General features: G+C 38.6%; 42 protein-coding genes, 1 tRNA gene and 5 pseudogenes (1 of these 48 only partly in view). 32 read left to right on the top strand and 16 right to left on the bottom strand.

The annotated features are described in order from the left end of the window. The first annotated feature begins 591 nt into the window (after positions 1 to 591). From rho to MF1_RS06555, 6 genes are all read left to right on the top strand, one after another. Positions 592 to 1,857: a transcription termination factor Rho gene (gene rho / locus MF1_RS06580; RefSeq protein WP_011179970.1), complete on the top strand. Its 1,266-nt coding sequence runs from the start codon at positions 592 to 594 to the stop codon at positions 1,855 to 1,857. 33 nt (positions 1,858 to 1,890) lie between these two features. Next, the gene (gene mnmE / locus MF1_RS06575; RefSeq protein ID WP_161510742.1) at positions 1,891 to 3,201 is read left to right on the top strand and encodes a tRNA uridine-5-carboxymethylaminomethyl(34) synthesis GTPase MnmE; all 1,311 of its coding nucleotides are present in this window, start codon (positions 1,891 to 1,893) and stop codon (positions 3,199 to 3,201) included. 109 nt (positions 3,202 to 3,310) lie between these two features. Further along, entirely contained in the window at positions 3,311 to 5,179 is a 1,869-nt protein-coding gene (gene mnmG, locus MF1_RS06570) for a tRNA uridine-5-carboxymethylaminomethyl(34) synthesis enzyme MnmG (RefSeq protein WP_161510741.1), read from the top strand. Further along, positions 5,179 to 5,826 (top strand): 16S rRNA (guanine(527)-N(7))-methyltransferase RsmG, encoded by a 648-nt coding sequence (gene rsmG, locus MF1_RS06565; RefSeq protein ID WP_161510740.1) that lies wholly within the window; start codon positions 5,179 to 5,181, stop codon positions 5,824 to 5,826. The genes mnmG and rsmG overlap by 1 nt, the downstream gene beginning before the upstream one ends. 6 nt (positions 5,827 to 5,832) lie before the next feature. Further along, complete coding sequence (locus MF1_RS06560) at positions 5,833 to 6,630, top strand: ParA family protein (protein ID WP_161510739.1); 798 nt, start codon at positions 5,833 to 5,835, stop codon at positions 6,628 to 6,630. Positions 6,631 to 6,678: 48 nt separating this feature from the next. Next, positions 6,679 to 7,584, top strand: coding sequence for a ParB/RepB/Spo0J family partition protein (locus tag MF1_RS06555; protein WP_161510738.1), 906 nt, complete (start codon positions 6,679 to 6,681; stop codon positions 7,582 to 7,584). 450 nt (positions 7,585 to 8,034) lie between these two features. Here the strand turns inward: MF1_RS06555 and gloB are convergent, their stop codons facing one another. From gloB to dapF, 5 genes are all read right to left on the bottom strand, one after another. Continuing rightward, positions 8,035 to 8,811: a hydroxyacylglutathione hydrolase gene (gloB, locus tag MF1_RS06550; protein ID WP_161510737.1), complete on the bottom strand. Its 777-nt coding sequence runs from the start codon at positions 8,809 to 8,811 to the stop codon at positions 8,035 to 8,037. 69 nt (positions 8,812 to 8,880) lie between these two features. Continuing rightward, positions 8,881 to 9,570: a septation protein A gene (locus tag MF1_RS06545; protein WP_161510736.1), complete on the bottom strand. Its 690-nt coding sequence runs from the start codon at positions 9,568 to 9,570 to the stop codon at positions 8,881 to 8,883. Continuing rightward, positions 9,567 to 10,778, bottom strand: a complete 1,212-nt coding sequence (gene ftsY, locus MF1_RS06540; protein ID WP_014924628.1) for a signal recognition particle-docking protein FtsY — start codon at positions 10,776 to 10,778, stop codon at positions 9,567 to 9,569. The genes MF1_RS06545 and ftsY overlap by 4 nt, the downstream gene beginning before the upstream one ends. Positions 10,779 to 10,810: 32 nt before the next feature. After that, entirely contained in the window at positions 10,811 to 12,076 is a 1,266-nt protein-coding gene (mtaB, locus tag MF1_RS06535; RefSeq protein ID WP_161510735.1) for a tRNA (N(6)-L-threonylcarbamoyladenosine(37)-C(2))-methylthiotransferase MtaB, read from the bottom strand. Beyond that, positions 12,076 to 12,927 (bottom strand): diaminopimelate epimerase, encoded by an 852-nt coding sequence (gene dapF / locus MF1_RS06530; RefSeq protein ID WP_161510734.1) that lies wholly within the window; start codon positions 12,925 to 12,927, stop codon positions 12,076 to 12,078. Before dapF ends, mtaB begins: the two co-directional genes overlap by 1 nt. Before the next feature lie 233 nt (positions 12,928 to 13,160). Between dapF and MF1_RS06525 the strand changes: the two genes are divergently transcribed. The 8 genes from MF1_RS06525 to lpdA all read left to right on the top strand — a co-directional run bounded on the left by MF1_RS06525 (position 13,161) and on the right by lpdA (position 24,278). After that, positions 13,161 to 13,697: an AprI/Inh family metalloprotease inhibitor gene (locus MF1_RS06525; RefSeq protein WP_161510733.1), complete on the top strand. Its 537-nt coding sequence runs from the start codon at positions 13,161 to 13,163 to the stop codon at positions 13,695 to 13,697. Between the two features lie 98 nt (positions 13,698 to 13,795). Then, positions 13,796 to 14,971, top strand: a complete 1,176-nt coding sequence (gene zapE, locus MF1_RS06520; RefSeq protein WP_161510732.1) for a cell division protein ZapE — start codon at positions 13,796 to 13,798, stop codon at positions 14,969 to 14,971. 284 nt (positions 14,972 to 15,255) lie between these two features. Beyond that, positions 15,256 to 16,218, top strand: a complete 963-nt coding sequence (gene mdh / locus MF1_RS06515; protein WP_161510731.1) for a malate dehydrogenase — start codon at positions 15,256 to 15,258, stop codon at positions 16,216 to 16,218. 95 nt (positions 16,219 to 16,313) lie between these two features. Then, complete coding sequence (sucC, locus tag MF1_RS06510; protein ID WP_161510730.1) at positions 16,314 to 17,510, top strand: ADP-forming succinate--CoA ligase subunit beta; 1,197 nt, start codon at positions 16,314 to 16,316, stop codon at positions 17,508 to 17,510. Between the two features lie 3 nt (positions 17,511 to 17,513). Further along, entirely contained in the window at positions 17,514 to 18,416 is a 903-nt protein-coding gene (sucD, locus tag MF1_RS06505; RefSeq protein ID WP_014924621.1) for a succinate--CoA ligase subunit alpha, read from the top strand. A gap of 159 nt (positions 18,417 to 18,575) precedes the next feature. Next, complete coding sequence (locus MF1_RS06500; protein ID WP_161510729.1) at positions 18,576 to 21,575, top strand: 2-oxoglutarate dehydrogenase E1 component; 3,000 nt, start codon at positions 18,576 to 18,578, stop codon at positions 21,573 to 21,575. A 31-nt stretch (positions 21,576 to 21,606) separates the two neighbouring features. Beyond that, complete coding sequence (gene odhB / locus MF1_RS06495) at positions 21,607 to 22,839, top strand: 2-oxoglutarate dehydrogenase complex dihydrolipoyllysine-residue succinyltransferase (protein ID WP_161510728.1); 1,233 nt, start codon at positions 21,607 to 21,609, stop codon at positions 22,837 to 22,839. A gap of 32 nt (positions 22,840 to 22,871) precedes the next feature. Continuing rightward, positions 22,872 to 24,278 (top strand): dihydrolipoyl dehydrogenase, encoded by a 1,407-nt coding sequence (gene lpdA, locus MF1_RS06490; RefSeq protein ID WP_161510727.1) that lies wholly within the window; start codon positions 22,872 to 22,874, stop codon positions 24,276 to 24,278. A 950-nt stretch (positions 24,279 to 25,228) separates the two neighbouring features. Here lpdA and MF1_RS06485 read toward each other — a convergent pair. Continuing rightward, positions 25,229 to 26,467, bottom strand: coding sequence for a saccharopine dehydrogenase family protein (locus MF1_RS06485; protein ID WP_014924617.1), 1,239 nt, complete (start codon positions 26,465 to 26,467; stop codon positions 25,229 to 25,231). Between the two features lie 59 nt (positions 26,468 to 26,526). Continuing rightward, positions 26,527 to 27,624 carry a carboxynorspermidine decarboxylase gene (nspC, locus tag MF1_RS06480; protein WP_161510726.1) on the bottom strand — a complete coding sequence of 366 codons (1,098 nt, stop codon included), beginning with the start codon at positions 27,622 to 27,624 and terminating at the stop codon, positions 26,527 to 26,529. Positions 27,625 to 27,795: 171 nt separating this feature from the next. On the opposite strand from nspC, the gene MF1_RS06475 reads away from it, so the two are divergent. The 7 genes from MF1_RS06475 to mnhG all read left to right on the top strand — a co-directional run bounded on the left by MF1_RS06475 (position 27,796) and on the right by mnhG (position 34,520). After that, positions 27,796 to 28,281, top strand: coding sequence for a BA14K family protein (locus MF1_RS06475; protein WP_161510725.1), 486 nt, complete (start codon positions 27,796 to 27,798; stop codon positions 28,279 to 28,281). A 196-nt stretch (positions 28,282 to 28,477) separates the two neighbouring features. Beyond that, complete coding sequence (locus tag MF1_RS06470) at positions 28,478 to 31,399, top strand: monovalent cation/H+ antiporter subunit A (RefSeq protein ID WP_161510724.1); 2,922 nt, start codon at positions 28,478 to 28,480, stop codon at positions 31,397 to 31,399. Next, complete coding sequence (locus tag MF1_RS06465) at positions 31,399 to 31,740, top strand: Na+/H+ antiporter subunit C (RefSeq protein WP_014924613.1); 342 nt, start codon at positions 31,399 to 31,401, stop codon at positions 31,738 to 31,740. Before MF1_RS06470 ends, MF1_RS06465 begins: the two co-directional genes overlap by 1 nt. Continuing rightward, a complete protein-coding gene (locus MF1_RS06460; RefSeq protein ID WP_014924612.1) occupies positions 31,740 to 33,362 on the top strand; it encodes a monovalent cation/H+ antiporter subunit D in 1,623 nt (540 codons plus the stop codon). The genes MF1_RS06465 and MF1_RS06460 overlap by 1 nt, the downstream gene beginning before the upstream one ends. After that, entirely contained in the window at positions 33,359 to 33,844 is a 486-nt protein-coding gene (locus MF1_RS06455; protein ID WP_161510723.1) for a Na+/H+ antiporter subunit E, read from the top strand. Before MF1_RS06460 ends, MF1_RS06455 begins: the two co-directional genes overlap by 4 nt. Next, the gene (locus tag MF1_RS06450; protein ID WP_042995529.1) at positions 33,841 to 34,122 is read left to right on the top strand and encodes a K+/H+ antiporter subunit F; all 282 of its coding nucleotides are present in this window, start codon (positions 33,841 to 33,843) and stop codon (positions 34,120 to 34,122) included. Before MF1_RS06455 ends, MF1_RS06450 begins: the two co-directional genes overlap by 4 nt. Then, positions 34,119 to 34,520, top strand: coding sequence for a monovalent cation/H(+) antiporter subunit G (mnhG, locus tag MF1_RS06445; RefSeq protein ID WP_011179943.1), 402 nt, complete (start codon positions 34,119 to 34,121; stop codon positions 34,518 to 34,520). The genes MF1_RS06450 and mnhG overlap by 4 nt, the downstream gene beginning before the upstream one ends. A gap of 35 nt (positions 34,521 to 34,555) precedes the next feature. Here mnhG and MF1_RS06440 read toward each other — a convergent pair whose 3' ends face one another. The 5 genes from MF1_RS06440 to MF1_RS06420 all read right to left on the bottom strand — a co-directional run bounded on the left by MF1_RS06440 (position 34,556) and on the right by MF1_RS06420 (position 37,502). Further along, on the bottom strand, positions 34,556 to 34,948 hold the full coding sequence (locus MF1_RS06440; RefSeq protein ID WP_161510722.1) for an MliC family protein: 393 nt from the start codon (positions 34,946 to 34,948) through the stop codon (positions 34,556 to 34,558). Between the two features lie 19 nt (positions 34,949 to 34,967). Beyond that, positions 34,968 to 35,363: an MliC family protein gene (locus MF1_RS06435; protein WP_014924608.1), complete on the bottom strand. Its 396-nt coding sequence runs from the start codon at positions 35,361 to 35,363 to the stop codon at positions 34,968 to 34,970. Positions 35,364 to 35,398: 35 nt separating this feature from the next. Further along, a complete protein-coding gene (locus MF1_RS06430; RefSeq protein ID WP_042995527.1) occupies positions 35,399 to 35,659 on the bottom strand; it encodes a hypothetical protein in 261 nt (86 codons plus the stop codon). 102 nt (positions 35,660 to 35,761) lie between these two features. Then, the gene (aroB, locus tag MF1_RS06425; RefSeq protein ID WP_161510721.1) at positions 35,762 to 36,895 is read right to left on the bottom strand and encodes a 3-dehydroquinate synthase; all 1,134 of its coding nucleotides are present in this window, start codon (positions 36,893 to 36,895) and stop codon (positions 35,762 to 35,764) included. Further along, complete coding sequence (locus MF1_RS06420; RefSeq protein WP_161510720.1) at positions 36,870 to 37,502, bottom strand: shikimate kinase; 633 nt, start codon at positions 37,500 to 37,502, stop codon at positions 36,870 to 36,872. The genes aroB and MF1_RS06420 overlap by 26 nt, the downstream gene beginning before the upstream one ends. Before the next feature lie 259 nt (positions 37,503 to 37,761). Between MF1_RS06420 and MF1_RS06415 the strand changes: the two genes are divergently transcribed. The 3 genes from MF1_RS06415 (at position 37,762) to MF1_RS06405 (ending at position 40,526) form a co-directional block, all read left to right on the top strand. Further along, positions 37,762 to 38,709, top strand: coding sequence for a site-specific tyrosine recombinase XerD (locus MF1_RS06415; RefSeq protein ID WP_161510719.1), 948 nt, complete (start codon positions 37,762 to 37,764; stop codon positions 38,707 to 38,709). A gap of 78 nt (positions 38,710 to 38,787) precedes the next feature. Beyond that, positions 38,788 to 39,744 (top strand): acetyl-CoA carboxylase carboxyltransferase subunit alpha, encoded by a 957-nt coding sequence (locus tag MF1_RS06410; RefSeq protein ID WP_011179937.1) that lies wholly within the window; start codon positions 38,788 to 38,790, stop codon positions 39,742 to 39,744. Between the two features lie 38 nt (positions 39,745 to 39,782). After that, positions 39,783 to 40,526 (top strand): L,D-transpeptidase family protein, encoded by a 744-nt coding sequence (locus MF1_RS06405; protein ID WP_161510718.1) that lies wholly within the window; start codon positions 39,783 to 39,785, stop codon positions 40,524 to 40,526. A 159-nt stretch (positions 40,527 to 40,685) separates the two neighbouring features. Here MF1_RS06405 and MF1_RS06400 read toward each other — a convergent pair. The 3 genes and pseudogenes from MF1_RS06400 to MF1_RS06390 form a co-directional block, all read right to left on the bottom strand. Continuing rightward, a pseudogene (locus MF1_RS06400) lies at positions 40,686 to 41,717 on the bottom strand (CobW family GTP-binding protein). A 24-nt stretch (positions 41,718 to 41,741) separates the two neighbouring features. Beyond that, entirely contained in the window at positions 41,742 to 42,839 is a 1,098-nt protein-coding gene (locus tag MF1_RS06395; RefSeq protein WP_161510717.1) for a D-alanyl-D-alanine carboxypeptidase family protein, read from the bottom strand. Between the two features lie 644 nt (positions 42,840 to 43,483). Further along, complete coding sequence (locus MF1_RS06390) at positions 43,484 to 44,278, bottom strand: lysophospholipid acyltransferase family protein (RefSeq protein WP_161510716.1); 795 nt, start codon at positions 44,276 to 44,278, stop codon at positions 43,484 to 43,486. Positions 44,279 to 44,421: 143 nt separating this feature from the next. Between MF1_RS06390 and thiD the strand changes: the two genes are divergently transcribed. Continuing rightward, entirely contained in the window at positions 44,422 to 45,285 is an 864-nt protein-coding gene (gene thiD, locus MF1_RS06385; RefSeq protein ID WP_011179933.1) for a bifunctional hydroxymethylpyrimidine kinase/phosphomethylpyrimidine kinase, read from the top strand. Positions 45,286 to 45,525: 240 nt separating this feature from the next. On the opposite strand, the gene MF1_RS06380 is transcribed toward thiD, so the two are convergent. After that, positions 45,526 to 45,600: transfer RNA gene (locus MF1_RS06380), tRNA-Gly, on the bottom strand. Between the two features lie 221 nt (positions 45,601 to 45,821). On the opposite strand from MF1_RS06380, the pseudogene MF1_RS07250 reads away from it, so the two are divergent. From MF1_RS07250 to MF1_RS07010, 7 genes and pseudogenes are all read left to right on the top strand, one after another. Beyond that, a pseudogene (locus MF1_RS07250) lies at positions 45,822 to 46,747 on the top strand (ABC transporter substrate-binding protein). Between the two features lie 17 nt (positions 46,748 to 46,764). Next, positions 46,765 to 47,697: pseudogene (locus MF1_RS06370) on the top strand (ABC transporter permease). Then, a pseudogene (locus tag MF1_RS07175) lies at positions 47,690 to 48,441 on the top strand (ABC transporter ATP-binding protein). Before MF1_RS06370 ends, MF1_RS07175 begins: the two co-directional pseudogenes overlap by 8 nt. A 4-nt stretch (positions 48,442 to 48,445) precedes the next feature. Further along, positions 48,446 to 49,510 (top strand): DNA polymerase III subunit delta, encoded by a 1,065-nt coding sequence (gene holA / locus MF1_RS06360; RefSeq protein WP_161510715.1) that lies wholly within the window; start codon positions 48,446 to 48,448, stop codon positions 49,508 to 49,510. A gap of 719 nt (positions 49,511 to 50,229) precedes the next feature. Continuing rightward, a complete protein-coding gene (locus tag MF1_RS06355) occupies positions 50,230 to 51,162 on the top strand; it encodes a prephenate/arogenate dehydrogenase family protein (protein ID WP_014924594.1) in 933 nt (310 codons plus the stop codon). Positions 51,163 to 51,808: 646 nt separating this feature from the next. Beyond that, positions 51,809 to 52,663 (top strand): YihY/virulence factor BrkB family protein, encoded by an 855-nt coding sequence (locus MF1_RS06350; protein ID WP_014924593.1) that lies wholly within the window; start codon positions 51,809 to 51,811, stop codon positions 52,661 to 52,663. 12 nt (positions 52,664 to 52,675) lie between these two features. Continuing rightward, positions 52,676 to 52,998, top strand: a pseudogene (locus MF1_RS07010) (DUF188 domain-containing protein) (it continues 168 nt past the right edge of the window).

Raw genomic sequence — 52,998 nt, 5'->3', positions numbered from 1 at the left:
AAAAATTTTAATCCCTTGTTAATAAATGTGTATATATCCTCATAGTCTTTTATAAAATGAAAATTTAGAGAAAATTTTCCATTATTATACACAAATTGAACAATTATAATAAATAAAGTCCTCTCACGAAAAAATAATGGGGATAATACCCTTAAGATATAGGTATAATTTATTTTTTTTTCTTTTTCTTTGTGGATAAAATTGAGGATGAATGAAGTATAAATAATAATCCCCATTAAACACAGGTTTAAATAAGAAAAATCTTTGTTCCTTAAATTATTAATAAAAAATTTCAGAAAAAATAAAATTCTTTTTGAATATTTATTTATTAACGATATAAGGCGTTGTTATATTTCTTTATTAAATTTACTAATACATTTTTTTGATGTTTTATAAATCATTTCAATTTGTAGAAGCGATTTTTTTATATGATTATTAAATTTTATACGAAGATAAATCTTATGAAGGACACTTGCAGTTTAAGAAAGTTAAGTATAGAATATCCTCACCTTACCAAAAATGGTTTATTCTTTAAATTTTCCACAAATTGATTTCGGAAATAATTCCCCTACCTACTAAAGAGCATATTTCATGCAAGGAATGAAATTACAAGAACTTAAAAGTAAAAACCCAGTTGAACTTGTTTCTTTTGCTGAAACATTAGAAGTTGAAAATGCTTCCCTCATGCGCAAACAAGAATTAATGTTTGCTATTTTGAAAAAACTTGCTTCGCAAGATATAGAAATTATCGGAGAGGGAGTCGTTGAAGTTTTACAAGATGGGTTCGGATTTTTGCGATCCGCTGATGCCAATTATCTTCCAGGACCTGATGATATTTATCTTTCGCCTGCACAAATTCAGTCTTTTTCTTTAAAAACAGGGGATACTGTTGAAGGTCCTATACGTAGTCCAAAAGAAGGAGAGCGTTATTTTGCTCTTCTTAAAATTAACACAATCAATTTTGAAGATCCCGAAAAAATTCGTTATAAAATTCACTTTGATAATCTCATTCCCCTTTACTCGAATGAACGTTTCCAAATGGAAATACAAGATCCTACAGAAAAAGATATGTCATCACGGGTAATTGACTTGATATCTCCATTGGGAAAAGGGCAGCGAGGATTAATTGTAGCACCTCCTAGGACAGGAAAAACCGTTTTATTACAAAATATTGCTCATTCTATTACTACGAATCATCCTGAATGTTATCTTATTGTCCTTTTAATTGATGAACGGCCAGAAGAAGTTACTGATATGCAGCGTTCTGTAAAAGGGGAAGTTGTTTCTTCTACTTTTGATGAACCAGCAATGCGTCATGTACAAGTAGCTGAGATGGTTATTGAAAAAGCCAAGCGTTTAGTCGAGTATGGACGTGATGTCGTTATTCTTCTTGATTCTATTACACGTCTTGGGCGTGCATATAATACGGTTGTTCCTTCATCAGGTAAGGTTTTGACAGGTGGTGTGGATGCAAATGCTCTACAGCGTCCAAAACGTTTTTTTGGGGCAGCACGGAATATTGAAGAAGGTGGATCTTTAACTATTATTGCAACGGCTTTAATTGATACGGGTAGCCGTATGGATGAGGTGATTTTTGAAGAATTTAAAGGAACAGGTAATTCAGAAATTGTTCTCGATCGTAAAGTAGCTGATAAGCGCATTTTTCCCGCTATGGATATTTTGAAGTCTGGAACACGCAAGGAAGAGCTTTTAGTAGCGCGACAAGATTTACACAAAATTTTTGTTCTTCGTCGTATTTTAGCACCTATGAATGTAACAGATGCAATTGAGTTTCTGATTGATAAGTTAAAACAAACAAAAAATAATAGCGAATTCTTTGATTCAATGAATACGTAGAAAGATTAAGTTTTTTTTGTTAGGATAGATCCTGTGGATACAATCTTTGCTGTTTCGAGTGGGTTGTTACCTTCAGGGGTTGCGGTCATTCGGCTTTCTGGTCCTCATGTTATCAATATTGTTAAAGCACTTTGTGGTCATCTACCTAAAGCACGATTCATGCATTATGGAAATCTTACAGCACGTGATGGTAGCTTTTTAGATTCTGCTTTAACTGTTTTTTTTCCTGCTCCTCATAGTTTTACGGGAGAAGATTGTGCAGAATTTCATTTGCATGGAAGCAAGGCAGTTGTTAATCGTTTTCTTGATGAATTATCCACATTTGATGGATGCCGTAGTGCGGAGGCAGGTGAATTTTCGCGTCGTGCATTTATGGAAGGAAAATTAGATCTCATCCAAGCAGAAAGTCTTGCTGATTTGATAGAGGCAGAAACGGAAAGTCAACGACGTTTAGCAGTTATGGGTACAAGTGGGCGTTTAACAACGCTTTATCGCGATTGGCGTAACAGACTTATAAAGGCACGAGCTTTTATTGAAGCAGAACTTGATTTTTCTGATGAAGCTGATGTTTCCGACTTGATATCTGATAAAGTTTGGGAAGATGTTGAAGAACTTTGTATTTCTATTCGAGACCATATTACCCAAGGAGAACGTGCAAATATCTTACGTGATGGGTTAAAAATTGTCATTGCAGGTGCTCCAAATTCTGGAAAATCAAGCATTATGAATCGTTTGGCTGGAAAGTCTGTTGCTATTGTAATGGAAGAAGCAGGAACAACGCGTGATGCTTTGGAGATAAGACTTGTTTTGGGTGGTTTACCGGTTTTTTTAATGGATACTGCTGGTCTTAGAGAAACAGAAAACAAAATTGAACAGTTGGGAATAGAAATCGCAAAACAGCACATTGCAGATGCTGATTTGGTTATTTTAGTTTATGATATGGGAAACCCTAAAGAGGTTAATTTACCAGAAACATCAGCTGAAATATGGCATGTAGGCAATAAGCTTGATCTTTATGAAGAAGAGAATAAAAAGATTTGGACTATACAATTTTCGGCATTAACGGGTCTAAATTTTGATTATTTTATCAAGGAACTTGAATCGTTTTGTTTGCGTCGTGTTTCTGAAATTGGAAACCTTTTTCCAGCACGTAAGAGACAACTTCAGTTGTTAAAAGAGGCTATTAGGGAGATTGAAGCTTCTATCAATTACCGTTCTCTTGATCTCAGTTTACGTGCAGAACATCTTCGCTGTGCGAGTGTTTTTCTCGGAAAAATTACCGGAGATATAGATGTTGAAGATCTGCTTGATATTATTTTTTCAGAATTTTGCATTGGTAAGTAATGATTCACGTGAAACATCGATTATTTCATAGACAGATTAGGAATATTATGTATTTTAAATACTTTGTTTCACGTAAAACTTGAGAGCGATTTTCTGTGGAATGGATCAAATGCAATTATATGATGTTGTTATTATTGGAGGTGGTCATGCTGGCTGTGAAGCTGCTTCAGCTTCAGCACGCTCTGGAGCACGTACAGCGCTTGTTACACATAAAATCTCAGCACTAGGAACAATGTCGTGTAATCCCGCTATTGGCGGACTTGGAAAAGGACATCTGGTTCGTGAAATAGATGCTTTGGATGGTCTCATGGGGCGAGCAGCGGACATTGCTGGAATTCAATTTAGACTTCTTAATAGGCGCAAGGGACCAGCAGTAAGAGGACCGCGCACGCAAGCAGACAGAAAATTGTACAAAAAAGCAATTCAAAAATTTTTACAAGAACAAGATAATCTTATTCTTATTGAAGATGAAGCTGTCGATCTGATTGTTAAAGATAATTGTGTTTCAGGTGTTGTTTTAAAAAAACAAGGAGAACTTTTTTCTGGTGCTGTTGTTTTGACAACAGGGACATTTTTAAATGGCTTGATTCATATTGGTGATAAAACATGGGCTGCTGGACGTATGGGTGAACATTCAAGTGTACAGCTTGCTGAACGTTTAAAAAAATATGATATAAATCTTGGACGGTTAAAAACAGGAACCCCTGCCCGTCTTAGTAAAAAAACAATTAATTGGAAGTGTCTTTCTAAGCAGAAGGCTGATGAAGATCCAGTGCCTTTTTCTCTTTTAACAGAAAAAATTGAACAACCTCAAATTGAATGTGCCATAACACGTACAAATACACAAACACATCAGATTATCCGTGAAAATATTCACCGCTCTGCTTTATATTCTGGAATGATTGAGGGATTAGGACCACGTTATTGCCCTTCAGTCGAAGATAAAATTGTTAAATTTGGAGAACGTGATGGGCATCAGATTTTTCTGGAACCAGAAGGGTTAAATGATGATACTATTTATCCAAATGGTCTTTCTACCTCTCTTCCTGAGGATGTACAAGTTGCTTTATTAAGGACAATTGAAGGGTTAGAAAGTGTTAAAATTTTACAACCTGGTTATGCTATTGAGTATGATTTTGTTAATCCACAACAATTGACAAAAACTTTAGAGTTACGCTCTTTACCAGGATTGTTTTTAGCAGGCCAAATTAATGGTACAACAGGATATGAAGAAGCTGCAGCACAGGGTCTTCTAGCTGGGTTAAATGCTGCACGTAAAGTGGGGGGATTAAACGAGATCATTATAAGTCGTTCTACAGCTTATATTGGCGTGATGGTCGATGATTTGGTTTCACGTGGAGTTAGTGAACCTTATAGAATGTTTACATCACGTGCTGAATTTCGTTTGTCTTTGAGATCTGATAATGCTGATGCTCGTTTAACACCTTTGGCACAGCAATGGGGTATTGTGAGTCAAAAACGTTGGGACTTTTATCAACAAAAACAGCAACGTCTTGATCAAGCACGATCAATATGTCAAAAACTTTTTCTAACGCCTAATCAGGCATCTGCTCATGGATTGCAAGTGAATCACGATGGGATTCGACGTTCAGCTTATGATCTTCTTGCTTATCCTCACATGAGTATAGAACGTCTTTCACATTTTTGGCAACAGTTACAATCAATGGATCCTAAAACGGTTGAATCTTTAGAAATTGAAGCACAATATGCAGTTTATTTGGAAAAACAAGCACAGGATATTTCTGCTCTTCAACGTGACGAGCGTTTAGAAATTCCTTCTTCTCTTGATTTTCAGACAATTTCGGGTCTTTCAAATGAGCTAAAAACGAAAATTCAAAAAATATCGCCGCGTTCAATTGCTGATGCACAAAAAATTGATGGTATGACACCAGCAGCATTATCGCTTATTATCACTTATATTCAACGCCAACGACGTGAAAAGGCTGAATCAGCTTAATGAATGTTTCTACAGAACAAAAATATCAAGCGCTCTTAAATATCGTTCCTTTTGTTTCACATGAAACAATGAACGATTTAATACAATTTGAATCTTTAATACTTCAATGGAATGCACATATTAATTTAATATCTGCTGCAACAATACCCGTTCTATGGATACGTCACATTTTGGATTCAGCGCAAATTTATCCTTTACATAGTAACTTTTTGCACTGGTGTGACCTTGGATCTGGAGGAGGATTTCCTGCAATTGTTATTGCTATTTTTCTAAAAACAAAAAAAGCAGGGCATATTGATCTCGTTGAAAGCAATGGAAAAAAAATAGCTTTTTTAAGAACAGTTATTTCTCAACTTAATCTTCCAGCGACAGTTCATCACTGTAGAATCGAGGATGTATATCAAAAAATAAAAAAACCAGACGTTATAACAGCACGAGGGTTAGCTTGCTTAGACGAGCTTTTACAGCTTATTTTTCCTTTGTTAACACAAAAAACAATAGCTCTTTTGCAAAAAGGTCGGGATTACGCTATAGAAATAAAGAATGCCTCTGCCAATTGGCAGTTTGATCTGTTAAAACATAAGAGTAAAATTGATAAAAATTCTGTCATTTTAGAAATTTCTCATGTTCGATCATGTAGAGGGTAAGGCAAAATGAGCGAAACACGGATTATCGCTATTGCAAACCAAAAAGGTGGGGTCGGCAAAACAACCACAGCAATTAATCTTGCAACAGCTTTAGCAGCCATTGGTGAAAATGTTCTCATTATGGATATAGATCCACAAGGTAATGCCAGTACAGGACTAGGATTTAATCGTAATAGCCGTCCTTTATCGTCTTATGATGTTTTGATTTCAGGAGTTTCAGTTACAAAAGCAGCTTTAAAAACAGCTGTGCCTAATCTCTCTATTGTGCCTTCCACGCTTGATCTTTTAGGTGTAGAAATGGAAATTGCTTCATCACAAGATCGTATTCAAAGGTTGCGTAAAGCCTTCTATGATGATCCAAAAATGGCTAAAAAATTCAATTATATTTTGATTGATTGTCCGCCTTCTCTTAATCTTCTCACACTCAATGCTATGGGGACTGCAGATTCTGTGTTGGTGCCTATGCAATGTGAATTTTTAGCCCTTGAAGGTTTAAGCCAATTACTTGAAACAGTAAAACAAGTGCAATCTGTTCTTAATCCGTCTTTAAAAATTCAAGGTATTGTCCTCACCATGTATGATGGACGTAATAATCTTTCTAATCAGGTCGTCGAAGATGTACGCTCTTTTATAGGAGATAAAGTTTATCGTACCGTTATTCCACGAAATGTACGTGTGTCTGAAGCTCCCTCTTTCGGTAAACCAGTTTTGCTTTATGATCTCAAATGCGCTGGTAGCCAAGCCTATTTGCGTTTGGCATCTGAAGTGATTCAACGTGAAAAACAAGCACAAGCTGCTGCTTAGAAATGTAAGAAAAACAATTTTTGTTAAATAAATTCAAAGAGCAAAATTATGAATGATGATCAATCAAAAAAAAGACTAGGGCGTGGGTTAGCAGCATTGATTGGAGATATCAGTTTAAACAACAATCTTGCGCATTCATCGAGTGCTGATAAATTGCCAGAATTTAGTACGGTTTCTTCTGTTTCTGAGCAATTTGTGCCACTTGAATCTATTTCGTGCAATCCGAATAATCCACGGCGCCATTTTACCGATTCAGAACTTGATAATTTGGCACAATCAATTCGCCAGCATGGTGTTGTTCAACCTGTTGTTGTAAGACCTTCACGTGATCATCCTCATCGGTTTGAATTAATTGCTGGAGAGCGGCGGTGGCGTGCTGCACAGCGCGCAAATTTAAATCAATTGCCAGTCATTATTCGTGATGTAGATGATAAAACAGCACTGGAATTGGCAATTATTGAAAATATTCAGCGTTCCGATCTTAATCCTATCGAAGAAGGAATGGCTTATGAAGCTTTGCTGAGTGAGCATGGTTATACGCAAGCAGATTTGGCACAAGTGATTGGAAAAAGTCGAAGCCATGTTGCAAATACACTTCGTTTGCTAAAACTTCCACCAAAAGTACAACAATTTTTAACCGATGGGCAACTCTCCGCTGGCCATGCACGCTGTCTTGTAACTGCTAATAATCCACAGGATTTAGCTGAGAAGATTATTTGTGAAGGACTTTCTGTACGTCAAACAGAAATACTTGCATATGAACAAGCAAATACAAAAGTCAAAAAACGAACTTCTGTGGAGAAAGATGCAGAAATAAAATCTTTAGAAAAACTACTTGCAGATGTTATTGGGATGAAAGTGATCATTCGGCATGGCAAAAAAGGTGGTGATTTAAAAATACACTACTCTTCATTGGAACAATTGGATTATATTTGCCGGCGTTTGCAAAATTGATAAATGGTTTAAAAAAGGAGTTCTCTTTTTTAAAGACGTTGATTATTCTGTACGTATATTTTTTATCAAATTCGAGATTTTTTAAAGATACAGTATTTTTTTTGATCAGAAAGCATATTTTCGTTTATAAGTACTATTAATGTTGTTTTAAGTGCTAAGAGACCGGTAAAAAAATCTTTTGATGTGAGACTATTTTCTCTTAAAACACACATGAGTTTTTATTTTCTAAAAACACAAGCGATATGTCCTTCAATAAGTTCTCATTTTTGGTATTATGTATTTCCTGTTTCGCGGGTAATTTCTTAGATTCTTTTTCAATTTTTCTAACTTTAAAGGAAAATCTTCTGTTAAGGGATAATTCGCAATGACCAGCTGATATAAAAAAGATTATCTATTCCTTTAGCCATTGTTACTTAAGCGTATGCCACAAAAGGAAAAGCAAATGCAATGTCAATTTAAACAGGGTTTAAAATTATCTTTTCTTTTCCGAATTTCAGCAAAGACTTCTTCATCTGTTTCTTTTTCCATTGCAAGGTTCTTTCGCAAAGTTCTATTATCCCAGCGAAGAAAAGGATTTGTCGCTTTTTCTTGCCCTAAGGTTACCGGTAAAGTCATGGCGTTTTTTGCGCGCAACAAAAAAACATCTTCTACCCTTTGATGAAGTTTTTGATTGTGTGAATCAAGTGTCAATGCAAAAAGAGCGTTGGTTTTAGTATATTCATGGCCACAATAAAGGAGTGTTTCATCGGGAAGCTGACGAAGCTTTTTAAAAGAGTTTAGCATTTGTGCTGGTGTTCCTTCGAAAAGACGTCCACAGCCGAGTGAGAAAAGCGTATCTCCAGAAAAAAGTAAATTTTCCTGGGGAAAATAGTAGGATAATGATCCTAGCGTATGACCAGGTGTTGAGAGCGCTAAAAGTGTGTGTGTGCCAAAAAATAAACTTTCATCAGGTTGAAGTGTTTGATCAAGATGACCAATCTTTTCCTTTTCTGCTTCTGGTCCAATAACTACAGACTTATAAATTTGCTTTAACTCTGCTAGCGCTTCTACATGGTCATGATGATGATGAGTCACAAAAATAGTCTGAAGCGTCCAATTACGGCGTTTTAGAGCGCTACAAATAGCTTTGCTTTCAGGTGCGTCAATTGCAGCTGTGTAGCCGCTTCTTTCATCATGAATGAGTACACCAAAATTATCTTCTCGACAGATAAATTGCTCAATTAACACTTATTCCCTCCGTGAACAGTGTGCAATGATAAATCTACAAAATAATTTGTATCGATAAATGCAAAATATTTAAGAATCGAATTTTTCCTCTTCTTTCAAAAGATCCTTTGAATGTTTAAGTATAACGGGCATCTGTGTAAACATGAAGAAAATTGTTATAGGTATGATACCAAACACTTTAAAGCTAGTCCAAAAATTATCGCTAAAATTGCGCCAAATGACTTCATTCAAAACAGCAAGAAAAATGAAAAAAAATGCCCAACGATAAGTAAGTTTTTGCCACCCCAAATCATCAAGTTTAAAAGTAGAATCAAAAATATAACGCAAAAGTGGTTTCTTAAAAAACATACCACTAAAGAGAATAAGAGCGAATAAGCTATTAATGATTGTCGGTTTCATCTTGATAAAAATATCGTTGTGAAGCAAAAGGGTTAAAAATCCAAAGACCAAAACAAATATCCCTGAAATAAGAGGCATTATAGGAATTTTTCGTATAAGGAACCACGATAAGCTCAGAGTAAAAAGAATTGCTACCATGAAAAAAGCTGTTGCCGGAAAAATAGGTTTATTAAAGCTTTTAAAAAATCCAATATTGTTTATGAGCCATTCACCCTTATAATTGGCAAGAAAAAAGATGACCAATGGACCCATTTCCAAGAAAAATTTAAATATTGGTGAAAGAGACGGTTTTTGATAACCGTCAATATTTTTCGAATCGAGATTATTAGATAAATTAGGTTCAGAAAAATGCTGATTCATGAGTGTCTTCCTGCAATCGTTTTGGCAAAGTCAGAGGCAGAAAAAGGCTGAAGATCCTCAATATCCTCTCCGATACCAATAAAATAAACGGGTAATTTATATTTTGCGGCGATGGCAACAAGAATTCCTCCCCGTGCAGTACCATCGAGTTTTGTCATGACTAGACCATTAACACCGGCGATATCGCGGAAAATCTCTACTTGATTGAGCGCATTCTGCCCGGTAGTTGCGTCAAGTGTTTGAAGTATTGTATGAGGTGCGTGGGGGTTATGTTTGCCTAAAACACGAATAATTTTTGCTAATTCATCCATCAGTTCTGTTTTATTTTGTAAACGCCCGGCTGTATCAATAATCAATACATCACTATTTGCTTTTTTTGCTTTTTCATAGGCATCAAACGCTAAGCTAGCAGCATCTGCACCTAATTTTGTTGAAACAACAGGAGCTCCTATGCGTTCACTCCAAATATGCAGTTGCTCAATGGCGGCAGCGCGAAACATATCACAGGCGGCAAGCATAACTTTTAATCCCCCTTTGGTTAGCTTCGCTGCAAGTTTTCCAATAGTCGTTGTTTTTCCTGTACCATTTACACCTACCAGCAAAATAACATGAGGTTTATGATTGAGATCAAGTTCTAGTGGAATTGCAACAGGTTCTAATATTTTTTCAATTTCATTCGCCATGATGGTGTGAATGTTATCTGGAGATAGACTCTTTTCGTAACGACTGGATGCTATGGTGTCGGTGATATGTGCAGCTGTTTCCACACCAAGATCAGCTTGAATAAGAATGTCTTCCAGTTTTTGCAGCGTATCCTTATCAAGTTTTTCTTTAACAAAGAGTTCACCAATAGATTCGCTTAAGCGTTGAGAGGAAAGAGCTAACCCTTTTTGGAGACGCCTAAACCATGCTGTCTTTTTCTGTTCAACAGAAGACATAGGAAACAACTCTTCATTTCTTTTTTCATGGATTGTATCTGTGACAATTACTTTGCCAGAATATGCTTCAAAGGGGAGAGTTTTTTCATTGTGCTTTGTAGGTGTTGTACTTTGATTTTCTGCTTTTTCGACGTCTAAAGAGGACTGATTGTTCTTCGTGTTTTCACTTTCTTTTATCATATTAATTTCACAAAGTGCGGGGATTTGGTCTATTTCCTGTTCTTTAAACTTGTTGAAAGGAAGTATTTTTTTGATAAAAGATTTTGTCATGAAAACTTTCTCACTCAGGCTGCATTCAGTTTTTAGGGGGCAGCAATTAATTTATTGCCGTCGTGGCCGATGATAAGAGCTTGAACAATTGTTCCAGCTTTGACACCTTTAATTTGTGCAAGAGTATAATCTTCTGTTCGCCCTATTTCATTTTTTTCAACGAGAATTTTTTGTTGACTGTTTTGTAAATGAACGAGGTGCTTCTGGTAAGCTTCTTCCCCTGCTTTACGCAATCTTTCCGCGCGCATTTTAACTATCTTACGATTGATTTGTGGCATGCGTGCGGCAGGTGTTCCTTCTCTTGGACTAAACGGAAAAACATGAAGATGTATTAAATTACATTCATTGACTAAAGCAAGACTATTTTGAAACATTTCTTCTGTTTCCGTGGGAAAGCCAGCAATTAAGTCAGCACCGTAAACCATTGTAGGGCGTTTGGCACGCAAATCTTGGCAAAATTGGATTGCGTGTTCGCGCAGATGTCGCCGTTTCATCCGCTTTAGTATCATATTATCACCCGCTTGCAGAGATAGATGCAAGTAAGGCATTATTCTTTTTTCATAGGCTAGAAGATTAATGAGTTCTTGGTCTGCTTCAATGGAATCAATGGATGAAAGGCGTAGTCGAGGCAAATCAGAAACATGATGCAGAATAGTTGAAATTAATTTTCCCAGAGTTGTTTTTCCAGGCAGATCATGGCCATAGCTTGTGAGATCAACACCTGTTAGGATCACTTCTTGAATGCCATTATTCGTCAATTGTTTAATTTGTTCAATAACAGCACCCATGGGAACTGAGCGTGATGGCCCACGACCATAAGGAATAATGCAAAACGTACAACGATGATCACATCCATTTTGCACCTGTACAAAGGCTCGTGTGCGCTCTTCTATTGCACTCACCATATGTGGAGCGATTTTTTGTACTTCCATGATATCATTGACACGTAATTTCTCATCATGGTTGATGCCAAAATCAGGAAGTTTACAATAGGAATGGGCATAGAGTTTTTCTTCATTCCCTAAAACGAGATCTACCTCTGTCATCAGGGCAAAATTTTTTGCTTCTGTTTGTGCGGCACACCCTGTGACAATAATGCGGGCATGGGGATTTTCACGTTTCGCTTTGCGGATAGCTTGCTTCACTTTTCGCACGGCTTCAGCAGTTACAGCGCAAGTGTTAAAGATAATAGCATCATTTTTAAGCTGATCTAGTCCGGAAGAAGCACTTTCTTTGCGTATGATTTCTGATTCGTAGCTATTGAGTCGACAACCAAATGTTACAATTTCTATCGTCATCAAAAGTGATCCTTCTTGTAGGTCCCTGTTAAAGGGTTTAAAAAACCACCAAATTCATACTTGGTTGGACCTGTCATAACAATATGGTTATCTTCTCTATAAAAGATGTTAAGTGTCCCCCCTGGCAAATTTACATCGATATGGCGCTGTGTAAGTCCACGCCGGTAAGCCGCCACGGCACTAGCACAGGCAGCACTACCGCACGCTTGTGTTAATCCAGCTCCTCGCTCCCATGTCCGTAAATTTAGGCTTTTATGTGATGTTACAGAAGCAATGGAAATATTGCATCGTTCTGGAAAAAGGGGATCATGTTCAAGTTTTGGTCCATATTTTTCTAAGGGAATTTGTTGAATATTATCCTCAACAAAAAAAATAGCGTGGAGATTTCCAATGGATACAAGGCAAGCATCCTTTAAAGGACCAGCAGTAATTTTTACATAATTGGTATCAGCTATTTCACGTGAAACAGGCATCTCTTTTGCGTTGAAATTTGGGCATCCCATGTCAACAGAGATGAGGTTATCGGTTTGGCGTTTACCTTCAATAATTCCAGCAGGTGTTTCCAGTCGAAAGCTTTCACCAAGATTGTGGTCAGTGAGCCAGGCGATTACACAACGGGTACCATTACCACACGCTTTAGCCATTGAACCATCAGCATTCCATATTTCAATGCGGAAGTCAGCTTCTTTTTGTGTGGATGAGTGGATAGTCATGATTTGATCAAAATGTGTTTGGGGATCTGCTGCTAATGCAAGGATTGCTTGGGGTGTAAGAGCATGTGTGCTTTCACGCATATCAGCAACAATGATTTGGTTTCCAAGACCATCCATCTTTCTAAATGGCGTTTTCATGAAATTTCTCTATTTATCGTTATAATAATAAATAATATATGACTGAAAATCTTATGAATTTCCAGTGTTTAATGTATAGAAAACGGATGGTAAAAAATTATAATCATTCAAAATTAGCAATTTTCATTCTGTTCTTTTTAATTTATTGATTTATCTTTATAAAATGCCATATAAAGATGTTCACCCATTCCTTCAAATGGGCTTAATGTATTTTCAGGGAAAAGAGTATAAATATGACATTTTCAAAAATTTCATTTTTCATTGTAGTATCACTTATAACACTCTTAACTGGTTGTTCAACATTGCGATTTAAGAATAATGATGGAGGCAATTCATTAGAAGTTTTTTATCCTGTTCAGCGAATATTAGTACCTGAAAAAATGTCTGATCCGTCTACATCATCTCAGGTAGCCAATACTACAGTATATGAGAAAGGAGATTCTCGTAGTGATGAACAAATGGCTAATCTTGAATTGCCAGGTGGTGTTCTCGATTTAGTTCCTGCAAGCATTGCTGGGGTTTGGAATCTTTCTGTGGATGGTAAATTTTGCCGGATTGCAACACCACAAACAAAATTTGGTCAAGGATACCGTGCTGGTCCTTTAAATTGTTCGGGAATCGTTTCTCGAGTGAATTCATGGGCTGTTCAAGGAAAAAAATTGTATTTCTATGATAATACAGGGCGTATTGTTGTTGCCCTTTATGCTTTTAATGTCGATCGTTTTGAGGGACGTACACTTGATAATCGCTCCGTTGTTTTAAGCCGTTAGATCATCTTTAGTCGTTAACGAAAAAAGAAGAGATATATGAACAGATCTTTAAGAAATCTTGAATTTCATTGAAAATGGTTTGAAAAAAGGTTTTTTAGATGGTTTTAGTTTCAACGTGCTATGAGGAACTGGTATCCAAAGGAAAAATCAGTAGGGATCCAGCTCAATTGGCTTTAACAGAGCATTTTGATCATTTATTACAAAATATTGCGGAACAAAACGTTTTTCGGCCTTGGGTCTTCTGGCAGTTTTTTAAAAGAAAAAAACAAACTTCTGTTGTAAAACAGGGCAGTTTTGATGGTCTCTTTCAGGGGTTATATATTTATGGTGAAGTAGGACGAGGCAAAACCATGCTGATGGATTTGTTCTTTTCTTGTTTGCCGGAAGGTCGCAAAAAGCGAACCCATTTTAATGATTTTATGGCCGATGTGCATGAGCGCATTAATATTTATCGTCAAACATTAAAAGCGGTAAAAGCCGGACAAAAGAGTCCTATTTTAGCAGTTGCTGAAGATTTTGCACAAGAAGCGCAGGTGCTTTGTTTTGATGAATTTAGCGTAACAGATATTGCTGATGCCATGGTATTAGGGCGCCTTGTTTCTGCTTTATTTGATCAAGGGGTTTTCTTTGTTGCAACTTCAAATGTTGCTCCCGATAATCTTTATTATAACGGTTTAAATCGAGAACTCTTTTTGCCTTTTATAGAAGTTTTGAAAACACGTGTCCGTGTTGTCAATCTTGATGCAAACACAGATTATCGTCTCAAAAAATCAAATATACAGCAGGTGTATATAACACCGCTGGGGTGCGAAGCAAATCGACGCATGGATCAAGCGTGGATGCTGGTGCTGCAAGGACACAAGGAAACGTCTGATGAATTCTCCATAAGAGGGCGTCTTTTTCATATTTCGCGCTCTGGTGTGGGTTGCGCACGCTTTGATTATCAAGATTTGTTTGCAAAGCCTTTGGCAGCAGCGGAGTATTTAGCGTTAGGGGCGTGTTACCATACAATTTTTGTCGATAATGTACCGGTAATGGATGACACGTGTCGCAATGAAGCAAAACGATTTATTTTATTTATTGATATTCTCTATGAACGCCACATAAGATTGTTTATGTCAGCGGCAGCAGGATTTGATGATTTGTATAAAGGACGTGCACAGACGACAGAAACATTTGAGTTTCAAAGAACACGATCACGTCTTTTTGAGATGCAAAGCCAGGATTATTTGAAAATTTGGGCAGAACGTTTTCTTTTGAAAGGGAAAAGTTAATTTTTGATTTACCTTCACGTAAACTGTAAAAACAATAACTTTTTGAATTTAAAGAAGTATAATAATTCTGTTGTATTTTTTTAAAATTCACTTTATCGGTATATCATGGTTGTTTTCTAATAGTCTTTCTGTGGAGGATTTTTGCTTCTATAAAGAGAAAAATTTGGTGAATTTCTATCTTTCTCCTTTTGATGAAAGTGTTAAAAACATGACTAAAGTCAACGATCAGTATACCAGCGTCGGTGATTGTATGCTGAATTATCTAACGTTAGGAAAAAAGTAAAATGGCACGAAAGAAAATAGCTCTCATTGGTTCGGGTATGATTGGGGGTACGTTAGCACATATGATAGGGCTTAAAGAACTTGGTGATGTTGTCTTATTTGATATTGAAGAAGGCATGCCACAAGGTAAGGCTCTTGATATTGCCGAATCTTCACCAGTTGATGGTTTTGATGTGAGTTTAACAGGTGCTAATGTTTATGAGGCAATTGAAGGTGCTGATGTTGTGATTGTAACGGCAGGCGTTGCACGAAAACCTGGTATGAGCCGTGATGATCTTCTGGGCATTAATTTGAAAGTGATGGAACAAGTTGGTGTTGGGATTAAAAAATACGCATCTTCAGCATTCGTTATTTGTATTACGAACCCTCTTGATGCAATGGTATGGGCATTGCAAAAATTTTCAGGTCTTCCCAAACAAAAAGTAGTTGGTATGGCTGGTGTTCTTGATTCGGCACGTTTTCGTTATTTCTTATCTAAGGAATTTAAGGTCTCTGTTAAAGACGTGACAGCGTTTGTTTTAGGAGGACACGGCGATTCAATGGTGCCTTTGGTGCGTTATTCAACAGTTGGTGGTATTTCTTTGCCCGATCTTGTGAAAATGGGCTGGACGACACAAGAAAAGATTGATCAAATTATCCAACGTGTCCGTAATGGTGGTGCGGAAATTGTCGGTTTGTTAAAAACTGGTTCTGCTTTTTATGCACCTGCAGCCTCTGCTATTTCTATGGCTGAAGCTTATTTGAAGGATATTAAGCGTGTTGTTCCTGTTGCAGCCTATCTTTCAGGTGAATATGGTGTCAAAGACACATATGTTGGTGTTCCTGTTGTCCTTGGTGCGGGCGGCGTTGAGCGGGTCATTGAAATCGATCTTGATAAAAAGGAAAGAAGTGCTTTTGAGCAATCAGTAAATGCGGTAAAAAAACTTTGTGAAGCTTGTATCGCTATTGCACCTTGTCTCAAATAGATTAAACGAGATTCTGTTCATGAAAACAGAATATTTAAAATGTTATGACGATTTGAGGATCAATTAAGTGATCCGTAAAAGAAAAGGACAAGTGAATGAATATCCATGAGTATCAGGCTAAACGTCTGCTTCATGAGTATGGAGCACCAATTGCAAATGGTGTCGCTGTTTATTCTGTAGAGCAAGCTGAAAAATGGGCAAAAAAATTGCCTGGGCCACTTTATGTAGTTAAAAGTCAGATTCACGCTGGTGGTCGTGGTAAAGGAAAGTTTAAAGAACTTGATCTTGATTCAAAGGGTGGTGTTCGGCTTGCAAAATCGGTTGAAGAAGTTGTTGCAAATGTAAAAGAAATGCTTGGTAAAACTTTGGTAACTAAACAAACTGGTCCAGAGGGTAAGCAGGTCAATCGTCTTTATATTGAGGATGGTGCTGATATCGAACGGGAGCTTTATCTTTCACTTTTGGTTGATCGTGCGGTTGGTCGAGTGGCTTTCGTTGTTTCGATGGAAGGGGGAATGGATATTGAAACAGTTGCTGAGGAGACACCAGAGAAAATATTAACTCTGCCTGTTGATCCTGTTCAAGGAGTTACTTCTGCTGATTGTAAAAGGCTTTGTGATGCATTGGAATTGCACGATAACGGAAGGAAAGATGGTGAAAAACTTTTTCCAATTCTCTATAAGGCGTTTTGTGAAAAAGATATGAGTCTCCTTGAAATTAATCCACTTATTGTGATGAAAGATGGTCATTTGCGTGTTCTTGATGCGAAAGTTTCTTTTGACAATAATGCTTTGTTCCGTCATCCAGACATTTTAGAATTGCGTGATCTTTCAGAAGAAGACCCAAAAGAGATTGAAGCATCAAAGCATGATCTTGCTTATGTTGCTCTTGAGGGTACAATTGGTTGCATGGTAAATGGTGCAGGTCTCGCGATGGCAACAATGGATATTATCAAGCTCTATGGAGCTGAGCCTGCGAATTTTCTTGATGTTGGTGGCGGTGCTTCAAAAGAGAAAGTAACAGCTGCTTTTAAGATTATTACTGCTGATCCAAATGTTAAAGGCATTTTGGTCAATATTTTTGGTGGTATTATGCGTTGCGATGTCATTGCTGAAGGTGTTGTTGCTGCTGTGAGAGAAGTTGGTTTAAAGGTTCCTTTGGTTGTTCGCCTTGAAGGTACGAACATTGAACAGGGTAAAGCGATTATAAGTGACAGTGGTTTGAATGTTGTTTCTGCTAGTGATTTAGACGATGCTGCTCAGAAAATCATTGCAGCAGTGAGAGGAGCTTAAGCCATGTCTATTCTTATTCATCAGAATACAAAAGTTCTGGTTCAAGGACTTACAGGGAAAACAGGGACTTTTCACACAGAACAGGCACTGGCTTATTATGGTACAAAAATGGTTGGAGGCGTCCATCCCAAAAAAGGAGGTGAAGTATGGGAAGGATCAAGAGGCGAATCTCTTCCTATTTTTGCCAGTGTTGCGGAAGGGAAAGAAAGGACAGGAGCTGATGCTTCCGTTATTTATGTTCCTCCTTCAGGGGCCGCAGATGCCATAATAGAAGCCATTGAAGCGGAAATCGGTTTAATTGTCTGTATTACAGAAGGTATACCGGTTATGGATATGGTTAAGGTTAAGGTTAAATTAGAGCAATCAAAATCGCGCTTAATTGGTCCGAACTGTCCTGGTATTCTCACGCCACATGCGTGTAAAATCGGTATTATGCCTGGTTCTATTTTTAGAAAAGGATCTGTTGGGGTTGTTTCACGGTCAGGAACCTTAACTTATGAAGCCGTGTTTCAAACCAGTCAGGAGGGCTTGGGGCAGACAACCGCTATCGGTATTGGTGGCGATCCTGTTAAGGGTACTGAATTTATTGATGTGTTAGAACTGTTTTTGGCTGATGATGAAACCGAATCTATTGTCATGATCGGTGAAATTGGTGGCTCTGCTGAAGAAGAAGCGGCACAGTTTCTTAAAGATGAAGCAAAAAAAGGTCGTAAAAAGCCTATAGTCGGTTTTATTGCTGGTCGTACAGCTCCTCCGGGACGTACAATGGGTCATGCTGGTGCCGTTATTTCTGGTGGTAAAGGTGGGGCCGAAGATAAAATCGCTGCAATGGAATCGGCAGGCATTCACGTCTCTCCTTCACCATCACAGATAGGTAAAACCTTGATGGTGCTTTTGAGAGGATAAGAGAAAATTTTATCTGGATAAGGATATATCCTTATCCAGGTGGAACATTGGATATAAAAAGTGGAACTTTTTTGAATTTTCCGATCTGCATTTGCTTTTTAAGCACTTAAAGGTCGAGAGGATATATAAGGAGACGGAATAAATGTTCCGGAGAAGTATATGGCAAGGCAAGACGAAATAAACAGTCTTTTTGCACAAACGTCATTTCTTTATGGTGGAAATGCCAATTATATAGATCAACTTTATGCCGAATATGAAAAAAATCCCTCTAGTGTAGATTCACAGTGGCGTGCTTTTTTTGAAACTCTGCAAGATAACAAAGAAGATGTTCTCAAAAATGCTCAAGGCGCGACATGGCGACGTGAACACTGGCCGTTAAAGGAAAGTGGAGAGTTGGTTTCTGCTCTCGATGGTGATTGGTTTGCTCTTGAAAAACATCTTAGCGGTAAATTAAAGGAAAAAATAGCCACTGGTGTTACACAAAAGGGAAAGACTTCTAGTAAACAAGATATTATCCAAGCAACACGTGATTCTGTTCATGCCCTCATGATGATTCATGCTTTTCGAGCACGTGGGCATCTTCATGCACGGCTCGATCCTCTTCAATTGGCAGAAAAGCTGGAAGATTACAAAGAACTCTCTCCAGAAGCTTACGGTTTTACCTCTGCTGATTATGAGCGTTCCATTTTTATTGATAATGTTTTAGGGTTGGAATATGCAACTATTCCGCAGATGCTTGAAATTCTTAATCGCACTTATTGTTCAACAATTGGTGTGGAGTATATGCATATTTCTGATCCTGCTCAAAAAGCATGGCTTCAAGAACGTATTGAAGGACCAGATAATCGAATTTCTTTCACACCGAAAGAAAAGAAAGCTATCCTTAACAAGCTGATTGAGGCGGAAGGGTTTGAACAGTTTTTAGATATAAAATATAAAGGAACAAAGCGGTTTGGCATTGATGGTGGTGAAGCACTGATTCCTGCTCTTGAACAAATTATTAAGTATGGGAGTACTTTGGGTGTGCAGGAAGTTGTTTTAGGAATGGCTCATCGTGGTCGTTTAAATGTCCTTTCACAAGTTCTCGCTAAGCCACATCAGGCTATTTTTCATGAATTCAAAGGAGGGTCTTATAAGCCTGATGATGTAGAGGGATCCGGTGATGTAAAATATCACTTAGGAACTTCAGCTGATCTTGAGTTTGATGGAAAAAAACTTCATTTATCGTTGTTAGCTAATCCATCTCACCTTGAGATTGTTAATCCGGTTGTTATTGGAAAAACACGTGCTAAACAAGATCAGCTTGTTGGCACCGCGCGTACTGAGGTTATTTCATTGAGCGAGCGCGCAAAAGTTTTACCTCTGCTCATTCATGGTGATGCTGCTTTTGCAGGTCAAGGTGTGATTCAAGAAACTTTTGGTCTTTCAGGTTTAAAAGGTTACCGGGTTGCCGGCTCTATTCATGTTATTGTCAATAATCAAATTGGATTTACAACCGATCCCCGTTTTTCGCGCTCTTCACCTTATCCATCGGATGTGGCAAAAATGATCGATGCGCCCATTTTTCATGTGAATGGTGATGATCCTGAAGCTGTTGTTTTTATTGCAAAAATAGCAACGGAATTTCGTCAAATTTTTCATAAACCGGTGGTGATTGATATGTTTTGTTATCGCCGTTATGGACATAATGAAGGCGATGAACCTTCTTTTACACAACCGCTTATGTATAAGGCGATCCGTAATCACAAAACGACTCTTCAGCTTTATGGTGACCAGTTGGTAAAAGAAGGCGTGATTTCTTTAGAAGAGATTGAGCAGCAAAAAAAGCTGTGGCGTGATAAGCTTGAGGCTGAGTTTGAAGCGAGTACCTCTTATAAACCCAGTAAAGCTGATTGGCTTGATGGGAGTTGGACGGGGCTTAAAGCTTCCAGTAATACTGAAGAGCAATACTTTGGAACGACTGGTGTGGCATTGAAGACTTTAAAGGAAATTGGTCAGAAACTTGTCGAGATTCCTCCCAATTTTCATGTTCATAAAACTATTCAGCGTTTTTTAAGTAATCGTGCTAAGGTTTTTGAAACCGGTGAAGGCGTTGATTGGGCAACGGCTGAAGCTTTAGCTTTTGGTTCGCTTTGCTTAGAGGGAGCATCAGTTCGTCTTTCCGGTGAGGATGTTGAACGTGGAACCTTTTCGCAACGTCATTCAGTTCTTTATGATCAAGAAAATGAGGCACGTTATATCCCTTTGAATAATTTGCAAAAGGGACAGGGAATTTATGAAGTTGTCAATTCTATGCTTTCTGAAGAAGCTGTCCTTGGTTTTGAATATGGATATTCTCTTGCTGAACCGCACGGATTAACACTTTGGGAAGCGCAGTTTGGTGATTTCTCTAATGGTGCACAGGTTATTTTTGACCAATTTATTTCTTCTGCAGAGCGTAAGTGGCTCCGTATGTCTGGTCTTGTGTGTTTATTACCTCATGGTTTTGAAGGGCAAGGACCGGAGCATTCTTCGGCACGTTTGGAACGTTTCCTTCAACTTTGTGCGGAAGACAATATGCAGGTTGCGAATTGTACAACGCCTGCAAATTATTTTCATATTTTGCGTCGACAGATTAAACGTGATTTTCGTAAACCTTTAATTTTGATGACACCGAAGTCGCTTTTACGTCATAAACGGGCTGTTTCTTTCCTCAATGAAATGGGACCAGAGACACGTTTTCATCGTTTATTGCTTGATGGTGCGGAACTTCTTAAAAACTCTGTAGTTAAATTGCAAAAAGACAACAAAATTCGCCGCATTGTTCTTTGTACGGGTAAGGTTTATTACGACCTTTATGAAGAGCGTGAAAAGAGGGGAATTAATGATGTTTATTTGTTGCGTATTGAGCAACTTTATCCTTTTCCTGCGAAAGCTTTGGTGGATGTATTGTCTCGCTTCTTACAGGCAGAGATTGTTTGGTGCCAAGAAGAGCCAAAAAACATGGGGGCATGGTCGTTTATTGAACCTTATTTGGAATGGGTTTTGACGCATATTAATGCCCAATATTCACGTGCTCGTTATGTTGGGCGTCCTGCGAGTGCATCACCGGCCACTGGGTTGATGGTGAAACATCTTGAACAACTTTCCGCATTTCTTGAAGATGCGTTAAGTTCTTAAATTTAATTACTCTGATGTATGGAAAAATATTATGACTACTGGAATCCGTGTTCCTACTTTGGGTGAATCAGTTACCGAAGCGACAATTGGTAAGTGGTTTAAAAAGCTTGGCGAAGCTGTAGCTGTAGATGAACCCTTGGTTGAATTAGAAACTGATAAGGTAACCGTTGAGGTTCCTTCACCTGTTATGGGAAAATTAACTGAGATCATTGCAAAGGAAGGTGATATAGTTGAAGTGAATGCTGTTTTAGGATTTGTTGAATCTGGAGCAGCTGGTATTTCCCAATCATTTTCACCTTCTGCTACATTTATTCCAGAAGCACCATCTGAATTGGAGCAGTCTCCTTCGAGCAGTGCAACGCCAAGCGGTACAATGCCTCCTGCCCCTTCGGCAGCGAAATTGATGGCTGAAAATAATATTGCAAAAAGCGATATTTCAGGTTCTGGAAAACGTGGACAAATTCTCAAGGAAGATGTTCTTGGTGCCTTAGCACAAGGAACAAAAGCATCTACCTCTGTTGCCACTCTTACCGCATCCAGCTCTTCGGCTGCGCCTATTCAGGAAATGCGTGAGGAGCGGGTTCGTATGACAAAATTGCGTCAAACAATTGCTCGCCGCCTTAAAGATGCACAAAATACAGCGGCAATGTTAACTACATTTAATGAAGTTGATATGTCTGCGGTAATGGATTTGCGCAAGCGTTATAAGGATCTTTTTGAAAAGAAACATGGTGTTAAACTTGGCTTTATGGGATTTTTTACCAAAGCTGTTTGCCATGCATTAAAAGAATTTCCTACTGTTAATGCGGAAATTGATGGAACAGATATTGTTTACAAAAACTATGTCAACGCTGGCATTGCTGTTGGAACAGATAAAGGACTTGTCGTTCCAGTGGTTCGTGATGCAGATCAGATGTCACTTGCCGAGATTGAAAAAGAGATTAGCCGTCTAGGTCGTCTCGCTCGTGATGGAAAATTAGCGGTTTCTGATATGCAAGGTGGAACTTTTACGATTACCAATGGCGGTGTTTATGGGTCGTTAATGTCGACACCGATTTTGAATGCACCACAGTCTGGTATCTTGGGAATGCATGCGATTAAAGAACGAGCAATGGTTGTTGGGGGGCAAATTATAATTTGCCCCATGATGTATCTGGCGCTTTCTTACGATCACCGTATTGTAGATGGACAAGAGGCTGTGACTTTCCTTGTGCGTGTTAAGGAAAGTTTAGAAGATCCGGAACGCCTTGTTCTTGATTTGTAAAAGTACAGTTTTCAGGATGAAAGGGAAAACGGATGTCTTATGATGTGGTTGTAATCGGGGCAGGTCCAGGTGGTTATGTAGCGGCAATCAAAGCAGCGCAATTGGGCTTTAAAACAGCGATTATTGAAAAGCGCATGACATTAGGCGGTACGTGTCTTAATGTTGGCTGTATTCCTTCTAAAGCGTTATTGCACACTTCAGAAGTGTTTGCCGAAACGCAACATGGTTTTGAAAAGCTTGGTATTTCTATTTCAAAACCTAAGCTTAATCTTGAGCAAATGATGGCGCATAAGAAAGCTGTTGTAACAGCAAATACAAGTGGCATTTCTTTTTTGATGAAAAAGAATAAAATTGACACTTTTTTTGGTACAGCTAAAATTTTAAGCGCAGGTCAGATTGAAGTTGTTGCAAGAGATGGTAACAAACAAACGATCGCGACAAAAAATATTGTTATTGCTACTGGTTCAGAGAGTTCGGGCATTCCAGGTGTGAATGTTAAAATTGATGAAAAGATTATTGTGTCTTCTACAGGAGCCCTTGCGCTTGAAAAAGTACCAATGCGTATGATTGTGGTTGGCGCTGGTGTCATTGGTTCAGAGCTTGGTTCAGTTTGGAGCCGCTTAGGTTCTAAGGTTACCATTATTGAATATCTTAATAAAGTTTTAGGATCAATGGATGGTGAAGTTTCACGGCAATTTCAGAAATTAATGGAAAAACAGGGAATTGAATATAAGACTGGTACAAAGGTAACAGATATTATGCAATCTGGTTCAACCGCTCAGGTAACCTTTGAAACCATCAAAGGTGGTGCATCAGAAACTTTAGAGGCTGATGTTGTGCTCATTGCTACTGGGCGCTTCCCGTATACGGAGGGGCTTGGCTTAGTAGAGGCTGGTGTTCAGTTGGATGAACGTGGCTTTATTGCAATCGATGCAAATTGGCAGACAAATATTCCAGGAATTTATGCGATCGGTGATGTCGTTAAAGGACCAATGTTAGCGCATAAGGCAGAGGAAGAAGGCGTTGCTGTGGCAGAAATTTTGGCAGGTCAAAAAGGACATGTTAATTTTGATGTCATTCCTAGTGTTGTTTATACACAGCCAGAAATTGCTAGTGTAGGCAAGACAGAAGAAGAACTGAAAGCTGCTGGAATTGATTATAATGTTGGAAAGTTTCTTTTCACAGCCAATGGTCGTGCACGCGCGATGCAAAAAAGTGATGGGTTTGTTAAAATCCTTGCTGATAAAAAGACAGATCGGGTTTTGGGCGGACACATTCTTGGGTTTGGTGCTAGTGAAATGATCCATGAAATTGCAGTTTTGATGGAATTTGGTGGTTCATCAGAAGATCTAGGGCGTTGTTGCCATGCGCACCCTACTTTATCAGAAGCAGTGCGAGAAGCAGCTTTGGCGACATTTGCTAAACCGCTTCATATTTAGGTTATGGGCATCTTCGTTAAGATTTGAGAATAAAACTGGTAACGTTCCGTTTGTTAAGAACAGGTATGTTACCAGGAAGAGCTCTTACATTAATCCAGGTGTTGCCAAAGGATTTAAAATTTATGGAGAATAAGTTTCTGGGATACACGTGAGGACTGAAAACCTTACCCGTTGTTTTTTCAAGCTGTTCATTTTATTTTAAATGGCAAGAGCTTCTTCTCCTTATTCTTTAAACAAGTCCCTAGAACTAACTGATAAACGCTATGATTCTTGTATCAGAAAAAAGGGGGGGTGGCATCCAATTTTGGAAGAGCTTGTCAAGGACTATCAATTCGTGAGAATCAATGTCTCCTTTATCCAGGTTCATTCCTATCTGTATAATTATGTTGCAGGCTTATAGATAAGGTCAACATGAGAAGGAAACGTTGGTAAAAAAGCCAAGATTTAACAATGAAGCGTCATGCTGTAATGGGTGCCTTGAGTTAATTTTTATATTTCCTTCTCACTCCAGGGAATTCGAGTGATATTACCAAGCCTCTCAGCTTGTTGAGTGTTTTGAAAATACATAAGTTATTGCTGTTGAAGGCTACAGAGGCGTGAAGAGATGGGAAAGCAGGACTGTATCTCTATTCTTTCCTTCCACTCGACTAAGAAAATACTGCGTCATGAATGAATATCTTCACAAAAAATGCTATTCAGATGTTTATTCTAACGATTTGATAAAAAACCTCTTTTTTATGAGGTTCTTGGTCTCTGTTTTAATCGTCTTCCGACTTAGAAGAATAAAACATAGAATCTGGACAAACTTTTTTAGGGAGTTTTATGATGCTTTTTGAAGAAGCGTAAAAGGTGCCTTTTATTTTTGGTGGATTGATACATTGTATATTTTTAAAAAACCGCTCTTTTTTAGGAGCGGTTTTCTGTATCTTTCTTCTTATATAAAAATAAATTTAAAACTGTAATTTTCTCTCTTCTTGTTGCTCTCTTATGCAGGTAGAAAGTCCCATATAATCGAGATATTTGAGGAAGGGATGCGGTGGTAATTCTTCTATGTTTACCATGGTTTTAACATCCCAATCGCCAGTGGCAATAAGAAGAGCAGCAGCAGCTGCTGGTACACCAGCTGTATAGGAAATACCTTGTGCACCGGTTTCATTGAAGGCTTGTTTGTGATCAGTTATATTATAAATAAAAACTTCTCTTGGTTTTCCACCTTTTTCGCCTTTAATAAGATCTCCAATGCAGGTTTTTCCTGTATAGTCTGGCGCTAAAGAAGCTGGATTCGGCAAGACGGCTTTTACGACTTTTAAAGGGACGACTTCTTGACCCTCTGCTGTTTTAATTGGTTGTTCTGATAAGAGTCCAAGATTTTTCAAAACGGTAAAAACGGTTATGTAACGTTCACTAAATCCCATCCAGAATCGAATATTTGGAACATCAAGATTTTTAGATAATGAATGAATCTCATCATGCCCCGTCATATAGGTTTTTTGTTTTCCAACAACGGGGAGATCCCATTCACGGCTGACTTCAAACATTTGATTAGAAGTCCATTTTTTATTTTGCCATGACCATACCTGTCCTGTAAATTCGCGAAAGTTAATTTCCGGATCAAAATTTGTAGCAAACCAACGCCCATGGTTTCCGGCATTAATATCAATAATATCAATATCGGTGATTTTGTCGAAATAATCATCACGCGCTAACGCTGCATAAGCATTAACAACACCAGGATCAAAGCCTGCACCTAAAATGGCTGTTATGCCAGCATTTCTACATTCTTGACGTCGCGGCCATTCATAATTGCCATACCAGGGAGGTGTTTCACAAATTTTCAAAGCGTCTTCATGAATTGCGGTATCGATATAAGCACATTTAGTTTCGATACAAGCTGAGAGAACAGACATATTAAGAAAAGAGGAGCCAACATTGATAACAATTTCGCATTTGGTTTTTTGAATGAGTTGTACAGTTTCTGCAACATTCATTGCATTGAGTGGATGGCTTTTAAGAATGCCTTCTACTTTCATCGCTTTTTTGTCTTTAATGGATTTAACAATTGTTTCACATTTTTTAAGTGTTCGTGAAGCGATATGAATTTCACCGAGAACATCGTTGTTTTGTGCGCATTTATGCGTAACAACTTGTGCAACACCTCCGGCACCAATAATAAGAACATTTTTCTTCATTTTGGGGTTATCTCCTTCTTAATATTGCCGCATGATGGTTTTTTTGTATATGATTTGCGTTATGAAAGGCTTTTTTGGTAATCATTATAGCTAAATTGGCGTTGAATTATTAGAGCTCCGCTAGATTCTTTAACGACAATGGCAGGCATTTGAAGGCCATTAAACCAGTTCTTTTTGACCATTGTATAGCCTGCAGCATCTTGAAAAGATAATCTATCACCTATTTTAAGGGGTTCAGGGAACCGAAATGTTCCAAAAATATCACCAGCAAGACAAGATTTTCCGCAAACCATAATTTCATGGGGACCTTGATTGGGTTCTAGTTTGGCGTTTTCACGATAAATTAAAAGATCAAGCATATGGGCTTCTGTTGAGCTATCAACGATAGCGAGTTTTTTTTCATTCTCCAATGTGTCAAGTACACTTACTTCTAGTGTCGTGCTTTTGGTAATAGCAGCTTCTCCTGGTTCTAGAAAAATGGTGACTCCATAGGTTTTTGAAAAGTGTTTTAGGCGTTCTGCAAAAGTTTCTAGAGGATAATTTTCAGCCGTAAAATGGATTCCACCTCCAAGACTTATCCAGTCAACCGCAGCAAAGAGTTCTGCGAATTGTTCTTCCATATGACTAAGCATTTTGTCGAAAAGATTAAAATCAGCATTTTCACAGTTATTGTGGATCATTAAGCCATTGATGAGAGGCAAAATTTTTTTAATAGCGCTTTGGTTAGTTTCGCCTAAGCGGCTAAAAGGGCGAGAGGGGTTTGCAAGATCAAAGTTTGATGCACTGATTCCTGGATTTAACCTTAAACCCCGTTGAATAGTTTTTGGTGTTTTAGAAAAACGTTGAAGCTGTTGGATGGAATTAAAGATAATTTTATCGGCATAATTACAAACTTCATCAATTTCATCATCTGCCCAGGCAACTGAATAAGCATGAGTTTCTTTACCAAATTTTTCTCTTCCTAAACGCAGTTCATACAGCGATGATGATGTTGTTCCATCCATATACTCGGACATTAAATCGAAAAGACTCCACGTAGCAAAGCATTTCAAAGCCAGCAAAATTTTTGCTCCTGACATTTCTCTTACGCGAGTGATGATTTCCATATTCCTTATGAGTTTAGATTTATCGATAAGATAATAGGGAGTTCTAATCATTGTTTATCCATTCATTTTTGAAGGATCTTATTCTTGAGATCAACGTTTAGTACATGGAGTAGCAGAATGTCTCAAGTGAAAAAGAAGCATAAAAGAGAATCTGCGTATCGTTTAGTGATAGAGAGATTGTCTGGAATCTAATTTTGGTTCGTTTTTTGTGAGATTTGTGTTATGCCTATAATGAAGAGTTCGTATTATGCTTTGATTATTGCACTCATCGGAAGTGTTTTTACAATAGTAACCAATATCACTGATTCTGCGCAAAAAAGCGATACTGAAGTTAAGGCATCTCACGCATCTCCAGTTCAAGAAAATGTGGCTCCTTTAATTTTTACAGGGCGCAGGGAACTTAACGGTTTCAAAGGCTATCGTCATTATCGACGCGGTTATCGTAAATATAGTGACGATTGGTGGTATCCTAAAACGGCATTCGTTGCATTTCCACATCTAAATACAAAGCATGTGCCATTAAAAGCAATATTAGCTTCGAAAAAAATGCTTTTGATTTCTTCTTCAGAGAAAAAAGAGCCATGGATGCTCAAACAACATGTTGATTCTTGTCGTGCGCGTTATCGTTCTTACAATAAAAATGATAATAGCTATCAGCCTTTTCATGGACCTCGTAAGCAGTGTCTTTCTCACTTTTTTAAGGGATAGAAAATGTTAAAGATGAAAATTTTTTAAGACATTTTGTGTGTTGAGCAGTTTTTCATCCAATGGTTGTTTTGTAAAAATTTTAAATATTTTTAAGGTTTATTAAATCTTATTATTGTAAGGGCAAAATGGGGTGATAAAAATGTAAATTTTCATTTTGTCATCAACAAAATGTTAAAGCCAAGACGGAGCTTAAAGAATGACAACATGGGAAGCAATGTTGATATTGCTGGTTTTGCTTCCCTTCGCTGGAAGTGCTGTTATTAGCTTTTTTCGTTCGACAGCAAAAAATAATGAAGCGTGGTTTGCTGGGGTTATTGCACTGTTCGGGCTTCTTTTTACAATAATGCTTTATCCAGCAGTTCACGGAAACCGTGTGGTGCGTTTAGATATTTCTTGGCTTCCAGAATGGGGGAGTAATTTGATTCTTCGTATGGATGGTTTGTCGTGGCTTTTTTGCTTGCTCATTACAGGAATTGGGTTGCTTGTTGTCGTCTATGCGCGTTATTACATGGATCCGGCGGATTCCGTACCGCGATTTTTTGCCTTTTTTTTAGCTTTTATGGGTTCAATGACAGGAATAGTCTTGTCGGGTAATCTCGTTTTTTTGGTAGTTTTCTGGGAACTCACCAGTGTTTTTTCTTTTTTGTTGATTGGCTATTGGTACCATAATGCAAGCGCGCGTGATGGTGCACGTATGGCTTTAACAATCACAGGTTTTGGTGGTTTTGCCCTTTTTATTGGGGTTTTATTGATTGGGTATATCGTTGGCAGTTTTGATTTGGATAAGGTATTGCAGTCTGGAGATATGATCCGGTCAAATCCTCTTTATGGTTCTGTCCTTATTTGTATTTTATTGGGAGGATTAACAAAAAGCGCACAGTTTCCGTTTCATTTTTGGTTGCCTAATGCGATGGCTGCTCCAACACCTGTATCATCTTATTTGCATTCGGCGACAATGGTAAAAGCAGGGTTGTTTTTGCTTGTTCGTTTATGGCCAGTATTATCCGGGACAGAATCCTGGTTTTGGCTGGTTGGTTTTTCAGGACTCTCTACACTGCTGCTTGGCGCTTATTTTTCTATGTTTCAGCAAGATCTAAAAGGTCTGCTTGCTTACTCAACCATTAGTCATCTTGGATTGATTACAACGCTTTTAAGTCTTGATAGTCCACTTGCATGTGTTGCGGCGATCTTTCATATGGCCAATCATGCTACTTTTAAAGCTTCTTTATTTATGGCAGCTGGCATTATTGATCACGAAACGGGGACACGTGATATGCGTAAGCTGACAGGTCTTTATCGCTCTATGCCTATTACAGCAACTCTCGCTTTGGTGGCGAGTGCAGCTATGGCCGGAGTTCCTTTGCTGAATGGTTTTTTATCAAAAGAAATGTTCTTTGCTGAAGCTGTTGAAAAACATATGGAATCATGGCTCGATTGGATTGCACCTTATGTGGCAACGCTTGCTAGCCTATTTAGTGTCACCTATTCTGTACGCTTTATTCATGGTGTTTTTTTAGGACCAAAACCTATCAACTTACCCAAAACTCCACATGAACCACCACATTTTATGCGTTTACCAATGGAATTTTTGGTGTTTATTTGTTTGGCGGTTGGTATTTTGCCTAATTTCACAATAGGGCCCATTTTAGATAATGCAGTCGTATCTGTTTTAGGACCGATGACAATCCCTTATAGTTTGGTTGTTTGGCATGGGTTTAATACTCCATTAATGATGAGCTTTGTTGCTTTATTAGGAGGCGGATTACTCTATGCTGTCGGACATCGTTATTTTTTATCCTGTGATGATGGAGCCCCTTTTTTTCGTCATTTGAAAGGGCCACGTATTTTTGAACGCATTCTCGTGATTATTTCTTGGAAATGGGCACGTGCAGTGGAATCTGCTTTGTCAACACGCTGTTTGCAGATACAGTTGCACTGTATTTTTTTTGTGTGTTTTGCATTTGTTGGTCTTTTACTTTGGTGGGATGGTTTCATTTCAGCGGGGCCATTACCACTTTTTCCTCTTGATATTCCTTTTCTCGCTCTTTGGTTGGTTGGCGGATTATGTGCGCTTTTAGTTGCTTGGCAAGCAAAGTTTCATCGTTTTGCATCACTCATGTTGTTAGGGGGAGCTGGTTTGATGACTTGTGCGACTTTTTTATGGCTTTCTGCACCTGATTTAGCGATAACACAACTGGTGGTTGAAGTTGTGACAGTTGTCTTATTATTGCTTGGTTTGCGGTGGTTGCCTAAACGTTTGCATCATCCTGTTCCAATGTCCGTTCGTTTTTTTGTTCGCTTACGTCGTGTCCGTGATTTCGTCATAGCACTTGTGGGAGGTGCTGGTGTAGCATGGCTTTCTTTTGCAGTGATGACACGCCCTCAAGGTCAGACAGTTTCTGATTTTTTTCTGACTCATGCTTACTGCAGTGCTGGTGGTCGCAATGTTGTAAATGTTTTGTTGGTTGATTTCCGTGGTTTTGATACTATGGGGGAAATTGTGGTTTTGGGTGTTGTTTCTCTCACTGTTTTTGCTCTTTTGCGACGGTTTCGTCCTGCTCCTGAAAGTATTGATGCGCCTTTTCAGCAACGTGTTCAGAAAGCTTTTGATATGGCACAGCCTGGTCAGAATGTGGGGGATACAATATTGAATTATCTAGCTGTTCCTGGTGTTATTACGGAGTGGCTCTTTTCAGTTATTATTGTTTTTTCTATTTATTTATTCTTGCGAGGGCATGATCTCCCAGGAGGCGGATTTGTTGGTGGTGTGACTTTAGCGATAGGCTTTATTTTACAATATCTTGCACGTGATATTCGTTGGGTAGAAAACCATTTAAGGGTTTTGCCTTTGCGCTGGATGGGCTTTGGCTTATTGTTGTCCGTAGCAACGGGAATAGGGGCTTGGTTTTTTGGGTATCCTTTTTTAACGTCCTTTTTTCAATATACGTATCTTCCGTTAATTGGAAATGTTCCAATGGCATCTGCTTTTTTGTTTGATTTTGGTGTGCTTTCTCTTGTGTTGGGAGCAACTGTTCTCATTTTAATTGCGCTGGCACATCAGTCGATTCGTAGTTACCGAATCGGTAAAAAACCTGTTTCGAGAGAGAAGGAGAATTAATGGAAATTGTTCTTTCTTTAGGCATCGGTGTTCTTATCGGATCAGGCATTTGGCTTGTTTTACGTCCACGAACTTTTCAGGTCATTCTTGGTTTGTCTTTAATCTCCTATGGTGTCAATCTTTTCATGTTTTCAATGAGTAGACCGCGCAGTAATGCTGCGCCAATTGTTGATCCTACTACTGTTATCAATCCAGCTAATTATGTCGATCCTCTCCCACAGGCCTTGGTTTTAACCGCAATTGTGATTAGTTTTGCAACGACAGCTTTGTTTTTGGTTATCCTTCTGGTTTCACGCGGTTTAACGGGTTCAGATCACGTTGATGGACGTGAGGTTCAGTGATGAAAATTGGGGTACATCATCTCCTTATTTTGCCTATCCTTTTGCCACTAATTACTGGAGCACTTCTTCTTTTCTATGATGAACGCCGTTCAAAACTTAAATCATTAATAAGCCTTTTTTCTGCTGGATTGTTGGTTGTTATTGCTGTTTTATTGATTATTCGTACTCTTAAAATAGCACCAGCTTTGGATGTTTATCGGCTTGGAAATTGGCCCTCTTCCTTCGGAATTGTTTTGGTTCTTGATCGTTTAAGCGCTATGATGCTTTTGCTTTCCAGCTTGTTAATCACTGCTGCGTTGGTTTTTGCGCGAGCTCATTGGTACAAAGCTGGTCCTCATTTTCAGTCACTGATGCAATTTTTCATGGTGGGGATAAATGGTGCTTTTTTAACAGGTGACTTGTTCAATTTATTTGTGTTTTTTGAAGTTATGTTAACAGCTTCTTATGGGCTTGCTTTGCATGGTTTTGGTCAGTCACGTGTGCGTGCAGGGTTGCATTATGTTGTGGTTAATCTTGTTGCTTCGTTACTTTTTTTAGTTGGTACAGCACTCATTTATGGAGTTGTGGGCACTCTTAATATGGCCGATTTAGCTATCAAAATAAAGCATATAGCTGCTGAGGATATTGTTTTATTCGAAATAGGTGCTGCATTTTTGGGAATTGCCTTTTTGCTCAAAGCAGGTATGTGGCCGCTTAATTTTTGGTTGATGCCGACTTACAGTGCAGCAGTAGCGCCCGTTGGAGCTTCTTTTGCACTTTTAAGCAAGGTGGGTATTTATATCATTTTACGTTTAACACTGCTATGGTTTGGTCCTGAAAGTGGATATTTTAGCCATTTTGGTCATGCGATTTTGTTTTATGGTGGACTTGCCACTCTGGCTTTTGGTTTTATTGGAGTATTGGCAAGTCAGGTCTTGGTGCGTTTAGCGGCTTATAGCGTTCTTGTATCTTCTGGTACATTGTTAGCAACAATCGGAATTGGCAATATAGCACTTATAGCAGGTGCACTTTTTTATATTGTTTCTTCAACTTTAGCACTCGGCGCTTTTTTTCTTCTGGTGGAGTTAGTTGAACGCTGTCAAGATATAGCTGCCAATGTTTTGACTGTTACAATGGAAGTGTATGGCGATGATGAAGATGAGGAAGAAGATGAAGTTGGTACCTATTTTCCAGTAACCTTGGCGATTCTCGGGGCTTGTTTTGGTATTTGTGCCATTTTGATTATTGGGTTGCCGCCTTTTTCTGGTTTTTTTGCTAAATTTATGATGTTCATGGCGGTTTTAAATCATAGTAAAGAGGACTTTTCTGCTTCTCTACCGGTTTACCATGATTGGCTTTTTGTTTTTTTTGTCATCATGTCTGGTTTTGCAACTTTGATTGCTATGACACGAATAGGTGTTCGAACTTTTTGGGTTTCTCTCGAAGGGAGGGTTCCCCGTGTACAAGTGATAGAATTTGCGCCTATTGCTGTTCTCCTTTCTTTGTGTTTTCTTATAACAATTGTAGCCGGTCCTGTTAGTCATTATATGTATGAAACTGCTAAGACTTTGTATGAACCTCAGAATTACATTGGGAGCGTTTTAGATGATTTTTTTCTCGAAAAGAGGGAAATGAGTCGATGAAATATTTTTGTCCTTTCCCTTTTTTCGGTGCGGCAATTGTTTTTATGTGGCTGACTTTAAATGGTTTTAATTTGGGTCAATTGCTTTTAGGCATTATAATTGCTTTGTTTGTTGGTTGGATGAGGCAGCTTCTTGAACCGGAAAAGATCACTATTAGAAGTTGGTGGGCGGTTTTTCGTCTCATTTTTCGAGTATTTATAGATTCTATATCCTCAAATGTTTCAGTAGCTTGGTTTGTTTTAACAAAAAGATCTCGAGAACAGCAGTCGGGTTTTATTGTGGTCCCTCTTTTGCTTGAAAGTCGCATTGCTTTGGCTGTTTTAGTTTGTATACTTTCAGCAACTCCTGGAGCTGTTTGGATTGCCTATAATAGAAAAAATGGTGAACTTTTGCTTCATGTCTTGAATTTAAAAAATAGATATAATTACCAACAGTTGATCAAACAACGGTATGAGCAACTGCTTTTGGAGATTTTCTCATGAGCATGATGATCCTTTATTGGGGGCTTTTCTTTTCGCAGTTTTTTTTAAGTGTGGCGATGATCCTTGCACTGTTTCGGTTGATTCGTGGTCCACGGGCGCAGGATCGGATCGTTGGTTTGGATGCTCTTTATATAACCGCTATTCTTTTGTTTCTTACATTCGATATTCGCTCAGGAACAACTATTTATTTTGTAGCGGCTCTCATTATTGGGCTTTTAGGTCCTGTTTCAAGTATCGCTTTGGCGAAGTTCTTAATGCGTGGAGAAGTTATTGAATGAAGGATGATGTATCGCTTGCAGTCGCTATTGTTATCACTTTTTTCTTAATATTGGGATCTGGATTGACACTGATAGGAACGATAGGTTTAGTGCGTTTTTCCAGTTTTTATGAGCGTTTGCATATGCTTTCAGTGGCTGCAAGCTGGGGCGTTGGCAGCATTCTCATTTCTTCGTTTCTTTACTCAATGCTTGTGGATCATCATTTTGTTTTTCATGAAATATTGCTGATGCTTTTTTTGCTCCTAACAGCACCGGTCGCTTCCATGTTGCTCTCACAGGCAGCGGCTTATCGACACCACTCAGACGATCAGTCAGAAAAGCCGCTGGCTCTTTTATTACATCAGACAGAAGAAAAGCTTCCCGAATCAGAAAAAACATTATGTGATGAAAGCCAATAAAGCCAACGCAGTTTTTGAAATGCAACAGCTCTATTTTACTCCGTGCTTTTTTCTTCTACACAGCGGATGGGCTTTTCTTCTTTTGGATCATTAACGAGATCATAAAGTAAGGCTTCGTTTCCTTTTGTCCACCAAATATATGGACCTCCCACATATTTTGCTCCAGAAGCAGCAATGACATTGGAACCTATGATGCGCTTTCCTTTCCATTTGAAATCAACTAACGCAATGTTGCCGGCAGTGAGATAGGTTACTTCAACATGCTCTTTGTTTGTTTCCATATCACATTGATAAGAACTTGTCTGAGTTATCAGCTCTGGATTATCTGGTATCTCAATGATTAAAGAATCAGCAAAGGCATTGATTGAACCGAAGAGTGATAGACTTAAAATGACGAAAAATCGTATAGTAAAAGGTTTTTTTTTCATAATACTTTCTAAATGTTATTCAGAATAATAATGTTGATTGATCTTTACAGAGGATAGGTTTTTTTTCTTCTGGGTCATGAGCAAGATCATAAAGCATGACTTCGTTATTGGTTTTCCACCAGATGTATTGGGCCCCTGCATATTTTACTCCCGTGTCAGCAATGACATTAGCGGCAATGACGCGATCACCTTTCCATTTGAAATCAACCAACGAAATATTATCAGCATTAAGATAGACTGCTTCAACATGCTTTTTACTTTTTCCAGTATCGCACTGATAAGCAATGGTCTGTGTTGTTGGTTCTGGATTGTCTGGTACTTCAAGGATTAAAGAACCAGCGAAGGCATTGGTTAAGCTGAAGAGTGATAGGTTTAAAGCGGAGAAAAATCCTAAAATGTGTAAAGTTTTTTTCATAATACTTCCTTACTGTGCAGAAAGAATAATTTGACTTATACGATGGTGTCTACGGCAGGACTCGAACCTGCGGCCCCAGGATTCATACCACTTCGATTTTCATCGCCAGCTTGACAGGCTGTTTGTGGTCTGGACTGTCTCTTCACCTTGAGCTTTTGTCCTTTAGGTGCTGCCCGTTCAGTCTCTACACCTTCCTCTGAAGAGAGGGTTGGCTCGGGATTGGCATATAGTCTCCCATGAAGCTTTCCCCGAATTTGAGCAGATTCACTTTGAGGATTTCTCCTTAAAGTGCCCAATTTCTTTAGGAATCCTGTGCTCTATCCTACTGAGCTACGCAGACATCATCATTAATCCTTGTAATAGAAGTATAAAAACGAATCAATTATATTCAATATGAATTAACGAATTTCCGCCAATTTTTGTTCCAGAAAAGCCAAAACTGTTTCTGGTGAAACAGTTTTTGCAATAAATGATTGACCAAGGCCGCGCGTTAAGATGAAGGTCAAATTGTTTTGCGAAACTTTTTTATCTTGCGCAATGAGAGTCATCAATGTTTCAGCCTCGGGGAGCTTCCCTGGGATATCTTTTAGCTGCGTAGGCAATCCCACTGCTTTGAGGTGTGCTTCAACGCGTTGTATGAGGGTGGGGTTTATTAAATTTAGTTGAGCAGAGAATTGGTGTGCTAGAACCATCCCAATTGCTACAGCTTCGCCGTGGATTAAACGGCTTGAGTCGTAAGCAGTTGCTGTTTCAAGCATGTGTCCAAATGTATGACCAAGGTTTAATAATGCACGTTCTCCTGTTTCGTGTTCGTCGCGTGCTACAATGTCAGCTTTAAACTGACATGAGCGGACAATGGCTTCCGTTCGTGTTGGGCCATTCGAAAAAATTTTTTGCCAATTTTTTTCGAGCCACTCAAAAAAATCAGGCTGGCTAATAAGACCGTATTTGACTATTTCCGCGTAGCCAGCGCGAAATTCACGTAATGGTAGTGTATCAAGGAAACACGTGTCAGCAATAACGCATTGCGGTTGATAAAAAGCGCCAATAAGATTTTTACCATATCGGCTATTGATTCCCGTTTTTCCCCCAACAGAAGAGTCAATTTGTGCGAGAAGCGTTGTGGGCATTTGAATGAAGTTCATTCCACGGCGTATAATACTTGCGGCAAACCCTCCTAGGTCGCCAATGACACCACCACCAAAAGCAATGACGCAGTCGCCTCTTTCTAAACGCGCAGCGAGAATTCTATCAATGACGATTTGCAGAGTTAAAAATGATTTTGATTGCTCGCCTGCTTCGACAATAATTGGAACAGTATGGATTTTATTTTTTGTTAATTCTGCTTGTAATGTATCTAAGTGGAGAGATGCAACATTGCTATCTGTAACAAGTGCAAAACGCGTTTGATGAAGATCTTTTTTGTGAAGCGAATGCTTAATCTGCCAAATAGCTTGTGCGACCAGACCTGGACCAATGATGATGTCGTAACAGTGCTTGTCCAGTTTAACAGTGACGGTCTTGGTTTGCATGCTGGTTATTCCTATCGTTAATTTCTGTATAGATGTAGTTCTGTACAGACCGTATAACATTTTGTGCTACAGTATGGCGGCTTTCCTTATAACTGTTAATTGTTAAGTTTGCTTTTGCATAGATAGGGTAGCGTTGTTCCATGAGTTTTTTCATGGTTTCTTTAGGGTTTGCTGTTTGAAGGAGTGGTCGCGTTGGGTGTCGCGAAACACGTTTCATGAGAATATCAAGATCTGCTTTGAGCCATATAGATATACCATTTTTATTAATGACTTGTCGGATATCTTTATTTATGTAGGCACCGCCACCTGTTGCTAAAACAAGAGGACTTTTTTTCATGAGGCTTAGAGTAACATGCTGTTCAAGAGCACGGAATTCTGATTCACCATAAACTTTAAAAAATTCAATGATTGTCATTTGTGCAGCTTTTTCAATTTCCTGGTCAGAATCGTAGAAGGGCAAACCGAGCATGGTAGCAATGCGTTTTCCGATTACTGATTTGCCTGCACCCATAAGACCAACAAGTACAAGTGCTCGTTTATCAAGAGACGATAAAAGCTGCTTTTTTATTTGTGTTATCGGGATATGTTCGGGATGATTAGTTTTCATGACTTTATTTCGGCATTTATCCGCCTTAAAGTCAATTCCTGTTAATCTTTATAAGGCATGATTAAGTGATAGAGTATTTTTGGATAGTATTATCTTATGCCAACATTGACTAGATTTTTGATGATTCTTTTCATTTTGCTTGCTGTTCTTTTCAGTATAATGGTCATTCTCGTGGTTTGGGTTGAACCGGTAACTGTGGATATGTATATTGATGTCCCCTTGGATTCATGGAACCTTTCTTCAGAAGCGAATCAATGAAATGAAAAGTAATGCTGTGATAGATCATTTTCTCGAGATGATGAGTGCGGAGCGAGGGGCTTCTACGCATACACTTGCAGCTTATCAGCATGATTTGCAATGGGCACAAGACGAATTGTCTTTGCACTCTGTTTCGCTTTTTTCAGCACAAAAAGAAGATTTAATTGGTCTTTTATCGCTCATGCATATTCTTGGTTTTGCAGCGTCTTCACAAGCGCGTCGTTTGTCGACTTTGCGTCAGTTTTATCAATTTCTTTATGCAGAGGGAATGAGAGTTGATGATCCCTCGCATGATCTTGATGCACCGCGTCAGGGGCGTCCTTTGCCCAAAGTTATAAGTGAGGATGGGGTGACAAAATTGCTTGATTTGGCGCAGTTGGAAGTCAATCAGGCAGATTATGGGTCCAAAGGTCATTTCCGCGCATTGCGTCTTCAGGTATTGATTGAAATGCTTTATGCAACAGGGCTGCGCATCAGTGAGTTGGTGAGTCTTCCGGTGCAGGCTGTCCGCGGGAAGGAGTACAGTATTTTAGTTCGCGGTAAGGGCAAAAAAGAACGTATAGTCCTCTTATCGAAAAAAGCATGCCAAGTTCTTTCACAGTGGTTGAGCTTGCGTGATCAGCGAAAGGATGCTGCGAGTCCTTATCTTTTTCCTGCGCGTTCAGAGACGGGATATATTGCTCGTCAGGTTGTTGCACGGGAGCTGAAAGGTCTTGCAAGAAGAGCAGGGATAAAAAGTTGTGGCTTTTCTCCCCATGTGTTGCGTCATGCTTTTGCTAGTCATCTTTTGCAAAATGGTGCTGATTTGCGTGCAGTTCAACATTTGTTAGGCCATTCTGATATCGCTACAACCCAGATTTATACACATGTTTTGGAAGCAGGACTTTATCGTTTAGTCAATGAGCATCATCCACTTGCTGACGAGCAGAGGGCGCAGAAAGTTAAGTAAAGAAGAGGTGATGTTTTTGAAAAATACTTTATAAAGCAAATTATAAGTATATAACTTACACCAAATAAGTTGAGTGCAATGTATAATTATCTTAATTTTGAAAAACCGGTTGCTGATCTCGATGGGAAAATTCTTGAATTAAAAAAGATTTCTCAAGAAGAAGGCAGTCTTGATATGAGAGACGAGATCGCGCGTCTTGAAATGCGTTCCCAAACGGCATTGCGTGATATTTATAAAAAATTATCGCCGTGGCAAAAAACACAAGTAGCTCGCCACCCTGATCGTCCCCATTTTATGGATTATTCTGCACGACTATTGAGTGATGTCACACCTTTGGCAGGAGACCGCAAGTTTGCTGAAGATGAGGCTATTCAGGCGGGGTTCGCACGCTTTAAAGGTGAAGCAATCGCTTACATAGGTCAGGAGAAGGGTCACGATACGCAAACACGTTTGCGCTATAATTTTGGTTCTGCGCGTCCAGAAGGATATCGTAAAGCTGTACGTATCATGGAAATGGCTGACCGTTTTGGTTTGCCACTCCTGACTTTTGTCGATACGGCAGGCGCTTATCCTGGTGTGAGTGCTGAAGAACGCGGTCAAGCAGAAGCAATTGCTCAATCAACAGCAGCAACTTTGCGCTTAAAAGTTCCAGTTGTTTCGGTTGTTATTGGAGAAGGAGGATCAGGTGGGGCGATCGCAATTGCTGCGGCCAACAAAGTTTATATGTTGGAGCATGCGATTTATTCTGTTATTTCACCAGAAGGGGCCGCTTCTATTTTATGGCGTGACCCAACCCGCGCGAAAGATGCTGCAATGAATCTGCGTATTACCGCACAAGATCTGTACCAGTTAAAGATTATTGATGGCATTATTCCAGAGCCTCTGGGAGGAGCACATCGGGATAAAGAGGCTGTGATTGATGCGACAGGCAATATTATCTCTGTTGCTTTAGAATCTATGATTGGCAAAGAGGGCCAGGCTCTTAAACAAGAACGTTGGGAAAAATATCTTCAAATTGGTCGGTCTCTAACATAAGTGGTTTTTTGTAAGGGGATGGATTGGAGTTTTATTCGATGACATTCAATAGAATCTTCGCAGCATGTGTTTTGTTTGCAATTGGAATATTAACGGCATGCAAGGAAAGATTGCCGGCTTCTATTCGTGCTAAAATTGAGCAGCCGCTCCCCCAAGAAGTCCAAAATAAAATGGTTCTGCATAATATCGATCCCTATGCGCCGATTATGATGAGATTTTTTAAGGAAGAAAATGTTGCTGAAATTTGGAAACAGTCCCGTTCTGGGCCTTTTGTACTGGTGGCGCGCTATGACATTTGCAAATGGTCGGGTCAGCTTGGACCTAAATATAAGGAAGGGGATCTTCAGACACCGGAAGGCTTTTATACGATTAGCGCAGATCAAATGAATCCTTATTCGAAATATTATCTTTCTTTTAATATAGGATTTCCCAACCTTTATGATCAGGCGCATGGTCGTACAGGAAGCAATCTTATGGTACACGGTTCTTGCTTTTCCGTTGGTTGTTATGCCATGGGCGATAAGAATATGGCACAGATTTATGCTTTTGCACGGGATGCTTTTAGAGGTGGACAAAAAGAATTTCAATTGCAGGCTTTTCCTTTCCGGATGACCAACGCTAATATGGAGCGCCATAGCACTGATCCTCATTATCAATTCTGGGTTATGCTCAAAGAGGGTTATGATTTCTTTGAGGAGAATCGTAAGCCTCCAACAGTTGATGTTTATAAAAAGCGTTATGTTTTCAGTACTAATAAAACTTCAATTTCTTTAATACAGTGAGTGTCATTTTATTGCAAAATGCAGATCTCTTTACTTTTCAGAATGTTTTTATTCTTCTAAAGGATATGTGAACGCTTGCGGCGAGATATCATGGAAGGTGTTCGAAAGTCCATAACGTATCTATCAAAGAATTTTATTTATTGAAGGTCGGAAGAAAAATTAAAACTTTATTCCTGGAATAATCAAGGAGTTGTCCAATATAGCGGTTTTGTCTGCAGTATCTATTGCCGGTTTGTTTAAAAAGGCATTGAAGAGTTTTTGTATCACTTCTTTTTCAACACCATTAACGATGATGACAAGACGGGTTTGAGTGATTCCTTTTAGCCATGCTGACAATTTTATTGGCGGATAAAAAATGTCTGTAGACTGTGCAAAACAAGTGGACGATGTGAGTCATCACGCAATGCGATAATTGCTTTGATCCGTAGTAATTTTGCGTCATAAAGCTCTTTTAGGAGATCTAAAAAGGCCGTTAATAGTGGCGAAATCAATAGGCTTTTTACAGTCTAGTGAAAAAGAACGAATAGTCCACTGGTGAGTATAATCATGTGGAACAATAATGCACCATTGTTTAAGTTCTAAATTTTTTCTTTTTTCATTCCATAATGTTTTACTTAATTAATGCACTTAAACAGCCAATGGTCAGAACAGATATCGATGATTCCACGCCATCGGGTTAATCACTCTGAGTGTGCTGAGGAGTGTATTTGAAAGTGTTTTTTGGTCAGTCAGTTCTGTTTTTGTGAGGATAATTTTGTCAGCAAGCGCTATTTATTTTTGTATTTCAGGATAGCGCTCAAAGATGAAAAGCGTGCTTACTGTATCAAATGTTGCAAGAACAGCATCGATGGATAATGCATGCATTAAGAATGAATGGCTTAGAAGAGCTTGTAAAATAGGGCTTGGATCAGGTACACCTGTTGTTTTAATGATAATGCGATTGAGTTGTCTAAGATGTCCTGTATGAACGCGATCAACCAAATCGATTAATGTATCAATGAAATCACTGCATAAATTACAACATAAGCAACCGTTAGCAAGTTCAATGGTTTTTTAAACCAGAAGGTGGTCAATACTGACTTCACCGAATTCATTGATGATAGCAGCACTATCAGCCAAAAGAGTGTCCATACGTTTGAGCAAGGTTATTTTGCCAGAGCCTAGAAAGCTGGTAATAAGCGTAAGAGGAATGCGCTTTGTTTTCTCATGAGAGGATCATCGAGTGTGGCTTGAAGCCTTTTTCATAGGGCGGCGGTTTGCTTGTTTTTTACGCGGAATAGAAGGTTTTCTTTTGATTTTAGGTGTCTGTGGCGTGCTAATGAGTCGTACAGGTAAAGGAAGAGAAGAAGAAGGCGAAGCAGCGATAAAAGGTGAATTAAGGATAATATTGCCTTGATCATCATAAGAATTCGCATGCATTTTCATGGCTTCAGGCGTGCATGTTTGTTGTCTCATATCGCTTGCTTGTATCATTTTAGTGCCATAGGGTTCTAGTGTTGCTAGTGTTGATTGGAGCGATCCTTGATGCAAAAAACCTCTTTCAAGAAGTTGTGCAGCTTTTTCTTCTCTTTCACTTATGGTGTTAGATCCTAGAATAACAGCAATAATTGTGCGCTTATTGCGGGTTGCTGAGGCAACAAGGTTAAAGCCAGAGGCACAAATAAAGCCTGTTTTCATGCCATCTATTCCATCAAAACGACCAATGAGGTTATTTGAATTGGGCTGAATCTTTCGTTTGTTACCAAAATCAATGGCTGGAATAGAAAAATAATGGGCATATTGAGGAAATTCCCGGCGAATCTGAACTGCTAAAAGAGCAATATCGCGTGCTGTGGAGTAATTATGTGGGTCTGGTAAGCCACTTGCATTGGTAAAATGGGTTCCAAACATGCCTAAACGTTGAGCCTCGGCATTCATTTGTTGCACAAAAGCTTTTTGTGAACCAGCAACCGCTTCACTCATAGCAATGGCCAAATCATTGGCAGATTTAACCATGGTGATACTTAAGGCTGTATCAAGTGTAAGAACAGAACCAGCTTTATAGCCTGAATGATATGTGGGAGCTTTCGCTGCATATTCGCTGATGGTAATGTGTTTGTTGGATGAAATTTTTCCTATGCTCATAGCGCGAAAAATAACATAAGCGGTCATTAATTTTGTTAAGGAGGCAGGATACCAGCGCTCAAAAGCTTGATTATGTTCTAAGATGCGTCCCGTTGTAACATCAACAGAGATAAAGGGTTGCGCCAGAACGATAGTACTCGTCAAATTCAAAATGAAAGACAAAAACAAGTTATAGAGGAGCTGTCGCATTCAATGAGTCCAATTCCTTTTTATGCGTGATTTAGAATTATTTTAATGTAGCACACAATGCTTTTGAGTCCAGAATAGAGGGGACAAATGGTTAATGATGGTATCCATTTTTCTTCAGGGATAAAAATCAGCATCCATTTTTACCATCTCCCTTTTTTTGGTTTTACGGCTTTCGAAAATATTGAAAACAATATCTTTTAAATCATGAAAATTGCTAAGAAGTTTACGCTTTTTTTTCACGTTCTTTAAGGAGATTATAATCCTCACGAAGAACAGTGAGTCATTGTGCTGATCATTCACGGTCGTGTCTCAAAAAGACATTTTCACCTTGCCCCCATCGCATCTCTCGGCAGTGTTAGTAAAAGATAGATTTCTTGGTTACTACCACCTTTACACTTATAAAAGATACACCAGAACCATTATTCGATTTTTCAGCTCCCAATGTTGTATCTGCTCTTGCAATAAGATGATTCATAAAAGGCATATTGCGTTATTTTTTAAACAATTTTGATTCCCACATCAATTCTTCTTGGAATGTGCAAGCAAACGTTTTTTTGATTCTAAATTAGAGGATTTGAAATGAGAAAAACTTCCTGTCTTTAGTCTTTTCAGTAAAAGGAAAATTGATAAATTATCTTTATAAATTAATGTCTTGCTTCATAGTGATTCAGTTTTTGAAGCTTTTTAATAGCACAGGGTGGCATAGGTGGAGGGCTAGAATCTTGTGCTGCTAATAAAAGCAATTCATCACAGGCTTTTTCTGTTTTTTGGACAAGTCGCTCTATAAAATCACTTTTGCTTAAACCAGCCTCTATAGGAGGAAGAATGCGAACGCGGATTATTCCAGGATAGCGGCGAAAATTGTTGCGTGGCCAATATAAACCGGCATTGTGAGCAATGGGAACAACTTGAAGTCCCAGTTCATTGTAGAGAGCAAAAATCCCTGGTTTATAATCTGGTTCTTGACCTGGCTGTCGACGTGTCCCTTCGGGAAAGATCAAAATTTGGCGCTCTTGTTTTGCTTTTTCTTTTGCTTTTTGTATGATGGTTTTCAAGGCTTTAATGGGGGTTGTTCGGTTAATGGGGATAATTTGTGTTTTTGCCATGTACCAACCAAAAAATGGAATCCACGTCAGTTCACGTTTTAGAATGAGAGCGGGATCATCAAAATAAGGGATGAGACTAAAGGTTTCCCATGCGGATTGATGCTTTGGAGCGATGATATAGGCTCCGTTCGGGAGATTTTCTAATCCTTCAATTTCGTAGTTTGTACCTGCAATGTGTTTTTGCAAAAAGAGTGTAACGCGCGCCCATGTTTTAGGCACAATCCATGCTTTTTTGCGTGGCAGTAAAAAATAGATAGGAGCGTAAAGAATCATTTGTATGAAAGTTGTTGTATAAAAAGCGAATGTAAAAAGAAGGGAACGAAGGATAAGCACTATATTTTCCATTTTATATTTACAAGAAGACTGTGTATATAGCCCACTTTACGCGAAGAAATATCTCTTTTTTATGTTTTTTCAAACATCTACTTTTTAGGGTATTTATTTTTTGATATTTAAAAACATAAGGAAAGGGACTGATGAAATTACAGGTTAGCCAAGACACTCTTTTTATTCCACGGATTTTATCTATTGCAGGGACTGATCCTTCTGGTGGTGCTGGAATGCAAGCGGATTTGAAGGCTTTTTCAGCAATGAAAGCCTATGGCATGAGTGTGGTTACGGCTGTGGTTGCACAAAACACACAAGGTGTACGTGCTTTTCATGCATTGGATGCGTCTTTTGTTGCCGACCAAATTGATTCGGTTTTTGAAGATATTCGTGTTGATGCCGTTAAGATTGGTATGGTGGCAAATGCTCAAATTGCTCAAACTATTGCAGAGCGTTTAGCTTACCATAAAGCTCGTTTTATTGTTTTTGATCCGGTTATGGTGGCAAAAAGTGGTGATGTTCTTTTAAAGCCTGATGCGATTGAAATTATTCGTGATGTTCTTGTTCCTCTGTCAACTCTGATCACGCCGAATTTACCTGAGGCAGCTATGTTGTTGGGACGTGAAGTGAGATGGTCGTTAGACGCTATGTACCAATATGGTCCACAGCTTTTGGCACTTGGTTGTGGTGCGGTTTTATTAAAAGGTGGACATCTAAACAGCCTTTCTCATACAAATGAGGCCAATTACGATCGGTCCAGCCCAGATCTTTATTGTGATTCTAAGGAGGTTATGAAACTTGAAGCCTTCCGTTTCATAACCCCCAATGATCACGGTACAGGCTGTACGATTGCGGCTGCAATTGCAGCACTTTTGCCGACAGAGCCTTTAATTTGCGCGGTAAAAAGAGCAAAAGACTATCTCAATAATACTTTAGCGGCTTCAAGTGCTTTGCAAGTAGGGAAAGGACGTGGTCCGGTTCACCATTTTTGTGAATTATGGAACGAAAGATAAAGGAACAATTCTCGAAAAAATGATTGTTTTGAAGCATTATGGTCTAATATTTAGTTTTATCTTAAGTAGGAAGAGCAAAAAAACTTCGAAAATCAGAATTTAGCAGTAAAAAGAAGAAAAAGCTTTGAAAGTTTGAAAAATTGCTTTCGAAAAAATAAATCGGTACAAAACCTGACGAAAAACTACACACAATGCATTCTAGAAGAAGACTTTTGTTAAAACAGATCACTACGCAACTCATGGAGCGGGCGATGGGATTCGAACCCACGACCCCAACCTTGGCAAGGTTGTGCTCTACCCCTGAGCTACACCCGCTCATACATTTGAAACATATCTTACTTCAAACGCTGTTTGTATGACCTAGGATTCTGCGAATTGCAACAAAAAAATAACATTTCAATGTGAATTTATTTTTCAAGATTTAAAAAGTGGAAATAAAAATTGATTTTGGAAGTTTTCTTTCAATAAATTGTCCCTCTTGATTATTACATGTGAGTGGAGTGATGATATTTAGAGTCGTAAGTTTTTGTGTTGCCATGATGGCTGGCTATTTTTACGATGAATCGCTTTGCAAAAACAACAGAGAAAGTTAAGGCAGCGATTATACAGATTATGTTGCATCCTGCTGCGGATGCAGTCCGCGAAGGGTGGAGAATGTGCTCGCAGAACGTGCCCTACGCTGATAAAAAATTTGAACTCACTTTTTTATCAGCGTAGGGCAGTATTTCTACATTCTACAGCAACACAAATTGCATGTAAATTTGGTGGTGATAAACTTGATGTAATTGTTGCTATTAGCACCTCTTCAGCACAAACAATGCCTGTGGCAACGAAAAAAAATTCCTATTGTTTTTGCTGCGATTTCTTATTATATCGGAGCTAAAATAGTGTCTTCGCTTACCAAATCTGGTAATGTGGCAGAACTTCTGATCGTATAGATGTTGCAGAAAGTGTTAAACTTTTGCAAGAAGTGAAACCAGATTTGAAAAAGCTTGCTTATCTTTATAATGCTTCTGAACCTAATTCTTTTTCAAAACTGAAAATGTTAGAGGATGTTGCAAGTAAAGCTGGAGTTGAAGTCATTCCTTCATCAATGCCTAAACTTTCTGATGTTCAAGCAGCAACACGGGCTTTAATTCGTAAGGTCGATATCATTTTTGTTCCTGCGATAATACGGTTATTTCTTTTTAGAGGGAGCAACAAAGGTTATACAAGAAACGAATTCCTTTATTTATGGTCGATGCCAATGCCATTAGGCAGGGTCCTTTTATGACGCAGGGCGTAAATTTCTGAGTTGATGCTGGGAAATTGGTTGTACGTATACTAAAGGGTGAAAAGCCTGGCGATATTGATGTTGTGCAAACAGCTAATAATGATCCGAATTGATATGAAAGCAGCCAAAAAGGCTGATATTGTTATTCCACAAGCGGTTATTGAACGCGCAACAAAGATTATTCAATAGGCTTTTCTTGACATGATATGGACCTGATAAAGCATGTTAATTTTCATTTGGTGCTCTTTGGAATATTTGCATTTTCCAGTTTTATAGAGTTAGGTCTTAGTTATGCGTTTGTTGCGATTGAAGTTTATCTCTCGTTTCGCATTTTAGATTTTCCTGATTTAACTGTTGATGGTTCGTTTCTTCTTGGATCATGTGTTTGTGGTGTTTTGATTCTTTTAGGTTTCAATCCATGGACAGCTATGATGTGTGCTTTTTTTTGCAGCTATGGTGGCAGGTTTGTTAACAGCTTTGCTGAATTTGTGGTTTGGTATTTTAAATTTTTGGCTTCAATTTTAACAATGTCGGCACTCTATACGGTTAATCTTCGTATTATGGGGATTATGGGAGGGGCTAATGTTAATTTGGCGCTTGTTAATACTACTTTAACACCTTTTTATGGCATATTTTGTTTGTCTGATATTTTTGTGTGTCCTCTTTTTATTGGTTCTGTATTATTGGTTGTGGTATTTTTGATTTAGCGTTTTTTGGAAAGTAAGATAGGTCTTGCCATGCGAGCGATGGGAGCCAATCCGCGTATAGCTACGGTGCAAGGAGTTTATACGTCAGGGTTAATTTATTTTGGTATGGGGCTCGCAAATGCGTGCGTTGCACTTGGAAGCTCTCTTTACATTCAAACCGTGATTGCTACCAATATGACTGGTGGAGTTGGTACGATTGTCTTCGGTTTAGCAGCGATTATTATTGGTGAAACGTTATTTCGTCCGCGTAATATTTTTTGGAGTATTATCAGTTGTATTGTCGGATCTATTACCACATGGCAGTACAGTTTGCATTTGAGCCACACGGGATTGGTATTGATACGTCGACGGATCTTCAGTTGATCACTGCACTTTTAGTTTTTTCAACCCTTTATTGTATCACGCTATTGGAGGAGGCATAAACATAATTGAGTTCTCTCATGTCAGGGTTGCTTTTAAACCGCAAACACTTTTGAGGTAGCTTTGTTACCGTTATTGGCTAAAATGGTGCCGGCAAATCAACTTTGCTTAGTGTTTTGGCTAAGACATTCTTCTTACAGAGGGAAAAGTGTTGATCAATGAACAAAATGTTTCTCGACAATTGATAAGTGAGCGAGTTAGGAGGGTTGTCTTGTGTTTTTCAAGATTCGTTAATGAGGAGCTGTGGTTCTTTGACAATTGAAGAAAATTTGGCGCTTGCAGCTCTTTGCGAGAGTCGCCATGGTTTGCGTCAGTCTTAAATCATGAAAAACGGCAATTTTTCGAGATGAAATTGCCAAATTAGGTCTCGGTCTTGAGGTGTTTATTCATAATCCTATGAACAATTTATCAGGTGGGCAACATCAAGCGGTTTGTCTTGTTATGGCCACTTTAGCACATGCGGATGTTTTAATGTTTGATGAGCATACTTCAGTATTAGATCCAGGAATGGCTGATTTTGTCATGGGGTTGACCGAAAAAATCGTTGAAGAGAAAAAATTAACAACTATTATAGTGACGTATTCTATGCGTCAGGCTCTCTCTCATGGAGATCATAGGCTGATGTTGCATGGGGGCAAAGTGATTTTGGATGTGCGGCAAGAAGAATGTAAAAGGTTGGATGTGAGTAATCTTAGATGTCTGTTCCAAAAGGTTCATAGTAAAATTCTTGATGATGATGGATTTTTAATGGATTAATGTTTTGGCTCAAAAAAAAGCGCATGAAGTTGATCACTTTCTAACGCGCTTTGCGCGTTCTTTTCCTATTGTTCTCATTTACGGGCCTGATCGTGGCCTTGTTTGCGAGCGTGTACAACGTTTTGTTAAGCTCACACAGATAGCTGTAGAAGATCCTTTTTCGACTGTTCGTTTGGATGCTGCTGAAATTGATAAAGATCCTGCTCGATTGGTAGATGAGGCGCGTACTTTATCGCTTTTTGGGGGTGATCGTTTGATATGGGTGTCTAACGGCGCTCATCAAAAAAACTTCCTTGCAGTGCTTAAGATTTTAATAAAAGAACCACCAGAGAAAAGTTTTATTCTTATTGAGGCAGGTGATCTCAAAAAAGGGACAGGGCTACGGAATATTATTGAATCGGCGTCAATCGCGATGGCTTTGCCCTGTTTTGCGGATGATATCCGTGCCCTTGATACATTAGTTAATGAAGTTTTGGATCATTTTAAGATGACCATTTCTTTGGATGCACGAAAGTGGTTGCTCCATCATTTGGGAGGGGATCATCTTGTTTCGCGTGGTGAATTAGAAAAGCTCTGTCTTTATGCTTTAGAGAAAACACATATTGCTCTTGAGGATGTGAAAGCTGTGGTAAGCGATGTTAGTGCGCTTTCTCAAGATGAAGTGATCGACGCTGTTTTATTGGGAGATATAGCAGGTTTTGAAGCGCATTTTAGCCGACATGCAACACTACAAAATGCACTTTTTTTTATTTTGAATACTGCGCAAAGACACTTTCAACAATTACAGCTTTTACGCTATCAAATAGATGTTGAGGGTAAAAGTGCTTTTACAGTGATCTCACAAGCGCAGCCACCAATTTTTTTTCAGCGGAAAAAGACAATTGAACATGCTTTGAACTATTGGGGTATGGAACAAATTTCTTATGCCATGGAACGCCTCCAAGGTGCTGTTTTAGAGAGCCGTAAAAATCCACTTTTGGGGGAAGCGATCATTCGTCAAGCTTTTTTGGCACTAGCAATTATTGCGCGCCGCCAAATGACTACTTTAAATATTGAGCTGTCTTTATGAGAGTTTATTTGAAAGTTTTATGAAATAAATTTTTCTTTCATAAGATTGTTTGTTTTTATACGTTTGATAAAAGACGAACATCATTTTCGTCAAGGAATCTGTCTAATCAACAAGGGTGTTAAGGGTGTTATTTTTATCAAATTTTCTTTGTTGGAAAAGCAAATTTACCTCATATTTGCTTGATTTATGGCATCGAAGGGAGAAAAAATGTTTTTAAAATCACGGCATCTTTTTGCATCAATTGTTTAGCGGAGTTTTCAGCATTTGAAAAAACTGTGTTTATATTGCTGCTTTAAAATTTTTCCGCGATATAATCCAAGCTACTCACTCTGTGAAGAAAAATTGGCATTTGCTTGTATTTTAGAAAGCTTTTTGGAATAAAATTTGGTGATATTTTGTGCAGAGCGGTTGTTATTATTGATCAACAACTTGTGAGAGAGCATTTGTATCCTGTGTAGTGATGCGTGTGTGTAAACAATAAATTGACAAGTTTTAGAGCTTGATGCTACGTTTTTTATCACCAATTTTGGAGGTATATTTTCTAGATAAAATGGTTTGTTAATGGGTTGCTCGGATGATTGTTGGACGGTGCGTAACTTTAATAATTCTTTTCTCTTGTCGGTTATGGTTTTTTAAATGTTTGATCCATAACTCTTGAACAAACAGACGGACGGATTTTGACTTTGTTGCCGTTTTCAAAGAATCTTTAAAGGTGAAAGATGCTCTATATTCATTTTGAAAAAATAGCACTCATTGGCATTGGTCTTATTGGATCTTCTTTAGCAAGAGCGATTAAAAAGAAAAATCTCACAGCTCATATTTCTATTGCAACGCGTCGTCAAGAAACACTGAAAAGAGCACGCGAATTAGACCTTGGGAATTTTTATACAACAAATAATGCAGAAGCTGTTGAGGGAGCAGATTTGGTTATTATTTCTGTTCCTGTTGGAGCTAGTGCACAAGTGGCAAAAACGCTTCATGATTCTTTAAAACCTGGAGCGATTGTCAGTGATGTTGGCTCTACAAAAGCATTAGTTATTGCAGAAATGGCACCTTTATTGCCTAAAACGGTTCATTTTATTCCTGGTCATCCGATTGCTGGAACGGAATATTCGGGACCGGATGCTGGTTTTGCTGATTTGTTTATGAATCGCTGGTGTATTTTAACGCCTTTTGCTGAAAGTGATGCTTCGGCTGTAGCACGATTGACAGCATTTTGGGAAGCTTGTGGAGCCCGTGTCGAGAAGATGGACCCTAAACATCATGATCTTGTTTTGGCTATTGTTTCGCATTTGCCGCATTTGATTGCTTATAATACTGTCGGAACAGCAAGTGATTTAGAAAAAGTGACGAATTCAGAAGTCATTGCTTATTCCGCTTCAGGTTTTCGTGATTTTACCCGTTTGGCATCTTCTGATCCCGTTATGTGGCGCGATATTTGTTTGCATAATAAAGATGCCATTTTAGAAATGTTGAGCCGTTTTAGTGAAGGGCTTGCTTCTTTAGAACAGGCAATTCGTTTGGAAGATGGTGAGACACTGTTTAATTTTTTTACGCGTACACGTGCTGTTCGCCGCAATATTATTGCTGCTGGGCAGGAAATTGATGCTCCTGATTTTGGGCGTCATAATGTTTCTAAAGAGAGCACGTAAAAAAGCTTTTTTGTTAAATTTTGCTGATTTTTCAGAAATTTATAAGATATTTTTTCTTTATTCATTTTAAGTTTATCGATTGTGAGAGAAGCCATTACTCTGGTGCAGATGCGCGTGGTTCAAAAGGTTTTAATTGTGTGCCAGATTATTATTGGTGATTATAGGCATATAATGGACAAAAAGAACTCCTGATTCTGCAGGAGAAACAAAAAAATTAAGCCATTAGCTGCTTTGTCTATGCATTGCTTTCTTTGTTTTCGTGTAGGGGCTATTTGTGGATAATCTCGTGGGGCGCATTATACTTAGGATTGTTCTCCAGCTGTGGCTGGCACAGAATGGAATTAAAAAAGAGATCATCTGGCGTTTATCCAAGCTTACAATGAAAGTTATGTATCGTTTGGTGGGGATTTCTATAGACGCGTATATCTATTTTATCATATCGGTGGTTGGTGTGTACAAATCTTTGTCGTTTTTGACTCTTGATGCGTAAAATGTGCTGATTCGTTCTTTTTTATCTTGGTATAGGCTAGGCTTGACCATATGGATTGTTACCCTTTATATTGAGTAATATTTGTTTTTAAAATTTTGGTGATTTTTATCAAGCTTGGATAAACGAAGTAAGAGTTTTACCAGAAAGTATTAAGATTTGTTAAGAGATATCTTTTGGTATAGCTATCGTATTCTTGTTGATGCAGTAAGCCATTATTGGCGTGATAATGGGAGTGCTTTTGCAAGCCATGTCGCGCTTTCGGGGCTTTTAGCATTTTTCCCGTTCTTTATTTTTGGAACTTCTCTTGCCAGTTTTTCCAGTGCTTTTACATATACGCCGCAAAAAATCAAAGCACTTGTACAATTATTGCCAGATGTTATTGCAGAGCCTTTATCGAAGGAAATTATCAATGTTTTAACCATTCAGAGAGGAGGGGTGTTGACGGTTTCTGTTATTGGAGCAGCTTATTTTGCCTCTAATGGAATAGAGGCTTTGCGTACAGCCTTAAATAAAGCGTATCGCGTGGTTGATCGGCGTAGTTTGTTATTTTGTCGTTTTCAAAGTTTGTTTTTTGTAATCGTTGGAGCTATTGGTCTTGTTGTGATCAGCTTTTTATTAATTTTGGCACCTTTGCTGATCAAAATTATGCAAAATCATTCTTTTTTCATTACTGAATATATTGGTGTCATTCGTCTCTGGCGTTACATCATCGCAGCAGTTGTTTTATTTGTGAGTCTTTTGATTGTTCATAAATGGCTCCCGGCAGGGCGACGGAAATTTATAGATATTTTACCAGGGATCGTAGTAACAATGTTTGTTTGGTTTATGGCTTCTATTGCTTTTGCTCATTATTTAACAATGTTTAATTATATTTCTACCTATGCCGGGTTAACATCTATTATGGTTGCCATTATTTTTCTTTACATGTTGAGTGCAATCTTTATTTTGGGGGGAGAAATAAATGCAGCGATAATATTTTATCGTAATCATTTACAATGTTTAGATGAATGAAAGAACTTGTCGTTGCGTGAAAGCCAAGAGAAAAAAACACGAATAAACCTGCTATCACTTTGTTGGTTAATGTGGGTGCTTGTCCTGTCAAAGCTGAAATTTATCGTATTGTGAATCGTTATCAACTTAAAAATTTGTTGTAGAAAATCGTTTTTTCCCTTCCAGATGAAGGGTTTCTTGAAAGGGTGGTTATTTCTGGCGAATTCGATTGTGCAAATGATTGGATCGTAGAATATGTGCATGAAGCGAGTATCTGATACCAGTGATATCCCTTTAGTAGCGTGGGTTGTGCGCACAGGATGTTTGTCTTTCGCCAACAGGGCTTGCTTTTGATG

The organism is Bartonella quintana (assembly GCF_009936175.1).
Lineage (GTDB): Bacteria > Pseudomonadota > Alphaproteobacteria > Rhizobiales > Rhizobiaceae > Bartonella > Bartonella quintana.
This window is presented reverse-complemented; position numbering and strand designations above follow the sequence as displayed.

What these genes read in the sequence shown, in the direction of transcription:
- MF1_RS06410 (WP_011179937.1), top strand. Translation starts at nt 38,788, where the DNA reads ATGTATAATTATCTTAATTTTGAAAAACCGGTTGCTGATCTCGATGGG.
- rho (WP_011179970.1), top strand. Translation starts at nt 592, where the DNA reads ATGCAAGGAATGAAATTACAAGAACTTAAAAGTAAAAACCCAGTTGAA.
- dapF (WP_161510734.1), bottom strand. Translation starts at nt 12,927, where the DNA reads ATGAAAACGCCATTTAGAAAGATGGATGGTCTTGGAAACCAAATCATT.
- aroB (WP_161510721.1), bottom strand. Translation starts at nt 36,895, where the DNA reads ATGCAAACCAAGACCGTCACTGTTAAACTGGACAAGCACTGTTACGAC.
- MF1_RS06485 (WP_014924617.1), bottom strand. Translation starts at nt 26,467, where the DNA reads ATGAAGAAAAATGTTCTTATTATTGGTGCCGGAGGTGTTGCACAAGTT.
- zapE (WP_161510732.1), top strand. Translation starts at nt 13,796, where the DNA reads ATGGTTTTAGTTTCAACGTGCTATGAGGAACTGGTATCCAAAGGAAAA.
- MF1_RS06435 (WP_014924608.1), bottom strand. Translation starts at nt 35,363, where the DNA reads ATGAAAAAAACTTTACACATTTTAGGATTTTTCTCCGCTTTAAACCTA.
- mnhG (WP_011179943.1), top strand. Translation starts at nt 34,119, where the DNA reads ATGAAGGATGATGTATCGCTTGCAGTCGCTATTGTTATCACTTTTTTC.
- odhB (WP_161510728.1), top strand. Translation starts at nt 21,607, where the DNA reads ATGACTACTGGAATCCGTGTTCCTACTTTGGGTGAATCAGTTACCGAA.
- sucD (WP_014924621.1), top strand. Translation starts at nt 17,514, where the DNA reads ATGTCTATTCTTATTCATCAGAATACAAAAGTTCTGGTTCAAGGACTT.
- MF1_RS06420 (WP_161510720.1), bottom strand. Translation starts at nt 37,502, where the DNA reads ATGAAAACTAATCATCCCGAACATATCCCGATAACACAAATAAAAAAG.
- MF1_RS06405 (WP_161510718.1), top strand. Translation starts at nt 39,783, where the DNA reads ATGACATTCAATAGAATCTTCGCAGCATGTGTTTTGTTTGCAATTGGA.
- MF1_RS06470 (WP_161510724.1), top strand. Translation starts at nt 28,478, where the DNA reads ATGACAACATGGGAAGCAATGTTGATATTGCTGGTTTTGCTTCCCTTC.
- MF1_RS06475 (WP_161510725.1), top strand. Translation starts at nt 27,796, where the DNA reads ATGCCTATAATGAAGAGTTCGTATTATGCTTTGATTATTGCACTCATC.
- MF1_RS06500 (WP_161510729.1), top strand. Translation starts at nt 18,576, where the DNA reads ATGGCAAGGCAAGACGAAATAAACAGTCTTTTTGCACAAACGTCATTT.
- mdh (WP_161510731.1), top strand. Translation starts at nt 15,256, where the DNA reads ATGGCACGAAAGAAAATAGCTCTCATTGGTTCGGGTATGATTGGGGGT.
- MF1_RS06555 (WP_161510738.1), top strand. Translation starts at nt 6,679, where the DNA reads ATGAATGATGATCAATCAAAAAAAAGACTAGGGCGTGGGTTAGCAGCA.
- rsmG (WP_161510740.1), top strand. Translation starts at nt 5,179, where the DNA reads ATGAATGTTTCTACAGAACAAAAATATCAAGCGCTCTTAAATATCGTT.
- MF1_RS06460 (WP_014924612.1), top strand. Translation starts at nt 31,740, where the DNA reads ATGAAAATTGGGGTACATCATCTCCTTATTTTGCCTATCCTTTTGCCA.
- MF1_RS06545 (WP_161510736.1), bottom strand. Translation starts at nt 9,570, where the DNA reads ATGAATCAGCATTTTTCTGAACCTAATTTATCTAATAATCTCGATTCG.
- mtaB (WP_161510735.1), bottom strand. Translation starts at nt 12,076, where the DNA reads ATGACGATAGAAATTGTAACATTTGGTTGTCGACTCAATAGCTACGAA.
- MF1_RS06395 (WP_161510717.1), bottom strand. Translation starts at nt 42,839, where the DNA reads ATGCGACAGCTCCTCTATAACTTGTTTTTGTCTTTCATTTTGAATTTG.
- MF1_RS06415 (WP_161510719.1), top strand. Translation starts at nt 37,762, where the DNA reads ATGAAAAGTAATGCTGTGATAGATCATTTTCTCGAGATGATGAGTGCG.
- sucC (WP_161510730.1), top strand. Translation starts at nt 16,314, where the DNA reads ATGAATATCCATGAGTATCAGGCTAAACGTCTGCTTCATGAGTATGGA.
- MF1_RS06525 (WP_161510733.1), top strand. Translation starts at nt 13,161, where the DNA reads ATGACATTTTCAAAAATTTCATTTTTCATTGTAGTATCACTTATAACA.
- MF1_RS06440 (WP_161510722.1), bottom strand. Translation starts at nt 34,948, where the DNA reads ATGAAAAAAAAACCTTTTACTATACGATTTTTCGTCATTTTAAGTCTA.
- thiD (WP_011179933.1), top strand. Translation starts at nt 44,422, where the DNA reads ATGAAATTACAGGTTAGCCAAGACACTCTTTTTATTCCACGGATTTTA.
- MF1_RS06355 (WP_014924594.1), top strand. Translation starts at nt 50,230, where the DNA reads ATGCTCTATATTCATTTTGAAAAAATAGCACTCATTGGCATTGGTCTT.
- mnmG (WP_161510741.1), top strand. Translation starts at nt 3,311, where the DNA reads ATGCAATTATATGATGTTGTTATTATTGGAGGTGGTCATGCTGGCTGT.
- ftsY (WP_014924628.1), bottom strand. Translation starts at nt 10,778, where the DNA reads ATGACAAAATCTTTTATCAAAAAAATACTTCCTTTCAACAAGTTTAAA.
- MF1_RS06455 (WP_161510723.1), top strand. Translation starts at nt 33,359, where the DNA reads ATGAAATATTTTTGTCCTTTCCCTTTTTTCGGTGCGGCAATTGTTTTT.
- lpdA (WP_161510727.1), top strand. Translation starts at nt 22,872, where the DNA reads ATGTCTTATGATGTGGTTGTAATCGGGGCAGGTCCAGGTGGTTATGTA.
- nspC (WP_161510726.1), bottom strand. Translation starts at nt 27,624, where the DNA reads ATGATTAGAACTCCCTATTATCTTATCGATAAATCTAAACTCATAAGG.
- MF1_RS06560 (WP_161510739.1), top strand. Translation starts at nt 5,833, where the DNA reads ATGAGCGAAACACGGATTATCGCTATTGCAAACCAAAAAGGTGGGGTC.
- MF1_RS06450 (WP_042995529.1), top strand. Translation starts at nt 33,841, where the DNA reads ATGAGCATGATGATCCTTTATTGGGGGCTTTTCTTTTCGCAGTTTTTT.
- MF1_RS06465 (WP_014924613.1), top strand. Translation starts at nt 31,399, where the DNA reads ATGGAAATTGTTCTTTCTTTAGGCATCGGTGTTCTTATCGGATCAGGC.